This window comes from Stenotrophomonas sp. YJH_SMC_21 (genome assembly GCF_059369555.1).
In genome coordinates this window covers 110,830-163,587 of record NZ_JCAFSU010000003.1, presented here as the reverse complement: position 1 = coordinate 163,587, position 52,758 = coordinate 110,830, and the positions used below count along the sequence as shown (strand labels likewise).

61 protein-coding genes, 1 tRNA gene and 1 riboswitch (2 of these 63 cut by a window edge) are annotated in these 52,758 nt (G+C 66.6%); of the genes, 45 read left to right on the top strand and 17 right to left on the bottom strand.

Features of this window, described 5'->3' with window-relative positions; all coding sequences use genetic code 11:
- Window positions 1-590: the 5' portion of a LysR family transcriptional regulator gene (locus AC5P67_RS06275; RefSeq protein ID WP_164173231.1), read on the bottom strand. 328 nt of this gene lie to the left of the window's left edge; the window shows 590 of its 918 coding nt (coding positions 1-590); the start codon lies at window positions 588-590; its stop codon lies beyond the left edge, outside the window.
- Window positions 591-693: 103 nt separating this feature from the next.
- Here AC5P67_RS06275 and AC5P67_RS06270 point away from each other — a divergent pair, with 103 nt between their 5' ends.
- Together AC5P67_RS06270 and AC5P67_RS06265 are read left to right on the top strand one after the other, a co-directional pair.
- Window positions 694-1,713, top strand: a complete 1,020-nt coding sequence (locus AC5P67_RS06270; RefSeq protein WP_005412841.1) for an aldo/keto reductase — start codon at window positions 694-696, stop codon at window positions 1,711-1,713.
- A 20-nt stretch (window positions 1,714-1,733) separates the two neighbouring features.
- Entirely contained in the window at window positions 1,734-2,144 is a 411-nt protein-coding gene (locus AC5P67_RS06265) for an SRPBCC family protein (protein WP_495214397.1), read from the top strand.
- Window positions 2,145-2,202: 58 nt separating this feature from the next.
- Here the strand turns inward: AC5P67_RS06265 and AC5P67_RS06260 are convergent, their stop codons facing one another.
- Window positions 2,203-2,697 carry a DUF6265 family protein gene (locus AC5P67_RS06260; RefSeq protein WP_043034343.1) on the bottom strand — a complete coding sequence of 165 codons (495 nt, stop codon included), beginning with the start codon at window positions 2,695-2,697 and terminating at the stop codon, window positions 2,203-2,205.
- 134 nt (window positions 2,698-2,831) lie between these two features.
- Between AC5P67_RS06260 and AC5P67_RS06255 the strand changes: the two genes are divergently transcribed.
- Complete coding sequence (locus AC5P67_RS06255; protein ID WP_005408919.1) at window positions 2,832-3,665, top strand: AraC family transcriptional regulator; 834 nt, start codon at window positions 2,832-2,834, stop codon at window positions 3,663-3,665.
- A gap of 3 nt (window positions 3,666-3,668) precedes the next feature.
- Here the strand turns inward: AC5P67_RS06255 and crcB are convergent, their stop codons facing one another.
- Both crcB and AC5P67_RS06245 read right to left on the bottom strand, forming a co-directional pair.
- Window positions 3,669-4,061, bottom strand: coding sequence for a fluoride efflux transporter CrcB (crcB, locus tag AC5P67_RS06250; RefSeq protein ID WP_005412844.1), 393 nt, complete (start codon window positions 4,059-4,061; stop codon window positions 3,669-3,671).
- Window positions 4,062-4,143: 82 nt separating this feature from the next.
- A riboswitch (Fluoride riboswitch) is annotated at window positions 4,144-4,207 on the bottom strand.
- 22 nt (window positions 4,208-4,229) lie between these two features.
- A complete protein-coding gene (locus AC5P67_RS06245) occupies window positions 4,230-4,631 on the bottom strand; it encodes a transcriptional regulator (RefSeq protein WP_005408921.1) in 402 nt (133 codons plus the stop codon).
- Window positions 4,632-4,742: 111 nt separating this feature from the next.
- Here AC5P67_RS06245 and AC5P67_RS06240 point away from each other — a divergent pair, with 111 nt between their 5' ends.
- Window positions 4,743-4,952 (top strand): helix-turn-helix domain-containing protein, encoded by a 210-nt coding sequence (locus tag AC5P67_RS06240; protein WP_005408922.1) that lies wholly within the window; start codon window positions 4,743-4,745, stop codon window positions 4,950-4,952.
- A gap of 352 nt (window positions 4,953-5,304) precedes the next feature.
- Complete coding sequence (locus AC5P67_RS06235; protein ID WP_005408923.1) at window positions 5,305-5,541, top strand: hypothetical protein; 237 nt, start codon at window positions 5,305-5,307, stop codon at window positions 5,539-5,541.
- Between the two features lies 1 nt (window position 5,542).
- On the opposite strand, the gene AC5P67_RS06230 is transcribed toward AC5P67_RS06235, so the two are convergent.
- Together AC5P67_RS06230 and AC5P67_RS06225 are read right to left on the bottom strand one after the other, a co-directional pair.
- Window positions 5,543-6,586: a 4Fe-4S dicluster domain-containing protein gene (locus AC5P67_RS06230; protein WP_088436360.1), complete on the bottom strand. Its 1,044-nt coding sequence runs from the start codon at window positions 6,584-6,586 to the stop codon at window positions 5,543-5,545.
- Window positions 6,583-6,870 carry a hypothetical protein gene (locus tag AC5P67_RS06225; RefSeq protein WP_005408925.1) on the bottom strand — a complete coding sequence of 96 codons (288 nt, stop codon included), beginning with the start codon at window positions 6,868-6,870 and terminating at the stop codon, window positions 6,583-6,585. Before AC5P67_RS06225 ends, AC5P67_RS06230 begins: the two co-directional genes overlap by 4 nt.
- Before the next feature lie 178 nt (window positions 6,871-7,048).
- Here AC5P67_RS06225 and AC5P67_RS06220 point away from each other — a divergent pair, with 178 nt between their 5' ends.
- Together AC5P67_RS06220 and hemN are read left to right on the top strand one after the other, a co-directional pair.
- Window positions 7,049-7,486, top strand: coding sequence for a group III truncated hemoglobin (locus AC5P67_RS06220; protein ID WP_043034341.1), 438 nt, complete (start codon window positions 7,049-7,051; stop codon window positions 7,484-7,486).
- 44 nt (window positions 7,487-7,530) lie between these two features.
- A complete protein-coding gene (gene hemN, locus AC5P67_RS06215; protein ID WP_043034401.1) occupies window positions 7,531-8,940 on the top strand; it encodes an oxygen-independent coproporphyrinogen III oxidase in 1,410 nt (469 codons plus the stop codon).
- Window positions 8,941-8,963: 23 nt separating this feature from the next.
- Here hemN and AC5P67_RS06210 read toward each other — a convergent pair.
- Window positions 8,964-9,050 (bottom strand) — tRNA-Leu (locus AC5P67_RS06210).
- 128 nt (window positions 9,051-9,178) lie between these two features.
- Here AC5P67_RS06210 and AC5P67_RS06205 point away from each other — a divergent pair.
- From AC5P67_RS06205 to AC5P67_RS06190, 4 genes are all read left to right on the top strand, one after another.
- The gene (locus tag AC5P67_RS06205) at window positions 9,179-9,613 is read left to right on the top strand and encodes a BLUF domain-containing protein (RefSeq protein WP_005408981.1); all 435 of its coding nucleotides are present in this window, start codon (window positions 9,179-9,181) and stop codon (window positions 9,611-9,613) included.
- A gap of 142 nt (window positions 9,614-9,755) precedes the next feature.
- Window positions 9,756-11,042, top strand: coding sequence for a nucleotide sugar dehydrogenase (locus tag AC5P67_RS06200; protein ID WP_005408982.1), 1,287 nt, complete (start codon window positions 9,756-9,758; stop codon window positions 11,040-11,042).
- A gap of 55 nt (window positions 11,043-11,097) precedes the next feature.
- Window positions 11,098-12,720 carry an FMN-binding glutamate synthase family protein gene (locus tag AC5P67_RS06195; RefSeq protein WP_043034340.1) on the top strand — a complete coding sequence of 541 codons (1,623 nt, stop codon included), beginning with the start codon at window positions 11,098-11,100 and terminating at the stop codon, window positions 12,718-12,720.
- Between the two features lie 99 nt (window positions 12,721-12,819).
- Entirely contained in the window at window positions 12,820-13,281 is a 462-nt protein-coding gene (locus AC5P67_RS06190) for a GNAT family N-acetyltransferase (protein ID WP_044569785.1), read from the top strand.
- Window positions 13,282-13,334: 53 nt separating this feature from the next.
- Here AC5P67_RS06190 and AC5P67_RS06185 read toward each other — a convergent pair whose 3' ends face one another.
- Both AC5P67_RS06185 and AC5P67_RS06180 read right to left on the bottom strand, forming a co-directional pair.
- A complete protein-coding gene (locus AC5P67_RS06185; RefSeq protein WP_049417571.1) occupies window positions 13,335-14,582 on the bottom strand; it encodes a TIGR03862 family flavoprotein in 1,248 nt (415 codons plus the stop codon).
- Window positions 14,569-15,003: an FKBP-type peptidyl-prolyl cis-trans isomerase gene (locus AC5P67_RS06180; protein WP_005408986.1), complete on the bottom strand. Its 435-nt coding sequence runs from the start codon at window positions 15,001-15,003 to the stop codon at window positions 14,569-14,571. The genes AC5P67_RS06185 and AC5P67_RS06180 overlap by 14 nt, the downstream gene beginning before the upstream one ends.
- 70 nt (window positions 15,004-15,073) lie before the next feature.
- Between AC5P67_RS06180 and AC5P67_RS06175 the strand changes: the two genes are divergently transcribed.
- From AC5P67_RS06175 to AC5P67_RS06160, 4 genes are all read left to right on the top strand, one after another.
- Window positions 15,074-15,439 carry a DUF6164 family protein gene (locus tag AC5P67_RS06175; protein WP_049396360.1) on the top strand — a complete coding sequence of 122 codons (366 nt, stop codon included), beginning with the start codon at window positions 15,074-15,076 and terminating at the stop codon, window positions 15,437-15,439.
- Between the two features lie 293 nt (window positions 15,440-15,732).
- Window positions 15,733-16,500 (top strand): sulfurtransferase, encoded by a 768-nt coding sequence (locus AC5P67_RS06170; protein ID WP_076739965.1) that lies wholly within the window; start codon window positions 15,733-15,735, stop codon window positions 16,498-16,500.
- Window positions 16,501-16,723: 223 nt separating this feature from the next.
- Window positions 16,724-17,719 (top strand): LLM class flavin-dependent oxidoreductase, encoded by a 996-nt coding sequence (locus tag AC5P67_RS06165; RefSeq protein WP_005408989.1) that lies wholly within the window; start codon window positions 16,724-16,726, stop codon window positions 17,717-17,719.
- 68 nt (window positions 17,720-17,787) lie between these two features.
- Window positions 17,788-18,285 carry a pyridoxamine 5'-phosphate oxidase family protein gene (locus AC5P67_RS06160; RefSeq protein ID WP_033834120.1) on the top strand — a complete coding sequence of 166 codons (498 nt, stop codon included), beginning with the start codon at window positions 17,788-17,790 and terminating at the stop codon, window positions 18,283-18,285.
- 92 nt (window positions 18,286-18,377) lie between these two features.
- Here the strand turns inward: AC5P67_RS06160 and AC5P67_RS06155 are convergent, their stop codons facing one another.
- Entirely contained in the window at window positions 18,378-19,037 is a 660-nt protein-coding gene (locus AC5P67_RS06155) for an exopolysaccharide biosynthesis protein (RefSeq protein ID WP_005412917.1), read from the bottom strand.
- A complete protein-coding gene (locus AC5P67_RS06150; protein ID WP_005408992.1) occupies window positions 19,021-20,325 on the bottom strand; it encodes a hemolysin family protein in 1,305 nt (434 codons plus the stop codon). The genes AC5P67_RS06155 and AC5P67_RS06150 overlap by 17 nt, the downstream gene beginning before the upstream one ends.
- Window positions 20,326-20,617: 292 nt before the next feature.
- Here AC5P67_RS06150 and AC5P67_RS06145 point away from each other — a divergent pair, with 292 nt between their 5' ends.
- The gene (locus AC5P67_RS06145) at window positions 20,618-21,244 is read left to right on the top strand and encodes a DUF47 domain-containing protein (RefSeq protein ID WP_004152833.1); all 627 of its coding nucleotides are present in this window, start codon (window positions 20,618-20,620) and stop codon (window positions 21,242-21,244) included.
- A gap of 13 nt (window positions 21,245-21,257) precedes the next feature.
- Window positions 21,258-22,379 carry an inorganic phosphate transporter gene (locus tag AC5P67_RS06140; protein ID WP_005408993.1) on the top strand — a complete coding sequence of 374 codons (1,122 nt, stop codon included), beginning with the start codon at window positions 21,258-21,260 and terminating at the stop codon, window positions 22,377-22,379.
- Between the two features lie 371 nt (window positions 22,380-22,750).
- Here the strand turns inward: AC5P67_RS06140 and AC5P67_RS06135 are convergent, their stop codons facing one another.
- The 3 genes from AC5P67_RS06135 to parE all read right to left on the bottom strand — a co-directional run bounded on the left by AC5P67_RS06135 (window position 22,751) and on the right by parE (window position 27,019).
- Window positions 22,751-24,247, bottom strand: coding sequence for a S10 family peptidase (locus tag AC5P67_RS06135; RefSeq protein WP_059033941.1), 1,497 nt, complete (start codon window positions 24,245-24,247; stop codon window positions 22,751-22,753).
- A 110-nt stretch (window positions 24,248-24,357) separates the two neighbouring features.
- The gene (locus AC5P67_RS06130; RefSeq protein WP_032967150.1) at window positions 24,358-24,936 is read right to left on the bottom strand and encodes a GNAT family N-acetyltransferase; all 579 of its coding nucleotides are present in this window, start codon (window positions 24,934-24,936) and stop codon (window positions 24,358-24,360) included.
- A gap of 193 nt (window positions 24,937-25,129) precedes the next feature.
- Entirely contained in the window at window positions 25,130-27,019 is a 1,890-nt protein-coding gene (gene parE / locus AC5P67_RS06125) for a DNA topoisomerase IV subunit B (RefSeq protein WP_005408996.1), read from the bottom strand.
- A gap of 172 nt (window positions 27,020-27,191) precedes the next feature.
- On the opposite strand from parE, the gene AC5P67_RS06120 reads away from it, so the two are divergent.
- The 10 genes from AC5P67_RS06120 to truD all read left to right on the top strand — a co-directional run bounded on the left by AC5P67_RS06120 (window position 27,192) and on the right by truD (window position 35,085).
- Window positions 27,192-27,425: a hypothetical protein gene (locus tag AC5P67_RS06120; RefSeq protein WP_005408997.1), complete on the top strand. Its 234-nt coding sequence runs from the start codon at window positions 27,192-27,194 to the stop codon at window positions 27,423-27,425.
- A 400-nt stretch (window positions 27,426-27,825) separates the two neighbouring features.
- Complete coding sequence (gene pyrG, locus AC5P67_RS06115) at window positions 27,826-29,490, top strand: CTP synthase (RefSeq protein WP_005408998.1); 1,665 nt, start codon at window positions 27,826-27,828, stop codon at window positions 29,488-29,490.
- Between the two features lie 89 nt (window positions 29,491-29,579).
- A complete protein-coding gene (gene kdsA, locus AC5P67_RS06110; RefSeq protein ID WP_005408999.1) occupies window positions 29,580-30,410 on the top strand; it encodes a 3-deoxy-8-phosphooctulonate synthase in 831 nt (276 codons plus the stop codon).
- A complete protein-coding gene (locus tag AC5P67_RS06105; protein ID WP_005412922.1) occupies window positions 30,407-30,754 on the top strand; it encodes a hypothetical protein in 348 nt (115 codons plus the stop codon). Before kdsA ends, AC5P67_RS06105 begins: the two co-directional genes overlap by 4 nt.
- Entirely contained in the window at window positions 30,754-31,083 is a 330-nt protein-coding gene (locus AC5P67_RS06100) for a hypothetical protein (RefSeq protein WP_005409001.1), read from the top strand. Before AC5P67_RS06105 ends, AC5P67_RS06100 begins: the two co-directional genes overlap by 1 nt.
- A 96-nt stretch (window positions 31,084-31,179) precedes the next feature.
- A complete protein-coding gene (gene eno, locus AC5P67_RS06095; protein WP_005409002.1) occupies window positions 31,180-32,472 on the top strand; it encodes a phosphopyruvate hydratase in 1,293 nt (430 codons plus the stop codon).
- 4 nt (window positions 32,473-32,476) lie between these two features.
- Window positions 32,477-32,830 carry a cell division protein FtsB gene (ftsB, locus tag AC5P67_RS06090; RefSeq protein WP_005412924.1) on the top strand — a complete coding sequence of 118 codons (354 nt, stop codon included), beginning with the start codon at window positions 32,477-32,479 and terminating at the stop codon, window positions 32,828-32,830.
- Window positions 32,827-33,525 carry a 2-C-methyl-D-erythritol 4-phosphate cytidylyltransferase gene (gene ispD / locus AC5P67_RS06085; RefSeq protein ID WP_005409004.1) on the top strand — a complete coding sequence of 233 codons (699 nt, stop codon included), beginning with the start codon at window positions 32,827-32,829 and terminating at the stop codon, window positions 33,523-33,525. The genes ftsB and ispD overlap by 4 nt, the downstream gene beginning before the upstream one ends.
- Window positions 33,526-33,559: 34 nt before the next feature.
- A complete protein-coding gene (gene ispF / locus AC5P67_RS06080; protein WP_005409005.1) occupies window positions 33,560-34,057 on the top strand; it encodes a 2-C-methyl-D-erythritol 2,4-cyclodiphosphate synthase in 498 nt (165 codons plus the stop codon).
- Window positions 34,054-35,085: a tRNA pseudouridine(13) synthase TruD gene (gene truD, locus AC5P67_RS06075; protein WP_087803132.1), complete on the top strand. Its 1,032-nt coding sequence runs from the start codon at window positions 34,054-34,056 to the stop codon at window positions 35,083-35,085. The genes ispF and truD overlap by 4 nt, the downstream gene beginning before the upstream one ends.
- A gap of 123 nt (window positions 35,086-35,208) precedes the next feature.
- Here truD and AC5P67_RS06070 read toward each other — a convergent pair whose 3' ends face one another.
- On the bottom strand, window positions 35,209-35,748 hold the full coding sequence (locus tag AC5P67_RS06070; protein ID WP_005409007.1) for a Smr/MutS family protein: 540 nt from the start codon (window positions 35,746-35,748) through the stop codon (window positions 35,209-35,211).
- Window positions 35,749-35,957: 209 nt separating this feature from the next.
- Between AC5P67_RS06070 and surE the strand changes: the two genes are divergently transcribed.
- From surE to AC5P67_RS06045, 5 genes are all read left to right on the top strand, one after another.
- Window positions 35,958-36,737: a 5'/3'-nucleotidase SurE gene (surE, locus tag AC5P67_RS06065; protein ID WP_010485979.1), complete on the top strand. Its 780-nt coding sequence runs from the start codon at window positions 35,958-35,960 to the stop codon at window positions 36,735-36,737.
- Window positions 36,734-37,411 (top strand): protein-L-isoaspartate(D-aspartate) O-methyltransferase, encoded by a 678-nt coding sequence (locus AC5P67_RS06060; protein ID WP_005409009.1) that lies wholly within the window; start codon window positions 36,734-36,736, stop codon window positions 37,409-37,411. Before surE ends, AC5P67_RS06060 begins: the two co-directional genes overlap by 4 nt.
- An 18-nt stretch (window positions 37,412-37,429) precedes the next feature.
- Entirely contained in the window at window positions 37,430-38,044 is a 615-nt protein-coding gene (locus AC5P67_RS06055) for a YqaA family protein (protein ID WP_111197273.1), read from the top strand.
- Window positions 38,041-38,832 carry a peptidoglycan DD-metalloendopeptidase family protein gene (locus AC5P67_RS06050; RefSeq protein WP_005409011.1) on the top strand — a complete coding sequence of 264 codons (792 nt, stop codon included), beginning with the start codon at window positions 38,041-38,043 and terminating at the stop codon, window positions 38,830-38,832. Before AC5P67_RS06055 ends, AC5P67_RS06050 begins: the two co-directional genes overlap by 4 nt.
- 339 nt (window positions 38,833-39,171) lie before the next feature.
- The gene (locus AC5P67_RS06045) at window positions 39,172-39,660 is read left to right on the top strand and encodes a hypothetical protein (protein ID WP_111118168.1); all 489 of its coding nucleotides are present in this window, start codon (window positions 39,172-39,174) and stop codon (window positions 39,658-39,660) included.
- A gap of 25 nt (window positions 39,661-39,685) precedes the next feature.
- Here AC5P67_RS06045 and AC5P67_RS06040 read toward each other — a convergent pair whose 3' ends face one another.
- Together AC5P67_RS06040 and yhbY are read right to left on the bottom strand one after the other, a co-directional pair.
- Window positions 39,686-40,060: an Mth938-like domain-containing protein gene (locus tag AC5P67_RS06040; RefSeq protein ID WP_005409013.1), complete on the bottom strand. Its 375-nt coding sequence runs from the start codon at window positions 40,058-40,060 to the stop codon at window positions 39,686-39,688.
- Between the two features lie 13 nt (window positions 40,061-40,073).
- Window positions 40,074-40,379 carry a ribosome assembly RNA-binding protein YhbY gene (yhbY, locus tag AC5P67_RS06035; RefSeq protein WP_004152868.1) on the bottom strand — a complete coding sequence of 102 codons (306 nt, stop codon included), beginning with the start codon at window positions 40,377-40,379 and terminating at the stop codon, window positions 40,074-40,076.
- Between the two features lie 65 nt (window positions 40,380-40,444).
- Between yhbY and rlmE the strand changes: the two genes are divergently transcribed.
- The 13 genes from rlmE to alaS all read left to right on the top strand — a co-directional run.
- A complete protein-coding gene (rlmE, locus tag AC5P67_RS06030) occupies window positions 40,445-41,077 on the top strand; it encodes a 23S rRNA (uridine(2552)-2'-O)-methyltransferase RlmE (RefSeq protein ID WP_005409014.1) in 633 nt (210 codons plus the stop codon).
- Between the two features lie 69 nt (window positions 41,078-41,146).
- Entirely contained in the window at window positions 41,147-43,081 is a 1,935-nt protein-coding gene (ftsH, locus tag AC5P67_RS06025) for an ATP-dependent zinc metalloprotease FtsH (RefSeq protein ID WP_005409015.1), read from the top strand.
- 102 nt (window positions 43,082-43,183) lie between these two features.
- Window positions 43,184-43,369 carry a hypothetical protein gene (locus tag AC5P67_RS06020; RefSeq protein ID WP_005409016.1) on the top strand — a complete coding sequence of 62 codons (186 nt, stop codon included), beginning with the start codon at window positions 43,184-43,186 and terminating at the stop codon, window positions 43,367-43,369.
- A 584-nt stretch (window positions 43,370-43,953) separates the two neighbouring features.
- Window positions 43,954-44,850 (top strand): dihydropteroate synthase, encoded by an 897-nt coding sequence (folP, locus tag AC5P67_RS06015; RefSeq protein ID WP_005409017.1) that lies wholly within the window; start codon window positions 43,954-43,956, stop codon window positions 44,848-44,850.
- Window positions 44,850-45,803, top strand: a complete 954-nt coding sequence (miaA, locus tag AC5P67_RS06010; RefSeq protein WP_111193920.1) for a tRNA (adenosine(37)-N6)-dimethylallyltransferase MiaA — start codon at window positions 44,850-44,852, stop codon at window positions 45,801-45,803. The genes folP and miaA overlap by 1 nt, the downstream gene beginning before the upstream one ends.
- A gap of 96 nt (window positions 45,804-45,899) precedes the next feature.
- Entirely contained in the window at window positions 45,900-46,175 is a 276-nt protein-coding gene (gene hfq, locus AC5P67_RS06005) for an RNA chaperone Hfq (protein ID WP_004152891.1), read from the top strand.
- Window positions 46,176-46,189: 14 nt separating this feature from the next.
- A complete protein-coding gene (hflX, locus tag AC5P67_RS06000) occupies window positions 46,190-47,500 on the top strand; it encodes a ribosome rescue GTPase HflX (RefSeq protein WP_005412934.1) in 1,311 nt (436 codons plus the stop codon).
- A 120-nt stretch (window positions 47,501-47,620) separates the two neighbouring features.
- Window positions 47,621-48,115, top strand: a complete 495-nt coding sequence (locus tag AC5P67_RS05995) for a CinA family protein (RefSeq protein WP_005409020.1) — start codon at window positions 47,621-47,623, stop codon at window positions 48,113-48,115.
- Window positions 48,116-48,149: 34 nt separating this feature from the next.
- A complete protein-coding gene (gene ubiB / locus AC5P67_RS05990) occupies window positions 48,150-49,832 on the top strand; it encodes a 2-polyprenylphenol 6-hydroxylase (protein ID WP_049459647.1) in 1,683 nt (560 codons plus the stop codon).
- A gap of 207 nt (window positions 49,833-50,039) precedes the next feature.
- Entirely contained in the window at window positions 50,040-50,675 is a 636-nt protein-coding gene (gene lexA, locus AC5P67_RS05985; protein ID WP_005412936.1) for a transcriptional repressor LexA, read from the top strand.
- A gap of 204 nt (window positions 50,676-50,879) precedes the next feature.
- Window positions 50,880-51,917, top strand: coding sequence for a recombinase RecA (recA, locus tag AC5P67_RS05980; protein ID WP_005412937.1), 1,038 nt, complete (start codon window positions 50,880-50,882; stop codon window positions 51,915-51,917).
- A 110-nt stretch (window positions 51,918-52,027) separates the two neighbouring features.
- Window positions 52,028-52,519: a recombination regulator RecX gene (gene recX, locus AC5P67_RS05975; protein ID WP_005409024.1), complete on the top strand. Its 492-nt coding sequence runs from the start codon at window positions 52,028-52,030 to the stop codon at window positions 52,517-52,519.
- A 109-nt stretch (window positions 52,520-52,628) separates the two neighbouring features.
- A protein-coding gene (gene alaS, locus AC5P67_RS05970) for an alanine--tRNA ligase (RefSeq protein WP_005412938.1) crosses the window boundary here: on the top strand, window positions 52,629-52,758 show its 5' end (the start). The gene runs 2,519 nt beyond the window's last position; the window shows 130 of its 2,649 coding nt (coding positions 1-130); the start codon lies at window positions 52,629-52,631; its stop codon lies off the right edge, out of view.

The window sequence follows — 52,758 nt, the reverse complement described above, 5'->3', positions numbered from 1 at the left end:
CCGATCCACTGCTGGCTGGCCAGATCCTCTGGCGTGATGGTCTCTGCACTGGCCAGTGGGTGGTCGGCCGGCACGGCCAGCAGCATCGGGTCGTTCAGCACCTGCGTGGCTTCCAGGTCCGGATCGTCGAACGCCGGTGGTTCGCAGACCAGGGCGATGTCCAGGCTGCGTTGCCGCAGGCCTTCCAGCTGCACGTCCGACTGCTGGTTGTAGAGCGCGATATGCACCGCCGGGCGATCGCCGCGCAGTTCGCGCAGGGCGGTGGGCAATACGCCGGAGTGCATCGCGTACTCCAGATAGCCGATGCACAGGCCGCCTTCGTCGCCGCGGCCGAGCCGGCGCGCCAGCGATTCCAGCCGGTTGGCATGGGTCAGCAGGGCCCGCGCCTCGGCCAGGAAGGTACGGCCATCGGCGGTCAGCCGGATGCGCTGCTGCGAGCGTTCGAACAGCTGCAGCTCCAGCCGTTCCTCCAGCTGGGCGATCTGCCGGCTGAGCGGGGATTGGGAGATGTGAAGGCGCTCGGCAGCGCGGCCGACGTGTTCATCTTCGGCGACGGCCACGAAGTAGCGCAGTTGGCGGAGGTCGAGCATAAGACCTTGCGGGACTCAAGATAATTAAATTATGTCTTGGACAGTCTTATCGGGCAAGCCTAGCCTGTGCGTCAACTTCAACAACCTCCCCAAGGGGGAACTCATGAGCATCAACACGCTGCTGGCTGGCAAGACCCTCGGCTTCGGTACCGCGCCGCTGGGCAACATGTTCCGTGACATCCCGGAAGCCGAGGCCCAGGCCACGGTGGACGCGGCCTGGGAACAGGGCACCCGCTACTTCGATACCGCCCCGTTCTATGGCGCAGGCCTGGCCGAGATCCGCCTTGGCGACGCGCTGGCCAAGCGCAACCGCGATGACTTCGTGCTCAGCACCAAGGTCGGCCGCCTGATCCTGGACGAAGTGGAAGACACCAGCGCCCGCGACCTTGGCGAGAAGGGCGGCCTGTTCGTCGCCGGCCGCCCCAACAAGCTGGTCAACGACTACTCGGCCGATGCCACCCTGCGCTCGATCGATGACAGCCTCAAGCGCCTGAAGACCGATCGCCTGGATATCGTCTGGGTGCACGACATCGCACAGGACTTCTATGGCGATGAGTGGCTGTCGTACTTCGAGACCGCACGCCGCGGTGCCTTCAAGGTGCTGACCCGCCTGCGCGAGGAGGGCGTGATCAAGGCCTGGGGCCTGGGCGTCAACCGTGTCGAGCCGATCGAGCTGACCCTGGACCTGGACGAAGCCCGTCCGGATGGCTTCCTGCTGGCAGGCCGCTACTCGCTGCTCGACCACGAGCGTGCGCTGCAGCGGGTGATGCCCAAGGCGGCCGAGCGCAACACCGGCGTCGTGGTCGGCGGTCCGTACAGCTCCGGCGTGCTGGCCGGTGGCAGCCACTTCGAGTACCAGAAGGCGTCGCCGGAGATCCTGGCCAAGGTCGAGCGCATCAAGGCCATCGCGGCCGAGTACGGCATCAGCATCAAGGCGGCCGCGTTGCAGTTCTCGCTGGCCAACCCGGCAGTGGCTGCGGTGATTCCGGGCGCCAGCCGTCCCGAGCGCATCGCCGAAGACTACGCCGCACTGAAGGAAATCATCCCGGCCGGGTTCTGGCAGGCGCTGCGCGCCCAGGGCCTGGTCGCGGCCAACGCCCCGCTGCCGATTGACAACATCTGAGTCCCGAAGGAGACATTCCCATGGCAACTGCTTCTGTATCCATCACCGTGCCGACCCCGGCCGACCAGGTCTGGAACCTCATCGGCGGCTTCGATTCATTGCCCGACTGGCTTCCGTACATTCCCCAGAGCACGCTCAGCGAAGGCGGTCGCGTGCGCCATCTGGCCAATCCCGATGGCGATGCCATCGTCGAGCGCCTGGAAGCCTTCGACCAGGCCGATAGCAGCTACACCTACTCGATCCTGCAGGCCCCGTTCCCGGTCAGCGGCTATCGATCCACCCTGCGTGTGGTCGAGCAGGGCGACGGTTCGCGGATCGACTGGTCCGGTGAGTTCACTCCGGTGGGCGTCAGCAACGAAGAAGCGTCCGCGCTGTTCGAGGGCATCTATCGCGATGGCCTGAAGGCCCTGGAAACCACGCTGGCCGGGTGAATGCCCGTGTGGCGTTGACCGCATGCAGGCGCCCCGGCCGGTCCGGGGCGTCTGCGTGTCAGGGTGCGGGCGTCGGTGCACCGCAGGCGACGCGATGCATGGGAAAGTCCATTGCCTGCTTCGGATTGTCCTGCGCGATCTCGATGCGCGCATGTGCGCGCTGGTCGTCGAGGCGCCGGTAGTGGATACGTTGTGGGAAGTCGTTGGCAGGATTCTCGAAGACCGCCTCGTTGGCATCGACCCGGGTGGCGTTGAAGTCCGTGGCGTTCTGGCCAGAGGGCAGGGCAGTCAGCACCAGGCGCCCATCATCGTGCTGGCGCAGTTGCATGAACTCGAAGCCGACGGTTCGCCCGTCGCGCAGGCTGCGGCTGCTGCCGAACAGGGTGTTTCCAGCCAGGCTGGTCCATTGCTCGCCGGCACCGGGTGGCTGCCCATCAAGCTGCCAGCAACCGGCCAGCCAGGCCAGGTGTTCGATCTTCGAGGGTGAGGCGGATAGCGCGTGCGGGGCCGCGAGCAGCAGCGGCAACAGGGCCAGGGCGATGCGGAGTGACATCGGTGCCTCCATGCGCGGGAATGTGCGGCCTGTATAGCGCCCGCCAGATCATGCGGCCAGTGCCGTCCTTTCCAGTGCCGATTCCGATACGATCTGTCACATTGAGCTTGTCTCGCTTGACCCGGAGTCCCGTCATGGTCGACCGTCTCGCCATTCTGCTTGAACGCTTCGCGGTCACCGCCTCGGTGTTCCATGCCGGTGCGCTGTGCGGCATCAACACGCTGGAGGGTGAGGATGAAGCCGGGCAGCTGCACCTGGTGCGACGTGGCCCGCTGCAGGTCAGTCATGCCCAGCAGACCGTACAGGTGGATGTGCCCAGCCTGCTGCTGTATCCGCGGCCGATGCCGCACCGCTTCAGTACCGACCCACAGCAGGGCGCCGACATGGCCTGCGCGAACCTGCATTTCGAAGGCGGCCGGCTCAATCCGATCAGCGCCGCGTTGCCGGATTTCATCTGCCTGCCGCTGGCTGGGCTGTATGGCGGCAACGCAGCGCTGGAGTTGTTGTTCGAAGAAGCGTTCGAGCAGCGTTGCGGGCGCGCGGCGATGGTCAACCGCCTGTTCGAGGTGGTGATGATCCAGGTGCTGCGCCAGCTGATGGAAGGTGGCGAAATGCGCGGCGGTCTGTTCGCTGGGCTTGGCCACCCGCGATTGCGGCTGGCGCTGGTGGCGATGCACGAAGCCCCGGCGCAGGGGTGGACGCTGGAGGATCTGGCCGAGGTGGCCGGCATGTCACGCAGCGTGTTCGCCGCCAGCTTCCGCGAAGCGATGGGGACCACCCCGGGCCAGTACCTGCAAGGCTGGCGGGTCGGGTTGGCACAGCAGGCGCTGCGCCAGGGCCGGCCGCTGAAGCGGATTGCCGACGAGGTGGGCTATGGCAGCGAGGCGGCACTCTCGCGCGCGTTCAAGGCGCACACGGGGCAGTCACCACGCGAATGGCGCGGACAGGCGCGTGCTGGCGCGGCCTGAGCCTCAGCCCAGCACCAGCCGGGCCAGCTTCATGCCACCGAACAGGCCGGCCAGGCCCAGCGCCACCGAGCCACCGGCATACAGCGCGGCCAGTCCGTGCTGCCCGCGCTGCAGCAGCAGGCCGATCTCCAGCGCATAGGTAGAGAACGTGGTGTAGCCACCAAGGATGCCGGTGGCGAGCAACAGGCGAAGCTGCGGCGAGGCACCATTGCGCATCGCGAAGACCTCGACCACCACGCCCATCAGCAGGGCGCCACTGATGTTGATCAGGAAGGTCGACCACGGCCAGGGGCTGCCGACGGCCACTCGGGCGCCGATCAGGTTGCAGGCGTGGCGCAGGCAGGCACCGATGCCGCCGCCGACGAAGACCAGGAAATAGTTGTTCAATGCTTGCATGGCGTGCCTCGAATGCGGGTTCGCAGGGTCAATGGCGAACGCCGAGGGCAGGCAAGACCTGCCGTCGACGAACACCGGGTTCGTCCTGGCAGGAGCCATCAGCCTTGTCAGGCGGTTATCGGGGGAGCCCCATCCCCATCGCGGTCCATGCTACCAGCGGCGGTGCATTCACGTCATCGAGGTCGTCAGCACGCGGGCCACCTTGCTGCGGCTGAAGCCATCCATCAGCAGTTCAAACGCGAGCAGGTCCAGCGCCGCGTGGCGGCGGTGGTCGATTTCCAGGCCATTCTCGGCCACCAGGTGACTGACCAGCTCGTAGGCGTCCTGCCAGACGTCAAGGTGGGCCTGGCTGGGAATGTAGGCGTTACCCGGCTCCCCGACGCCGCGCCCGTTCACTCCATACAGCAGCTCGCGTGCGTCCAGCTTGGCCGCATCGGCGATGCGGAACAGCTGCTCGGCTTTCACATGGGACGCACTGACATGGTCGTTGAGCCAGTTGCTGATGGTTGCCGTGGTGGATTTGGCGGCGCGGGCCAGATCGGCCGGGCGGGGGTGCCCGGCTTTCTTCATGGCGGCGGCGAGTCGTTGGCCGAGAGTATTCATCTATGCAAGCCAGCTTAACGCGTGGAATGCGAAGAATCCTTGCCGCAAGAATAAGTCTGGTTAACAAAAGGGCAGACCATGACCGAATTCTGGAACAAGCGGCAGGTGCGCACGCGGCTGGGGTTCCAGACCGATGCGGAGCTGGCGCGCTTCTTCGGCATCAGCCGTTCCGCAGTATCGCAATGGCCGAAAGACTTCCCGATCCCCGCTCTGCGGCAGTACATCCTGCATCAGCGTTACCCGAACCTGTTCCCCGCAACGGGCGCCGCCGAAGTCGAATCCGCCTGAATTACGCCGCCTTTTGTCGCATTTAGCGTGCTAAGCGCATTCTGTTAAGTACACTTAGCAAAATAGGAAAAACTGATCGTTTTGGCAGTACCTATTGTCGACGCCTACCGGCTGCCGGACAGGTGGCTGGGGCGCGTTGTCGGCTTCACCCCATCCGGGAGGGGCGGGGTCCCGTATGTGGTTTCGTGAACGATTAATAATTTCAATCGCGAAAGTCGCTGCATGTAATTGACCTGTCGTGAAATCTGTGACTAATTTGGATCAACCGGGCGTGAAGCCTGGGAGTCTTTCAGTAGCACGCAAGTGAGTCGGTAGACCGTCAACGATGCAGAACAAGTCCAACGGAGGTCGTATGGAATACGGCATGCATGGCTTGGCTGAACGGGTACGCCGCGAACTGGAAGCCAGCTATCACAAACACGGATGCGGTCCGGCGTTCTGGGATACCTACCAGCAGGTGCTGGACCGGCTCGTCCCGCAGGGGACCGAGCGTACCGAGTTCACCAACGAAATGGCGCTGATCATCGAGCAGCTGGGCATTGTCCGACGCGCGCAGCTGGTACCACCGCACGCCGACGGGCCGCGTTGATTCAGAGCAGGCGCCAGGCGCCGCAGGCAAGCAGCGCCAGCAGCAAAGACAGCAGGGCCAGGGTCCGGGGGCGCCACCAGCGCTTCGGTTGTCCGGCCATCGCCTGCGGACTGCAGTAGCGCACCAGCCCCGGACCGAACCCGGCCCGGTGCTGTTGCTGTGCGCAGGCCTCCAGACAGGCGCCGCAGGCCAGGCAGTCGGCCTGCGGCCCCTGGCGGATGTCCAGCTGCATCGGGCAGGCGCTGATGCAGGCCGCGCAATCGGTGCAGTCGCCAAGACGGTCGGCGCTGAAGGTCGGCATCGGTCCGGCCAGCAGCGGATGCGCGGCGCGGAACACGTAGTCCTGTGCAGTGGTCGGGTCGAGCAGGCCGCGGCCGCGGCCCAGCACGCCGCCCAGGCCGGATGGGCGAGGCCCACGTGGCTCGCCGCGGCGGGCGTCGTACAGCATGCGCGGCGTATGTGGATCGGTCAGCAGCGGCTGCATGCGTGCGAACGGGCACAGCGAACGGCAGACCTGCTCGCGCAGGAAGCCGGCGTTTGCCCAGGTGGCGGCGGCATAGAACAGCACCCAGAACGTTTCCCAGCCGCTCCAGCCGGCACGCGGCGCTGCGATCACCAGCTCGGCGATCGGACTGAACAGGCCCACGAAGGTGATGCCGGTCCACAGCGAGAGCAGCCCCCAGGCCAGCTGTGTGGCCGCGCGCGCAACGCGTGCCGGAAGCGTGCGGGCCATGCCGTCGGCGATCCAGTCGAAGGCACGGCGCCACAGTGTCTGCGGGCAGGCGTGGCCGCACCAGATGCGCCCGGCGAGGTGGGTGAGCAGTGCCAGCCCCACCGCGAGCACCGCCAGCAGGCCGACCAGCACCCCGACGTCTCCCGGCCACAGCGTCCAGCCGAACAGATCGAAGCGGCGGGCGTTGATATCCAGCAGCAAGGCCTGGCGGCCGTCCCAGTGCAGCCATGGCAATGCGTAGAACAGCACCAGCAAGGCGGCGCTGAGCGTGCCGCGCCAGTGCCGTGGTCTCGGTGTGCAGGTCGTACTCATCCCAGCGGCAACTCGTCGTCGTCGCCGCTGGGCATCGGTCGCTGCAGGTACCAGGTGATCGCGCTGGACAGCGCCGTCACCGTCCAGAACATGAAGAAGCCTGCCGTGTAGCCCATTTCACGGCTGATCTGCGTGCCCGGGAAACTGATGGCCTGCAACCGCAGCGGGTCGACGAAGGCGAAGAACACCACGCTGGCCAGGCCGGCAGCGATGAAGCTGGGCCAGAGGATCGCGCCCCATTGCTGGATCAACTGCTGGCGACGGTTGGGAGAGGGTCTGTTCATGCTGTCCCGGATCGAAAAGTGGGCGGCGCGTATACTCGCCTGGGTTGGCGCGGCATCCGCAGGGCATGCTTCCTGCAAGCGTGCCAGCCTAGGTGCAGCGGACTGCGCCGACATTGATCTGGATCAACGGTGGTGCCGGCCGGCTGCGGCACACTGCCGGCACGCTTTGGGTACCCCGATGAACGCAACGCCGCCTGTCCTTCCTGTCGCCTCGCCCGAGCTGTGCACCGAGCAGGAAGTGACCCGCCTGGTCCACGACTTCTACGCCCGCGTGCGCGGGGAGGAGCGATTGGGGCCGGTGTTCGAGGCCCACGTCCACGACTGGCCGGAGCATCTGGCCCAGCTGGTCGACTTCTGGTCGGCGATGCTGCGCGGCACCCGGCGCTTCAAGGGTTCGCCGATGTCCAAGCACATGGCCATCCAGCTGGACAAGGATCTGTTCGACCGCTGGCTGGTGCTGTTCCGGATCACCACCGCCGAATGCGACAACCCGCCGATGGAGGAGCTGGCCAACGACGTGGCTGCGCGCATCGGTGACACCTTCTGGAAGCGCTACCAGATGCTGCGATGGCCGCAGGTCGGCCTGCCGGTGCTGGCGATGCCCGCCAAGGATTGATCTGGGTCAAGGCGGCGCAGGCCGCCCGGCGCGATGCTGGCGCCATGGACACGTTCTCTCCCGCCGCTGGTGGCCTGGCCTGGACCTTCGACCCCGACCTTCTGCGCCGGCACGACCGGCCGGGCCCGCGCTACACCTCGTACCCGACCGCGCCGCATTTCCATGATGGGTTCGACGCGCCGGCGCTGCGCCAGGCGATCGCCGACAGCAACCAGCTGGCCCGCGCGCTGTCGCTGTACGTGCATGTGCCGTTCTGTTCCAGCCCGTGCTTCTACTGCGGCTGCAACCGGGTGATCACCCGCGATCGCGGCCGTGGCCACAGCTATGTGTCGCGCGTGCTGGCCGAGGCCGATCTGCTGGCACCACAGTTCGAGGACGGTCGCGAGGTCATCCAGCTGCATCTGGGCGGTGGTACGCCGAACTTCCTCGATGCCGAGGCGATGACCACACTGGTGGAAGGGTTGCGCCGGCGCTTCGATTTCAGCGATTCACCGCAGCGCGATTTCTCGATCGAACTCGATCCACGCTTCATCGACACCCGTGACGTCGCCATGCTGGCGCGCCTGGGCTTCAACCGGGCCAGCCTGGGCGTGCAGGATTTCGACCCGCAGGTGCAGGAATCGATCAACCGCATACAGGGCGTGCAGCAGACACTGGACATCCTGCGCGCCTGCCGCGACAGCGGCATGCGTTCGGTCAACGTCGACCTGATCTACGGCCTGCCCGGGCAGAGCCTGGAAGGATTCGGCCGCACCCTCGAACGGGTGCTGGCGCTGCGCCCGGACCGCCTGGCGGTGTATGGCTACGCGCACCTGCCGCATCTGTTCCGGGCACAGAAGCAGATCGACGAAAGCCGGTTGCCGTCGCCGGAAGACAAGCTGGCGCTGCTGGGCCTGGCGGTGGAGAAGCTCTCCGCGGCTGGCTACCAGTACATCGGCATGGATCATTTCGCATTGCCGGAAGAGGATCTGTCACGCGCGCAGCGTGCCGGCCAGCTGCATCGCAACTTCATGGGTTACACCACCCACGCCGATACCGATCTGCTCGGCCTGGGTGTAAGTGCGATCAGCCATATCGGCGCCACCTACAGCCAGAATCCACGTGACCTGGCGTCCTGGGAGGACGCGGTGGACCAGGGGCAGTTGCCGGTCTGGCGCGGTGTCGCGCTGAGTGCCGACGACCAGCTGCGCGCGGAGCTGATCCAGCAGCTGATGTGCCAGGGCGAGGTGGATGGTGCGGTGCTGGGGCAGCGCCACGGCGTGGATTTCCAGCAGTACTTCGCCGAGGACCTGCGTTCGGTACAGCGGCTGCAGGAGGATGGCCTGGCCGAATACCGCGATGGCGTGGTGCGTGCGAGCGAGCCCGGGCGACCGTTGCTGCGGTTGCTGGCAATGTGCTTCGACCCGTATCTGCGTGCCGCACATGAGCAGCCACGTTACTCGCGGGCGATCTGAAAGCGGGATGTGCTGCGTGCGTGTGGTGCCCGGAGCCGGAATCGAACCGGCATGGGGTTGCCCCCGGCGGATTTTAAGTCCGATGCGTCTACCAGTTTCGCCATCCGGGCCTGCAGCGCGGCGCCGATTGTAGCCTACCCGTGTCGCTGCAGCCGGATTGCGCGGGAGCGACGTGCTTAACTGTTATCCCTGTTCATGTCATAGTCCCAGCCACCGTTCCCAGGGGGGGAGCCACCCGATGTCGCTGCACGCGATTGCCTATGCCAGTGAGGCCCGCGCCGATCTGCGGACAACCGATCTTGATCGCCTGCTGGCCGACGCCACGGCATTCAATCGTGTAGCCGGTGTCACCGGTGTCCTGATGTTCGACGGCAGCCGCTTCCTGCAGTATCTGGAAGGCCCCGAAGATGGCATCGATTCGGTGTTCCAGCGCATCTTCAATGCACGCAGCCACGCGCAGATGAGGCTGTTGTGCCGCGCGCCGGTGGTGCAGCGTGCGTTCCCGCGCTGGTCGATGGGGACGCGGCGGATCGATGCGGACCTGCTGACCCAGATCGTTGACGCGGCGTGGCCGGGTTTCCTGCTTGGCAGCGGTGGTTTCGAGCGCCTGCTGCAGGCCTGGACCGGTGCCGACGGCGAGCTGGAACCCGCCGCGGTCGCGCTGGGTTCCTGAGCCCGCCTTGGCGGCGGGGTATCGGGGCCGGTAGGCTGTAGCCTTTCTGGTGCGGGTTTCCCGGAGTGGTACAGCGAATGAGTGGGTTGGCCCAAGCCATGGCGGCACGCATCCGGTTTCACCCGGCGCACGGGATATGCCGATGAGCGTGCCCGTTGCGGCGGCGGTGACGCCGCGTTTCGCCGTGATCGGCCTGGGTTACGTCGGCCTGCCATTGGCGGTGGCGTTTGGCCGGCACTGGCCGACACTGGGCTTTGACATCGATGCCGGCCGCATCGCGGAGCTGCGCGGTGGCCGCGATCACACGCTGGAGATGGAGGCCGACGAGCTGGCCGAAGCCACGCATCTGCAGTACGGCAGCGATCCTTCGCTGCTCGATGCCTGCAACGTCTATATCGTCACCGTGCCGACCCCGATCGATGCATACGAGCAGCCCGACCTGGAGCCCCTGCGTTCGGCGACACGGCTGATTGCCAGTCATCTTCGCGCCGGCGATCTGGTGATCTACGAGTCCACGGTGTACCCCGGCACCACCGAGGAAGTGTGCGTGCCGCTGCTGGAACAGGGTTCGGGCCTGGGCTTCAACGAAGACTTCTATTGCGGCTACAGCCCGGAACGGGTCAGTCCCGGTGACCGCCAGCGGCGCCTGGCCGACATCCGCAAGATCACGTCTGGTTCGACCCCGGAAGTCGCTGCGGTGATCGATGGTCTCTACCAGCGCATCATCGACGCCGGTACGTTCCCGGCGCCGTCGATGCGCGTGGCCGAAGCAGCCAAGGTGGTCGAGAACATCCAGCGCGACGTCAACATCGCGCTGGTCAACGAGCTGGCGCTGATCTTCGACCGGCTCGGCATTGATACCCAGGACGTACTGGACGCCGCCGGCAGCAAGTGGAATTTCCTGCCGTTCCGGCCAGGCCTGGTTGGCGGTCACTGCATCGGCGTCGATCCGTACTATCTGCTGCACAAGTCCGAAAGCGTGGGCTACCACCCGGACCTGATCCACACCGCGCGGCAGGTCAACAACCGCGTCGGCGAGCACGTGGCGGCGCGCGTGCTGGCGATGCTGGCCGAGCGTGGCCGTGCACCGGCGGAGGCACGCATCCTGGTGCTGGGCGTGACCTTCAAGGAGGATTGCCCCGACCTGCGCAACAGCCGCGCGCTGGAACTGGCCCAGCGCCTGCGCGATGCGGGTGCGCAGGTGGAGGTGAGCGACCCGTGGGTCGGCCCGGCGGCATTGACCGGCGAGGGCCTGGATTGGCTGGCCGAACCCGGGGCAGGGCGCTATGACGCGGTGGTGCTGGCGGTGGCCCACGCCCGTTTCAAGGCAATGGATGAAGACGCAATCCGGGCGCTGCTGGCGCCAGGCGGCCTGGTCTACGACGTCAAATCGGCCTGGCCGCGCAACGTGGTTGACGATCGTTTGTAAGCCTTGGCAGCGAGCGGCGCGGTAGACTCGGGAACAGTTGCAACCGAGGAAAGCCATGCACCGGTACATCGTCTACCTGCTCGCCATCCTGATGTTCCCGATATGCCTGTGGCTGGCCACGATCTGGCCGGCCTGGTACTGGGGCGTCGGCCTGACTGCCGCGATGGTGGCATTGGGGACCTGGGACCTGCTGCAGAAACGCAGCACGCTGCGCCGCAACTATCCGGTGATGGCGCACTTCCGCTACGGGCTGGAATCGATCGGCCCGGAGATCCGCCAGTACTTCGTGCAGAGTGACCTGGAGGATGTGCCGTTCTCGCGCCAGCAACGTGCACTGATCTACCAGCGCGCCAAGAACGAGATGGACACGGTGCCGTTCGGTACCCTGCGCAGCACCTATGCGGTGGACTACGAGTGGATCAACCATTCGCTGGCGCCAACCGCCATCGCCAAGCATGACTTCCGCGTGTTGATCGGCCCGAACTGTGCCAAGCCCTATTCGGCCAGCGTGTTCAACATCTCGGCGATGAGCTTCGGTTCACTGTCGGCCAATGCCATCCGCGCACTGAACGAAGGCGCGCGGCGTGGTGGTTTCTACCACGACACCGGCGAAGGCTCGATCTCGCCCTATCACCGTGAGATGGGCGGCGATCTGGTCTGGGAGATCGGCTCGGGCTACTTCGGTTGCCGCGACGAGAAGGGTGGTTTCAGCGAGGAACGCTTCGTTGCCAATGCCACCCATGAACAGGTCAGGATGATCGAGATCAAGCTGTCGCAGGGTGCCAAGCCGGGTCATGGCGGCGTGCTGCCAGCGCCGAAGGTGACTGCCGAGATCTCGGTGACCCGGGGCGTGCCGATGGGCGTGGACTGCGTGTCGCCGTCGCGTCACTCGGCGTTCTCGACACCGGTCGAGCTGCTGCAGTTCGTCGCCCGCCTGCGCGAGCTGTCCGGGGGCAAGCCGGTCGGTTTCAAGCTGGCGATCGGTCACCCGTGGGAGTGGTTCGGCATTGCCAAGGCGATGCAGGAAACCGGGTTGCTGCCGGATTTCATCGTGGTGGACGGTGCCGAAGGGGGCACCGGCGCGGCGCCGGCCGAGTTCGTCGACCATGTCGGCGTGCCGATGCACGAAGCGCTGCTGCTGGTGCACAACACCCTGGTCGGCCTCGATCTGCGCGAGCGCATCCGCATCGGTGCAGCCGGCAAGATCACCAGTGCGTTCGACATCGCGCGCACCATCGCGCTGGGTGCCGACTGGTGCAATGCCGGCCGCGGCTTCATGTTCGCGCTGGGCTGCATCCAGTCGTTGAGTTGCCATACCGACAAGTGCCCGACCGGCATCGCGACCCAGGACCCGGCGCGCTGGAAGCATCTGGATGCACCGGACAAGGCCACCCGTGTGTACAGCTACCACGAGCACACGCTGCATGCCTTGAAGGAACTGCTGTGTGCCGCGGGCCTGAACGACCCGGCGGAACTGGGCCCGGAGCATATCCTGCGTCGGGTTTCGCCTGTTGAGATCCGTTCGCTGGCCTCGCTGTACCGCTACCTTGAACCGGGCGAGCTACTGCACAAGGTGCCGGACCACGCCGTGTTCCATGCGTTCTGGGCCGATGCGCGCAGCGATTCCTTCCAGCCGCCGCCGAAGATCCAGGCGCTGCGGGCCAGCAAGTCGCGATAACGTGTTGCTGTAGAACCGAGCCCATGCTCGGCTGCTTCTCTCATCGCGATGTTGGAACGAAGAACAGTCGAGCATGGCTCGACGCTGCAAGGAGATGCCATGCGGTTCCGGACCGGCACCACGGATGATGTCGCCACGCTGTGGGCGTTGCGCACGCGTTGCGTGCGCGAGACCTGCAGCAGCCATTATCCGCCCGAAGTGATTGCGCCCTGGTCGGCCTCGCCGCCGCCGTCGCAGTACGCGCGGTTGCTGGGGCAGGGCGGCTGCGTGGTGGCCGAGGATGGGCAGGGCGGCCTTCTTGGCTTCGGTGTGTTCGATGCCGATGCCAATGAAGTCGACGCGTTGTTCGTTGATCCTGATCGTGGCGGCCAGGGAATTGGCCAGGCGCTGATGCAGCGCCTGCTGGCAATGGCCGATCGTGAGCGTGAGGTGGTGCTGTCGGCCTCGCTCAACGCGGTGCCGTTCTACCAACGGCAGGGATTCATCAGCGTGCGCGAAGAGGTCTATCCGCATCCCAGCGGCGTGGCGCTGGCTTCGGTGAGCATGCGCAGGCCATGGTGAGCGCCCGGGGACTGTAAGGCAGTCGAGGATGGCTCGACTCTACAATGCAGGCGTCACCGCCCGGCCAGCCACCTGATCACGCCCTCGGCGGCGCGCAGGCCACTGGCGTAGCACGCGGTCAACAGGTAGCCACCTGTTGGCGCCTCCCAGTCCAGCATCTCGCCGGCGCAGAACACGCCGGGCACGGCCCGCAGCATCAGGCCATCATCCAGCGCATCCAGGCGCACGCCACCGGCGGTGCTGATCACCTCGGCCATCGGCCGGGGACGCAGCAGGCGCAGCGGCAGGCGCTTGAGCGTAGCCGCCACGGCAGGCAGGTCGTTGCCGGCTTCCTTACCCAGAATCTCGAACACCAGTGCGGCCTTCACCGCATCAAGGCCCGCCTGGCGACGCAGGTGCTCGCCGAAGCTGCGGCCCTTGCGCGGGCGTGACAGATCGGCCAGCAGGCGCGCTTCGTCGCGGCCCGGCACCAGATCCAGCCACAGCATCGCGTGGCCATCGCGGTTGATGGTCTCGCGCAGGTCCGCCGCCAACGCATAGATCAGGCTGCCTTCGATGCCGTACTCGCTGGCCACGCATTCGCCCTGCAGCGACTGTGGCTGTCCGGCCAGGTCGATCCAGTGCGCGACCACCGGCTTCAACGGTGCACCGGCATTGCGCTGGGCGAAGAACGGGGTCCAGTCCACGTCGAAGCCGCAGTTGGCTGACTGCAGTGGCGCGATGTCCACGCCACGGGCCTGCAGTGGTGCAACCCAGGCGCCGTCGCTGCCCAGCTGCGGCCAGCTGCCGCCGCCCATCGCCAACACGGTGGCATCGGCGTGGACATCGATCTCGCCGGCTTCGGTGGCGAAGCGCAGCGCGCCGTCGTTGCCCCAGCCGATCCAACGGTGGTTGGCATGCAGGCGCACGCCCTGTTCCTTCAGCCGGCGCACCCAGCCACGCAGCAGTGGCGCGGCCTTGCGGTCGACCGGGAACACGCGGCCGGAGCTGCCCACATAGGTCTCCACGCCAAAGCCGCCGGCCCAGTCGCGCAATGCCTGCGCATCGAAGCCATCCAGCCAGCGGCCCACGGTCGTGGACTGCTCGCGGTAGCGGCTGTCGAACAGCGGACGCGGATCGGAATGGGTGAGGTTGAGCCCGCCCTTGCCGGCGATCAGGAACTTGCGGCCGGGCGAACCCTTGGCCTCGTACAGGTCCACGTCCAGACCGGCGGCGCGCAGGCGCTCGGCGGCGAACAGGCCGGTCGGGCCGCCGCCGATGACGGCGACCCGCGGAAGCGGTGCGGCATTACGGTTTGACATCGAGCAGCTCGACATCGAACACCAGCGACGAACCGGCCGGAATCGGGCCAACCCGGCGGTCGCCATAGCCGTAATCCGGCGGGATCATCAGGGTGCGCTTGCCACCGACCTTCATGCCGGCCACGCCCTCATCCCAGCCGCGGATGACCTGGCCGGCGCCGAGCGCGAAGGTGAACGGTTCGCCGTGCTTGAAGGAGCTGTCGAAGGTCTTGCCGTGCTTGGTTTCGGTGCGGTTGTCGTAGATCCAGCCGGTGTAGTGCACGGTGACCTTGCTGCCGGCAACGGCTTCGGTGCCGGTGCCGGGCACGGTATCGATGCGCTCGAAGGTGGTCAGGGTGCCGCCGGGCGGTGGGCCGGACGGTTCGGTTGTGCAGCCAGCGGCGGCGAGGGACAGCAGCAGGGGAAGCAGCAGGCGGCGCATCGGGCGTCTCCGGAAGGGCGCAGGGCGAGGGCGGCAAGGGTAGCGCATCGGCGCCGGGTATCATGGGGGCATGGCAAAACTCCTGCTCAATCTGCGCAATGTCGGCGACGACGAATATGCCGATGTCTGCACGCTGCTCGACCAGCACGGCATCGCCTGGTATCGCACCGAACCCAGCCCTTGGGGCATCTCCAATGGTGGCCTGTGGCTGCGCGAGGACGCCGATCATCCACGTGCGAAGGCGCTGATGGCGGAATACCAGGCCGAACGCGGGCCGCGCATCCGTGCCGAGCGTGAGCAGGCATTGCGTGATGGCACGGCGGAGACCTTCGGCAGCCTGTTCCGGCGGCGGCCGGTCTACGTGGTGCTGGTGCTGCTGGCGATGGCCGGTGCGGCGGCGCTGGTGCTGCTGCCGTTCGTGCTGTTGCGGGGGTAATGGGGCTTCTGGCCGGGTTGCACCCGGCACCCGCAGACACAACGGCAACGGCAACGTCAAAAGCCGGGCTTCAGTGGGAGGGCGGGGCGGTGTGGACAGGCGGGGGACGGCAAAAGCTGCTGCTGCGTGCCTCGTAGAGCGCCATCCATGGCGCTCTGCGCCCCCGCCTGCCCACACCGCCCCACCCATGACTGATTCCGGTTGTTTGCCGGGCTTGGGGTCGGGCCCCTCCTGCGCAGAGGGCTCTGACCCCTGAATCTGCCCGGAGGGGCGGGAGGCGCTAAAATGGCAGGATGATCGCCAATACCGCCGCTTACCATTTCGCCGTCATCGACGCTCCCCAGGGTCTGTGCGACCAGTTGCTGGCGCGTGCCGAGGCGGCGCAGTTGCGGGGCACGATCCTGGTGGCGGGGGAGGGGCTGAACCTGTTCCTGGCGGGTGCGCCGGAGGCGGTCGAGGGTTTCTACGCGGCGCTGCGTTCTGACGCGCGGTTTGCCGATATGCGGGTCAAGACCAGCTTCAGTGAACATCAGCCGTTCGCGCGGCTGAAGGCCAAGGTGAAGGACGAGATCATCAGCTTCCGCCGTGACGACGGTCAGCCGCTGGACTATCCGCGCGCGCCGGCGGTCGATCCGGCCACGGTGCAACGCTGGTTGCGGCAGGGGCATGACGACGCCGGCAAGCCGGTGGTGATGCTCGATACCCGCAACCTGCAGGAAGTGGAGTACGGCACCTTCAAGGATGCGCTGGTGCTGCCGATTCACAAGTTCACCGACCTGCCCGAGGCGCTGGCGCCGCACCGCGAGGCGCTGAAAGACAGCACCGTGGTCAGTTTCTGCACCGGCGGCATCCGCTGCGAGAAGGCGGCGCTGTGGATGGTCAACGACGGCATGGACAACGTGCTGCAGCTGGACGGTGGCATCCTCGGCTACTTCGAGGAGGTGGGCGGCGAAGGCTACGAAGGCCGCTGCTTCGTGTTCGATGAGCGCGTGGCGCTGGATGCCGAGCTGAAGCCGATGGTCGACCAGCCGCTGCCGGAGCCGCGCCCCAGCGCGTTCTGACGCTTCCGCGGTAGAGCCGGCCGCTGGCCGGCTGCGAAGCCATCTACCTGTATGCCGGCCAGCGGCCGGCACTACCAATCGCGCTTGGCGCGCATCAGGGCACCCCGGATCGGCCCGGTCAGCCCTGAACCCGCCACACGGGAATCAGCATCCCGCCACCGTCACTGGCCGCGGCGCCTGGCCGACCCCATGCATGGGGGATCCTGTGACGGAAAAACGCCTGATGATCCCGTTGTCGATCCTTGACCTGGCCCCGGTCTGCGAGGGCAGTGACACCACCGCCGCGTTCGCCAACATGCTGGAACTGGCCCAGCACGCCGATGCGCTGGGCTACCGCCGCTACTGGTTGGCCGAACACCACAACATGCCGGGCATCGCCAGCGCGGCCACCGCCGTGCTGATCGGCCACGTGGCGGGTGGCACAAAGCGCATCCGCGTCGGTGCCGGCGGCATCATGCTGCCCAACCATGCCCCGCTGCAGGTGGCCGAGCAGTTCGGCACGCTGGCTTCGCTGTATCCGGACCGCATCGACCTCGGCCTGGGCCGTGCACCCGGTACCGACCAGCCGACCGCGCGTGCGCTGCGCCGCTACTTCGACAGCGCCGACCAGTTCCCGCAGGACGTGCGCGAGCTGCTGCATTACTTCGAGCCGGTACAACCCGGGCAGGCGGTGCAGGCGGTTCCGGGTGGCGGCCTGCGGGTGCCGACCTGGATCCTCGGTTCGAGCCTGTTCGGTGCGCGCATGGCCGCCTCGATGGGCCTGCCGTATGCGTTCGCCTCGCACTTCGCACCCGACGCGATGGATGAAGCCGTTGCTGTATACCGGCGCGAGTTCCGCCCCTCGGCCACGCTGAAGCAGCCGCACGCGATGCTGGCCCTGAACGTCGTTGCCAGCGACAGCGAAACCGAATCGCGGCGCCTGTTCACCAGCCAGCAGCAGAGTTTCGTGAACCTGCGTCGCGGCCGACCGGGCAAGATTCCGGCACCGATCGACGACATCGAGTCCTTCTGGGAGCCGCACGAAAAACTGGGCGTGGAGCGGGCGCTGGCCTGCACCGTGCTGGGCGATCCGCAGCAGGTGGCGGAGGGCATCGCCGCGTTCGTCGAACGGCACAAGCCCGACGAGCTGATGCTCACCGCCAACCTGTACGACCACCGCGCGCGCCTGCGCTCGTTCGAACTCACCATGCAGGCCTGGCATGCCCGCCACGCGGGCTGAACAATTGCGTCACGGCCCATTGCGGCCGAACCGCGTCTGATGGGGGCTCATATCGAAGGAGCTCCCACATGGCCGACACCCGTGCCGAACACATCGCCCAGCTGGCCGAACTGATCAAGGACGTGGAGGTGGCGATGTTCACCACCACCGGCGTCGACGGCCGCCTCTACAGCCGGCCGTTGGCCACCCAGCAGGTCGCCTTCGACGGTGACCTGTGGTTCGTGATCACCGGCGACAGCCCCAAGGTGGCCGAGATCGCGCTCGACCCGCGGGTCAACGTGGCGTATGCCTCGCCCTCGAAGAACACCTATGTGTCGGTGGCGGGGCGGGCACGCGTGGTCGACGATCGCGCGAAGATCGAGGCGCTGTGGTCACCGGCGATGAAGCTGTTCTTCCCCGGTGGCAAGGATGACCCCAACCTTCGCCTGATCCATGTGCGCGCCGACAGTGCAGAGTACTGGGACGGTCCGGGCACGCTGCTGGGCAAGGCGTTGACGTTCGTGCTGTCGGCGGTGCAGGACGAACCGGCGGCGCTGGCCGACAACGGTTTCATCGATCTTCGGTGATGACCGATGTCCGGTATTGGTAGTGCCGGCCGCTGGCCGGCAAACCTGGAGACGTGGCAGCCGGCCAGCGGCCGGCTCTACCGGATTCCGGATCAGAACCAGCGCTGGAACAGCTCCACCGTATAACCCACCAGCTGCCCCGAACTGAAACCGAAGAACGCGATCGCTGCCACGGCGGCAATCCAGTTGAACAGCATCAGCGCGCCATCGCGTTCCAGCAGCGCCAGCGAGAACAGCAGCAGCTGGAAGCCGAACAGGAAATTGGTGAAGGGAATCGGCAACGACAGCAGCAGGCCCAGCAGCACCAGCAGCAGGCCACTGAAGGCGTGGGCGGGCAGCGGTGTCAGCAGTTGCGGCAGGCGGGGTTTCAGCATCTTGTCCAGGCGCCGCAGCGGTCGGTCGATGCGGTCCAGGAAACGATGCATGGTGCCGCGCTTCGGCCCGCGGCGGGCGATGAAGCCGGGCAGCCAGGGCCGGCGCAGGCAGAACAGCATCTGCAGGCCGATCAGGACCACCAGTGGGCCGCTGACCGCGCCGCCCATGCCCGGGATCGGGATGAACGACGGCAGGATCGCCACGAACAGGAACACGCCGAACGCGCTCTGCTGCAGGTTGCCGAGGATCTGGCCCAGCGGCATGTGCTCGGCGGGATCGCCAGAGGCGAACATCTCCAGCAGGGTACGGATGCCCTCGTTGCGGTAGGCCGGGCGCTCGTCGCCCGGACCCTTGCCGGCCTCAGGCGGTGAGCTCATCGGCCTGCTCGTCGGACAACGTGCGCAGCAGCAGCTTGTCCACGCGCGCACCATCCAGGTCAACCACTTCGAAGCGCCAGCCCGCCCAGTCGAAGTACTCGCCTGCGTGCGGAATGCGGCCGAAGTAATGGATGCACATGCCGGCCAGCGTGTAGTAGTCGCCGTCCTCGGCGTCGGGCAGGTCGTTGCTGCCGATCAGTTCGCGCACGTCTTCGATCGGCAGCGAGCCGTCCACCAGCAGCGAGCCGTCTTCGCGGGTCACCACCAGCGCGTCCTCGTCGGCGTTCTCCACCGCCTGCAGGCGGCCGACCACCGCGCCCATCAGGTCGCTGATGGTCACCAGGCCCTGGATCTCGCCGTACTCGTCCACCACCAGTGCCATCGACTGCTGTTCCTCGCGGAAGATTTCCAGCAGCTTCATCGCGTGGGTCGATTCGGAGACGTACAGGGGTTCGCGCAGGGTCTGGAACAGCGCGTTGTCACCGCGCGCCATGCGCGTGGCCAGCGATTTCAGTTCGAGCACGCCGACCACGTCCATGTCGTTGTCGCGGTACACCGGGTACCGGGAGAACTCGTGTTCGGCCATGATTTCCAGGTTGCGCTCCAGCCCGGCCTGGGTATCCAGCCACGCGATGCGGTTGCGCGGGGTCATCAGGCTGTCGGCGGTGCGGTCGCCCAGGCGCATGACGCGGTTCATCATGTCGCGCTCGTGGGCATCGATCACGCCGGCCTCGTGGCTTTCGGCGACCAGCATGCGGATCTCTTCTTCGGTCACCGAGGCGACTTCATCCTTGCCCAGGCCGAACAGGCGCAGCACCAGCTGGGTGGTTTTGGACAGCAGCCAGACGAAGGGCAGGGCGAGCTTGGCCAGCCAGCTCATCGGCATCGCGACCAGGCCGGCAATGGCCTCCGAACGGGTCAGCGCCAGGCGCTTGGGCACCAGTTCGCCGAAGATCAGCGTGATGAAGGTGATCAGGCTGACCGCCAGCGCGGTACCGATGTTGCCGGCATAGGCGAAGCCCGGCATCAGGCCCTGGATCCAGCCGGCGAAGGCTTCGCCCAGCGCTTCACCGCCGAGGTAGCCGGTCAGCACGCCGATCACGGTGATGCCGATCTGCACGGTGGACAGGAAGCTCTCCGGCTTCTCGGACAGCTCCAGCGCCTTGGCCGCGCGCTTGGAGGTGGCGGCCATCTGCTTCAGGCGGCTCTTGCGCGAGGTCATGACCGACATCTCGGACATGGCGAAGAAGCCGTTCAGCAGAACAAGCGCAAAGACAATCAGGATCATTTCAAACACGGGCGTCGTCCCCGGTTGGTGGCAGGGAGGGCGGGTGCTTGCGATGGCGGCAGGCGCTCAGGAACGGGGTCCGGCGCGGCGCTGGGGGATAAGGGTCGTCGTCCATAGGATGCGCCCGAAGGCGCGCTGGCATCTTAGCAAAGGGGCATGGCAGGGTGGCAACCGCCTGTTCAGGTTCGGGGTTCCGAGCCCCGGAAAGGGGGCGGGGATACCCGTGATGGTCATCTAGCCGTCATAATTCCGTCTGGTGCCGTCCTTCCCGCGACGGCTGACAGGTTTCTCAATGTTCTCTCTGCAGACCATTTTCGGTTCCGGCAAACAGTTCTACACCCTGCTCGATGAGGCCGCCGTCGCGGCCTCCGACGCCGCCAAGGCGCTGCATTCCATGCTGCGCGAGGCCGACCGCCAGCCCGCGCTGGACGCCTTCAAGCTGGCCCGCCTGCGCGAGCGCGCGGCCTCGGACAAGATCAGCCAGGCGCTGGTGGACAGCTTCATGACCCCGATCGAGCGCGAAGACATCGAAGCGCTGGGCTCGGCCCTGTACAAGATTCCCAAGCAGATCGAGAAGTTCGCCGATCGCTATTCGCTGGCCACGACCCACCTGGAGCACATCGACTTCGCGCCGCGCGCGGCGATGCTGGAACAGGCCGCCGGCGTGGTGGTGGAGATGGTGGCCGACCTGCGCCACATGAACCTGGACCGGATGACCGCGCTGAACGAGAAGCTGCGCTCGCTGGAAAACGAGGCCGACCGCCTGATGCTCGAGCTGTACCGCGACATCTATTCCGGCCGCCTGGACAACCTGCAGATGTTCCTGCTGAAGGAATTCTTCGAGATCCTGGAAAAGGCCATCGACCGTTGCCGCGAGGCCGGCGTGGTTGCGTACCAGATCGTGTTGAAGAACAGCTGACGGACGCCGCCGCATGTTGACCCTTGTCCTGGTGGTGATCCTGGCCGCACTCGTCTTCGAGTTCATCAACGGCTTCCACGACACCGCCAATTCCATTGCCACCGTGGTCGCGACCAAGGTGCTCTCGCCCGGCTGGGCGGTGATGCTGGCCGCCTTCATGAACCTCATCGGTGCGCTGACCGGCACCGCGGTGGCGCTGACCATCGCTTCGGGCCTGCTCAACACCAACGTGGTCGAGGTCACCCCGCAGGTGATCCTGTGCGCGCTGCTGGGCGGCATCATCTGGAACCTGATCACCTGGTGGAAGGGCCTGCCGTCCTCGTCCTCGCATGCGCTGATCGGTGGCCTCTGCGGCGCCGGCCTGGCGGCGGCCCACAACAACTGGGACGCCCTGATCTGGTCCGAGCGCCTGGGCAGCTGGGCGCAGAACAAGGGCCTGCTGTGGAAGGTGTTCGTGCCGATGATCACCTCGCCGATCGCCGGTTTCCTGCTCGGCATCGTGGTGATGGTGCTGCTGTGGGGCCTGATCGCCGGCCTGGCCAGGATCGGTGGCGCCATCGGTCGCCTGGCCCGCCCGCGCATCGTCAATGCCTTCTTCGGCAAGGCCCAGATCGCCTCGGCGGCCTACATGGGCTTCGCCCACGGCCACAACGATGCGCAGAAGACCATGGGCATCATCGCCATGACCCTGATCGGTGCCGAGGCCACCGGCGCACTGGATGACCTGCCGTCCTGGCTGGCCTTCATGCACCCGGACGCCCACGCCGGTGACGGCATCGCGATGTGGATCGTGCTGACCTGTGCGGTTGTGATGGCCGCCGGTACCGCTTCGGGCGGCTGGAAGATCATCAAGACCCTGGGCCACAAGATGGTCAAGCTGCACCCGATCCACGGCTTCGCCGCGGAGACCAGCTCGGCCACCATCCTGACCCTGGCCGCCCACTTCGGCATGCCGGTCTCGACCACGCACAGCATCTCCACCGCGATCATGGGCGTCGGCTTCGCCAAGAACCCGCGCTCGCTGAAGTTCGGCGTGATCGAACGCATCGTCTGGGCCTGGATCCTGACCATCCCGGCAGCCGGCGGCTGTGCGTACCTGATCCTGAAGCTGTTCGAGCTGTTCGGCTGGACCTGATCGCCACGCCAGGGTTGCAAACGAAAAAGCCCGCCGATATCCGGCGGGCTTTTTCATGGGCAGAGAATTCTTCCGGACACATCGTGTCGACCAAGGTCGACACCTACCAGAGCAGAAACAGGGATCCGATCCCGTGCCGACCAACGGTCGGCACCCACCAACAGCAGCAGGAACCTGTCAGCGGCGGGGTGGGGTGGGGTTGCAGGACCGTTGGCGCCATGGATGGCGCCATCGAGCCCCCAGGGACGGGTTTACGGCGTGTCCAGCAACCCCACCCCACCTCGCCAGCCCACGGAAACCCTGCTTTTGCCGTTGCCGTTGCCGTTGCCGTTGATCCGGCGGGTGCCGGGCCGCAGGCCCGGCCGAACCCCTCAATTGCGCTGGAACAGCGCCTGCACATCCTTGCGGAACGCCGCCTGGCTGTCCGTCCGGCTGTAGAACATGTGCCCGCCCGGATAGCTCCGCACCTGCACCCGGTCCGGGTTGCTGCCCATCGCCGGCATCTGGTCCACCGTCAGGATCGAGCCCATGAACGGGCACGACAGGTCGTTCCAGCCATGCACGATCAGCACCTGCAGATGCGGATCGATCGCCACCGCCTGGCGCAGCTGGGTCACCGCACCCTGGCGCAGCTCGCCGTTGCGGTCCCACAGACGATTCACGTCGTAGTTCAGCGCCTGGTAGCGTGCATCCACCTTCCAGCCAACCACGCGCGTCACGAAGTCGACCATCGCCGTGGTGGTTGGCGCGATGATGCTGTCCAGCAGCGGATCATTGGCGCGCTGCTCCGGGTCATTCGGGAATGGATCGAACGCGGTCACATTGGAGTCGTAGCGGCTGCCCAGCGTGCCCTTGTCGCGGAATACTTCGCGCAGGTAGGCCTGGGTTTCAAGACGGCCACCGGCACGGCGCACGAACTGCGGGTCAAGCCCGGTCAGCTCGGTCACCCGGCGCAGCATCGCCTCGGTGGCCTGCGGATCGCTGCGGCCCTTCATCAACGCGGTGGCGTAATCGCCACGGGTGTACTCCACCACCTCGCGCATTGCCGCGTCGGTGAGCCTGCCCTGGCGCTCCAGGTGCGCCGCGGCGATCGACGGCAGCGTCTGCATCCATGCCATCGGCGAGACGTCGGCGTTGTCTTCCAGCGTCGGGCTCAGGTACGGCGAGACCAGTACCAGGCCGTTCATCGCCACGCCCAGCCGGGTCTGCAGGAAATGGGTGATGCGCGGGCCGCGATAGCCGCCGTAGCTCTCGCCGGTCAGGTACTTGCGTGACGCCATGCGCTGGTTGCGCAGCAGCCAGTCGTAGATCGAGCGCGACAGGTACTCGATGTCGGCGCCGGGGTTGTACAGCTGCTTCTTCGCCTCGTCATCGCCGATGCGCGCGCGGCTGAAACCGGTGCCGACCGGGTCGATGAATACCAGGTCGGTGAAATCCAGCCAGGTGCCCGGGTTGTCATGCAGGGTCGCGGGCGCCGAGGCGCTGTCGCCTTCCGAACCGAAGGTGACCACCTTGGGCCCGATCGCGCCCATGTTGAGGTACACCGACGAGGCACCAGGGCCGCCATTGAGCGCGAACGTCACCGGCCGGTCCTTGCCCGGCATCGTGTACGCAGTGAACACCACATCGGCGATGACCTTGCCCTTCTCATCGCGCACCGGCAGGGTGCCGACGGTGGCGGTGTAGTCCAGGGTGCGGCCGGCCAGGCGCATGCTCTGGCGCGCCGACGCATCGGCGGGCAGCGCAGGCGCGTCGGTCCTGTCGTCTTTCGAATCGGGCTTGGTGTCAGCGGCGGGCGCGGCCAGCACGCTGGTGGGGGCGATGAGCAGGCCGACGCAGAGCGCGGCAGTGTGCAGCAGGGACTTCATGGCACCGGATCGGCAGCGGAAGGGGGTTCCGATGCTAGGCCGGTGGAGTGCCATGCCGTATGTGTCCAAAGGCATGGCCACGTTCTGCAGCGGCTTGCGGCCAGATTGGATCAAACGGGCAGGGTGGCTGCCGCTTCGTCGTTGGCCAGCAGGCCATAGACGGCCGAGTCCGAAAGCTCGCCCTGGATGCGCCAGCGCTGGCGCAGCACCCCCTCGCGGTGGAAGCCGAGGCGGTCAAGCACATGTGCCGAGGGTACGTTGCGTGGATCGATCTCGGCTTCGATGCGGTGCAGGTGCAGGGTGTGGAACAGATAGCCCAGCATCTGCTGCAGGGCCTCATGCATGTAGCCCTGGCCCTGGCGGTCGGGCGCCAGCAGATAGCCGATCTCGGCCCGCATGGCCTCACGATCAATGGCGAATGCGACGCAGATGCCCAGCAGTGGGCCGTTGGGTGATTCGCGCAGGGCCAGCTTCAACTGGGTGCCAATCGCGTGCGCGGCAAGGTCGTCGTCGATCTGTTCGCGGGCTTCGGCCGGTCGTGTCCAGGCCGGGTGGTTCCACCAGCGCATCACGTCCGGATTGGATTGCAGCGCGAACAGCGCCGTCGCGTCGTCACGGCGGATCGGGCTCAGCACCAACCGCGTGCTGTGCAGCGGCAGGGCGGGGAACAGCAACGAGTGGCTGGCCAATACGATGGTCCACACGGGTGGACGCGCATTATGGCTCCGCCGGGTTTGCCGATGGCGGCGTAATGCCAAGGGCGCATGAGCCGGTGGTGCCGGCCGCTGGCCGGCAGTCGAGGTGGCCGGCCAGCGGCCGGCACTACCGGGCAACCGGGTCAGAGCCCTTTGCCAGGCAAAGGGATCCGACCCCGTGCCGGGATCAGACCTCCAGCGAGGCCAGATCGCCCTTGCTCTCCAGCCAGCCCTTGCGGTCGGAGGCGCGCTTCTTGGCCAGCAGCATGTCCATCAGCGAGCTTGTCTGCTCGCGATCGTCCACGGTCAGCTGCACCAGGCGGCGCGTATCCGGGTGGATGGTCGATTCGCGCAGCTGCGGCGGATTCATCTCGCCCAGGCCCTTGAAGCGGGTGACGTTGATGGCGCCCTTGATCTTCTCGCGTTCGATCTTATCCAGCATCGAGCGCTTTTCTTCCTCGTCCAGGGCGTAGAACACCTGCTTGCCCACGTCGATGCGGAACAGCGGCGGCATCGCCACGAACACGTGGCCGGCATCGACCAGCGCCGGGAAGTGCTTCAGGAACAGTGCGGTCAGCAGCGTTGCGATGTGCAGGCCGTCGGAGTCCGCGTCGGCCAGGATGATGACCTTGCCGTAACGCAGGCCGCTGATGTCGTCCTTGCCGGGGTCGCAGCCGATGGCGATGGCCAGGTTGTGTACTTCCTCCGAGGCCAGCACGCTGTTGGATGAGACTTCCCAGGTGTTCAGGATCTTGCCGCGCAACGGCATGATGGCCTGGAAGTCCTTGTCGCGGGCCTGCTTGGCGCTGCCCCCTGCCGAGTCGCCTTCCACCAGGAACAGCTCGGTACGCGACAGGTCCTGGCTGATGCAGTCGGCCAGCTTGCCGGGCAGGGCCGGGCCCTGGGTGACCTTCTTGCGGACGACCAGCTTCTCGGTCTTCAGGCGTGCGCTGGCGCGCTCGATGGCGATCTGCGCGATCTTTTCGCCCAGCTCCACGTTCTGGTTCAACAGCAGGCTGAAGGCATCGTGGGCCGCGCCTTCAACGAAACCGGCCGCCTGGCGCGAGGACAGGCGTTCCTTGGTCTGGCCGCTGAACTGGGGGTCGGTCATCTTCAGCGACAGCACGAACGACACGCGGTCCCATACGTCTTCCGGGGCCAGCTTGACGCCACGCGGCAGCAGGTTGCGGAAGTCGCAGAACTCGCGCAGCGCCTCGGTCAGGCCGGTGCGCAGGCCGTTGACGTGGGTGCCGTGCTGGGCGGTGGGAATCAGGTTGACGTAGCTTTCCTGCACCAGCTCGCCTTCCGGCAGCCAGGCCACGGCCCAGTCCACCACCTCGGTGTCCTTCTTCAGGTTGCCGACGAACAGGTCGGCCGGCAGCGATTCGCGTTCGCCCAGTTCCAGCTTCAGGTAATCGCGCAGGCCGTCCTCGTAGTACCAGGTGTCGACTTCACCGGTGGCCTCATCGGTCAGCTTGACCGTCAGCCCCGGGCACAGCACGGCCTTGGCACGCAGCAGGTGCTTCAGCGCGCGCACCGCGAACTTGGGCGTGTCGAAGTACTTCGGGTCAGGCCAGAAGCGCACACGGGTGCCGGTGTTCTTCTTGCCGACGCTGCCGACCACTTCCAGCGGCGTGGCGCGGTCGCCGTTGCGGAAGGTGATGCGGTGCTCGGCACCTTCGCGCTTGATGTGCACTTCCACCAGGGTCGACAGCGCATTGACCACGCTGACGCCGACGCCATGCAGACCGCCGGAGAAGGTGTAGTTGTTGTTGCTGAACTTGCCGCCCGCATGCAGGCGGGTGAGGATCAGCTCGACACCCGGGATCTTCTCTTCCGGGTGGATGTCCACCGGCATGCCGCGGCCGTCATCGCTGACCTCCACGCTGCCGTCCTTGTACAGGGTGATCTCGATCGAGCGGGCGTGGCCGGCGAGGGCCTCGTCCACCGAGTTGTCGATCACTTCCTGCGCCAGGTGGTTCGGGCGCGCGGTGTCGGTATACATGCCGGGACGGCGCTTGACCGGGTCAAGGCCGGACAGGACTTCAATATCGGCGGCGTTATAGCGGGCGTTCATCTGTCTTCGAAAGCTTGGAGCGACGGGCAAGTGTGGGGTCTGGCACGGGATTTTGCACGCCTGCGGTTCAGTCTCGGCGACGCAGAGGGGGTAAAATGGCAGCCGCTGGAATCTGAATGCCGGCGACCCCCGTTGGGTCGAAACATCCAAGCCATACCGCGAGGAGGACCTCATGAAGAAGTTGCTGACCATTGCGATCCTGGCCGCTGCCGCCGTTGCAGTGCCGCTGGTGGTGGCGCAGAACGCCGGCCAGCCGGCCCCGCAGCAGGGTGGCCAGGCAGACAAGGCGCAGGCCGAAGCCGATGCCAAGGCCAAGCGCCGCGCCCAGGCCAATGCCGAAATGAAGGCGCAGGGCCAGCCGGCCCCGCAGCAGGAAGAGGAAGAAGAGGCGCGGAAGAAGAAGTAATTCTTCCGCCCTCCGAAGCCCTTGCCGCAAGGGATTCGCCCCCCGACGCCCCGCCCAGCGGGGCGTTTCTTTTGGGTGATGGCCGCAACTGCCCCTTGGGTTGGCGGCCATCAATCTGTAAACTATGGCTTTCCGGGAGTAAGTGCGTGTCCACCCTTTGCGAATGGGCTGGCACGGCCATGCGTGGTCGCCAGCAATGCGGGTCGCAGGTGACGGTCGATTTGACCGGCACGGCCGCCCCGACCTCGCAGGGTGGTCCCCGTCCGGCGCATGCCGCCGCACGGCCTAGCACCTCCCTCGCTGCCCCAGCGAACCGGAAAACCCCCTTCAAGCTCCATGCCCGCCCTCCGGGTGTGCGTGGTGCTGCCGTTTTCCATTTCCAGACAGGATGCTTGCAGCCATGACTCCCTTGATTTTCGTAACCGGCGGCGTGGTGTCCTCGCTCGGCAAAGGCATTGCCGCTGCGTCACTGGCCGCCATTCTCGAAGCCCGTGGCCTGAAGGTCACGATGATGAAGCTCGACCCGTACATCAACGTCGACCCGGGCACCATGAGCCCGTTCCAGCACGGTGAGGTCTACGTCACCGACGACGGCGCCGAGACCGACCTCGACCTGGGCCACTACGAGCGCTTCGTGCGCACCCGCCTGAGCCGCAAGAACTCGGTCACCACCGGCCGCATCTACGAGAACGTGATCCGCAAGGAGCGCCGTGGCGACTATCTGGGCGCGACCGTGCAGGTCATCCCGCACATCACCGACGAGATCCGCCGCTGCATCGATGAAGCCACCGAAGGTTACGACGTGGCGCTGGTCGAGATCGGCGGTACTGTCGGCGACATCGAGTCGCTGCCGTTCCTGGAAGCGATCCGCCAGGTGCGCACCGAGCGTGGCCCGGAGAAGGCGCTGTTCATGCACCTTACCCTGGTGCCGTACATCGGCGCCGCCGGCGAGCTGAAGACCAAGCCGACCCAGCATTCGGTGAAGGAGCTGCGCTCGATCGGCATCCAGCCGGACGTGCTGCTGTGCCGCTCCGAGCAGGCGGTGCCGGATTCGGAGCGCCGCAAGATCGCCCAGTTCACCAACGTCTCCGAGCGCGCGGTGATCAGCGTGCCGGACGTGGACGTGCTGTACCGTATTCCGTCGGGCCTGCACGCGCAGGGCCTGGACGAGATCGTGGTCAACCAGCTGAAGCTGGCCGACAAGGCCGGCCCGGTCGACCTGTCGATGTGGGAAGACGCGGTCGACGCGACCCTGCATCCGCTGGACGAAGTGACCATCGCCGTGGTTGGCAAGTACGTCGATCACCAGGATGCCTACAAGTCGGTTGGCGAAGCCCTCAAGCACGGTGGCCTGCGCCAGCGCACCAAGGTCAACCTGAAGTGGCTGGAAGCACAGGACCTGGAAGGCACCGACATGGCCGCACTGGCCGATGTCGACGGCATCCTGGTGCCGGGTGGTTTCGGTGACCGTGGTTTCGAAGGCAAGGTGCTGACCTCGAAGTTCGCCCGCGAGCAGCAGGTGCCGTACTTCGGCATCTGCTACGGCATGCAGGCGGCCGTGGTCGACTACGCGCGCAACGTGGTCGGCCTGGAAGGTGCCAACAGCACCGAGAACGACCGCCAGTCGCCGAACCCGGTGATCGGCCTGATCACCGAATGGCGCACCGCGACCGGTGACGTGGAAAAGCGCGACGACAAGAGCGACCTCGGCGGCACCATGCGCCTGGGCCTGCAGGAACAGCGCCTGAAGCCGGGCACGCTGGCCCGCGAGCTGTATGGCAAGGACGTCGTCGCCGAGCGTCACCGCCACCGTTACGAGTTCAACAACCGTTACCGCACCCAGCTGGAAGATGCCGGCCTGGTGATCGCCGGCAAGTCGATGGACGACACCCTGGTGGAAGTGGTCGAACTGCCGCGCGACGCGCACCCGTGGTTCCTGGCCTGCCAGGCGCACCCGGAATTCCTGTCCACGCCGCGTGACGGCCATCCGCTGTTCATCGGTTTCATCCGCGCCGCACGCGAGCGCAAGGCCGGCGGCAAGCTGCTTTCCGAAGCGCGCGCCTGACTTGTGAATGGGGGCTTCGGCCCCCATCCTGCATGCTTCAACCCCCAGCGCACCGGCCCGACCGGTGCTGCGGACAACAAGGAAACGCCATGAAACTGTGTGGATTCGAGGTCGGGCTGGACCAGCCCCTGTTCCTGATCGCCGGCCCCTGCGTGATCGAGTCGATGCAGCTGCAGCTCGATACCGCCGGCAAGTTGAAGGAAGTCACCGACAAGCTCGGCGTCAACTTCATCTTCAAGTCCAGCTTCGACAAGGCCAACCGTACTTCGGGCACCGCGTTCCGTGGCCCGGGCATGGAAGAGGGCCTGAAGGTCCTGGCCGAGGTCAGGAAGCAGATCGGCGTGCCGGTGCTTACCGACGTCCACGAATACACCCCGATGGACGAAGTGGCCTCGGTGGTGGACGTGCTGCAGACCCCGGCGTTCCTGGTCCGCCAGACCGACTTCATCCGCAAGGTGTGCTCGGCCGGCAAGCCGGTCAACATCAAGAAGGGCCAGTTCCTGGCGCCGTGGGACATGAAGCCGGTCGTGGAGAAGGCCAAGGCCACCGGCAACGAGCAGATCATGGTCTGCGAACGTGGTGCCAGCTTCGGCTACAACAACCTGGTCAGCGACATGCGTTCGCTGGCGGTGATGCGCGACACCGGTTGCCCGGTGGTGTTCGACGCCACCCATTCGGTGCAGCTGCCGGGCGGGCAGGGCACCAGTTCCGGTGGCCAGCGCGAGCACGTGCCGGTGCTGGCCCGTGCCGCCGTGGCGGTGGGCATCTCCGGCCTGTTCGCCGAGACCCATCCGGATCCGTCCAAGGCGCTGTCCGATGGCCCCAATGCGTGGCCGCTGGACCAGATGGAAGCACTGCTTGAGACCTTGATGGAACTCGACGCAGTGACCAAGAAGCACGGCTTCTCGCGCTTCGCGTGAGTCGTGACCCGTGGCTGGCGCTGGAAACCCAGCGCCGCCGCCGGCACTGGAAACAGTGGCCGTGGGGCCTGATCGCACTGGGCCTGGCCGTGCTGTTCACCGTGGGCATGTTCGGGCTGGTGCTGATCGGTGCCGCGTCCGTGCGGCCGCCGGGTGATGGCAGCAGCGCACTCGATCTGCGCGCGTACTTCATTGCGCTGCTGGTGGCAGAGCTGCTCGGTGCAGTGGGATGCGTCGCTGCTGCTGTGCAGGCCTGGAGGCTGAATCGCGGCAAGGTGGCCGCCGGCCTGGCGATCATCCTGCTCTCGCTCTGGCTCGGCGCCCTGTTCTACGGAGTGCTTTGATGAATGCGACCACATCGGCGCGAGGCTGGCCCTGGGGCCTGATCGCCCTGGGGCTGTCCGTGTTGACCTGGATCGCCCTGGTGGTGGGCGTACTGGCCTTCACCGCCGGTTTCCGGCCGCCGGGGGACGGGAACAACGGCGTGCAGGCCACGCAATGGTGGTTGCTGGGCGCACTGGTCACGATGGTGCTGTCCTTCCTGGGCAGCCCGGTGGCGATGGTGCTGGCCTGGCGACGGCGGCGTGGCCCCATCCTGGCGGCGCTTGCTGGTGCATTGCTGGTGATGCTGGTGTCGATGGTCCTGATCGTGATCGGGTCCAGCTGGGGCTGAAGCCGCCCGCGCCATTTGGCAAGTGGCGGGCAGCCGGGGATAATCACGCGGCATTCGTTTTGTCGCCCCCTCTCCAGACAGGTAACCGGTCCGACCATGAGCACGATCCGCAGCATCCACGCCCGTGAAATCCTCGACAGTCGTGGCAACCCCACGCTGGAAGCCGAAGTCATCCTGGAGGACGGTTCGTTCGGTCGTGCCGCGGTTCCCTCCGGCGCCTCGACCGGCACCAAGGAAGCGGTCGAGCTGCGTGACGGCGACAAGACCCGTTACCTGGGCAAGGGCGTGCGCAAGGCCGTCGACAACGTCAACACCACGATTGCCGCCGCGCTGAAGGGCTTTGAGGCCACCGACCAGGCCGGCCTCGACCGTCGCCTGATCGACCTCGACGGCACCGAGAACAAGGGCCGCCTGGGTGCCAACGCGCTGCTGGGTGTTTCGATGGCCGCTGCGCACGCCGCCGCCGCGTCGAACAAGCAGGCGCTGTGGCAGTACCTGGCCGCCAGGACCGGCGTGACCCCGTCGCTGCCGGTGCCGATGATGAACATCATCAACGGCGGCGCGCACGCCGACAACAACGTCGACTTCCAGGAATTCATGGTGCTGCCGGTCGGCTTCACCTCGTTCTCCGAAGCGCTGCGTGCCGGTACCGAAATCTTCCATTCGCTGAAGTCGGTGCTGAAGGGCCACGGCCTGAGCACGGCGGTCGGCGACGAAGGCGGCTTTGCTCCGGACTTCCGCAGCAACGTCGAAGCGCTGGACACCATCCTTGAAGCGATCGGCAAGGCCGGCTACACCGCCGGTGAAGACGTGCTGCTGGGCCTGGACGTCGCCTCCAGCGAATTCTTCGAGAACGGCAAGTACAACCTGGTCGGCGAGAACAAGCGCCTGACCTCCGAGCAGTTCGTCGACTTCCTCGCCGACTGGGCCGCGCAGTACCCGATCATCACGATCGAAGACGGCCTGGCCGAGAACGACTGGGCTGGCTGGAAGCTGCTGACCGACCGCATCGGCAAGAAGGTGCAGCTGGTCGGTGACGACCTGTTCGTGACCAACCCGAAGATCTTCCAGGAAGGCATCGACTCGGGCACCGCCAACGCGATCCTGATCAAGGTCAACCAGATCGGCACCCTGAGCGAAACCCTGGAAGCGATCGCCATGGCCGACCGCGCCGGTTATGCCGCGGTGGTCTCGCACCGTTCGGGCGAAACCGAAGACACCACCATCGCCGACATCGCAGTGGCCACCACCGCCACCCAGATCAAGACCGGTTCGCTGTGCCGCAGCGATCGCGTGGCCAAGTACAACCAGCTGCTGCGCATCGAGGAAGCCCTCGGCGCCGGCGCGCGTTACGCCGGTCGTGACGCGTTCGTTTCGCTGAAGCGCTGAGCCGATGCGCGACTGGCGCTGGATGCTGCTGGTGCTGGCCCTGCTGCTGGGCTGGCTGCAGTACCGCTTCTGGTTCGGTCCGGGCAATTCGGGCGAAGTGATGATGCTCGAAGCCCAGGTCGCCAACCAGGAGCGGGACAATGAGGGTCTGCAGCAGCGCAACGACGCGCTTGCTGCCGAAGTGAAGGACCTCAAGGAAGGCCAGTCCGCCATCGAGGAGCGCGCACGCAGCGAGCTGGGCATGATCAAGCCCGGCGAGAAGTTCTATCGTGTGGTCGAGGATGCGCCGGTCCATCCGGCGCAGCCCGCGGCAGGTGTCAGTGCGCAGGTTGGCGACCACCCGGCGGACGTGCCATGAGTGCGGCCATCTGGGTCGTGGTTCCGGCTGCGGGCCGTGGCACCCGCTTCGGCGCGCCGTTGCCCAAGCAATACCTGCAGGCAGGGGGACAGATCCTGCTTGCCCATACCCTGGACGCCCTGCTGGCGCACCCGGCCGTGGCCGGGGCGATGGTGGTGATCGGCCAGGACGACGCCGACTGGCCCGGCTGGAACGAGTGGGCGGGCAAGCCGGTGCTGACCTGCATCGGTGGCGCGACCCGTGCCGCTTCGGTGCTGGCTGGCCTGCAGGCGCTGCCGGAGACGGTGCGCGCTGATGAGTTCGTACTGGTCCACGATGCCGCGCGGCCGAACCTGTCGCCGGCCGATCTCGGCCGCCTGCTTGAAGTCGGTCGTACCGACCCGGTGGGGGCGATCCTGGCCGCACCGGTACGTGACACGCTCAAGCGTGCAGGCGACGACGGTGGCATCGATGGCACCGAGCCGCGTGAGCGCCTGTGGCGTGCACTGACCCCGCAGCTGTTCCGCCGCCACCAGCTCAGCCGCGCGCTGTCCGACGCCGCTGCCGCCGGTGTTGAAGTCACCGACGAGGCGATGGCCATGGAGCGCCAGGGCCAGCGCCCGCTGCTGGTAGAAGGCAGCGAGGACAACTTCAAGGTCACCACCCCGGCCGATCTGGACCGGTTCGAATTCGTACTTTCCCGCCGCGCCGGCTGACCGTCCGCGTGGCCCTGCTGCAAGGGTTGCATCCATGAGCACCGCACCGTTCCCGCCCGTCCGCATCGGCCAGGGCTACGACGTCCATGCCTTCGGCGAAGGCGATCACATCATGCTTGGCGGCGTGAACGTTCCACACAGCTGTGGCGTGCTTGCGCACAGCGATGGCGACGTGATCCTGCACGCCTTGTGCGATGCGATGCTCGGTGCGCTGGCGCTGGGCGACATCGGCCAGCATTTCCCACCCAGTGACGACCGCTGGAAGGGCGCCGACAGCAGCGACTTCGTGCGTCATTGCGACAGCCTGCTGCGCGAGCGCGGCTGGCGCGTCGGCAACACCGACATCACCGTGATCTGCGAGCGGCCGAAGGTTGGCCCGCATGCGCTGGCGATGCGTGAGCGCATCGGCGGCCTGCTGCAGTTGCCGCTGGATGCAGTCAGCGTCAAGGCCACCACCTCGGAAAAGCTGGGCTTCACCGGCCGTGGTGAAGGCATTGCCGCACAGGCGGTCGTGTTGCTGGTGGCGGCATGATTCCGCTGCCGTTGGCATTTGGTGCGCCGTTGTTGACGGCGCGCATCCGCACCACGCCAGACGATTTCCAGGTTGACGAGCTGCCGGCCTTCGAGGCCACCGGCGAAGGCGAGCACCTGTTGCTGCACATCCGAAAGCGCGGTGCCAACACCGTGCATGTGGCCAAGGTGCTGGCCAAGTGGGCGGGCCTGCCGGAAATGGCGGTGAGTTACGCTGGCATGAAAGACCGCCACGCGGTCACCACCCAGCGTTTCAGCGTGCACCTGCCCAAGCGCATTGCGCCGGACCTGGCCGAGCTGGCCAGTGACGAGATCGAAGTGCTCGAAGCGACCTGGCACAACCGCAAGCTGCAGCGTGGCGCACTGGCCGGCAACCGCTTCAAGCTGGTGCTGCGCGAGGTGCGGGGCGATGCCACGGCGATCAGCGAACGCCTGCAGCAGATTGCCGGGCGCGGCCTGCCGAACTGGTTTGGCGAGCAGCGCTTTGGCCGCGATGGCGGCAACGTGCCGGCGGCACTGGCGATGTTCGGTGGCCGCCGCATGCGCAAGGACCAGCGTTCACTGCTGCTGTCTGCCGCCCGATCGGCGCTGTTCAACCGCGTGCTGGCTGCGCGCGTGGAGCAGGGCAACTGGGATCAGCCACTGGACGGCGAGGTGTGGATGCTGGACGGCAGCCGCAGCGTGTTCGGCCCGGAGCCGTACACCGACGTGCTGGCCGAGCGCCTCGCGCGGTTCGACATCCATCCCAGCGCACCGCTGTGGGGTGAAGGCGAGCTGCGCAGCACCGAAGCGGCACGCGAGCTGGAGCTGGCCGCGCTCGACGACGAGGAATCGAAGGCACTGCGGGCCGGGCTGGAAGACGCGCGCCTGAAGCAGGAGCGCCGCGCGCTGCGCCTGCGCCCCGCGTTGTTGCAGCACCAGTGGCTGGGCGATGACGTGCTGGAGCTATCGTTCGCGCTGCCGCCGGGCTGCTACGCCACCGCCGTACTGCACGAGCTCGGCCCGGTCGAAGACGCCTCGCAGGCCTGAGCAGGGCGCGCGGTAGAGTCGACTGTCAGTCGACTTGCGCGCGCAGCGCGGGGTATTTGCTTGCCGCTGGAAGAGCAGTCGACTGACAGTCGACTCTACCTGGACTCATGGCGTCCCCCTTTTTCAGCGCCGTGCCAGCAGCACCAGCACCGCGCCGGTGCCGCCTTGCCCGGTCGGCGCCGAATGGAATGCCAGTACGTCGTTGCGCAGCCGCAGCAGGCGGTCGACCAGGTTCTTCAGTACCGGTGCACCGCCGTCGGACTGCAATCCCTTGCCGTGGATGATGCGCACGCAGCCATACTCGTGTGCATGGGCTTCCAGCAGGAACTGGCGCAGCAGCGTCTCGGCCTGCGCGGCGGTGGCGCCATGCAGGTCCAGTTCGTCCTGCACCGAATACTGGCCACGCTTGAGGCGCTGGAACAGGCGTGGTGGCAGGTTGTCGCGGCGATAGCTGGCCACGTCGCCGGCTTCCAATGGCGTGCTGTCGCGCAGCAGCCGGGCGAACTCGCCGGCGGCTTCGGCCTCGTCACGTTCGGCCATGCGCGCGCGCGGCTTCGGCCGGGGCGCAGCCGGTGCCGGCTCGGCATCCTTGCGCAGCGGCGTCACTTCGCCGATGGCCGCGCGGAACAACGCGGCCGGATCTTCGTCTTCAGGGTGCGACATGCGCACAGGGTAAACCGCTGGCGCAGGTCTGCCTATGACGGTTCGATGTCGGTCATGACCGCCGGCAGGGTAGGACCGGCGGCTCGCATGCGGCACAATAGACGATGCCCTTGCAGGGTCGACGGCTTCCGCAGGGGAGTACGACGGTCCCGCCCACACTGCACGGTGATGGAATCGAATTCTTGGAAAATCAAGCGGTTAAATCGAAGATGCGAATCCTGGTCAGTAACGACGATGGCGTCGACGCCGCAGGCATCCGGATGCTTGCTTCGGTGCTGCGTGAGGCCGGTCACGAAGTCACGGTGGTCGCGCCCGACCGCGATCGCTCCGGCGCCAGCAATTCGCTGACCCTGGACCTGCCGATCCGCCTCAAGCGCATCGACCATTACACCGTCTCGGTGGCCGGTACCCCGACCGACTGCGTGCACTTGGCGCTGACCGGGCTGCTCGAGTTCGAACCCGACATTGTCGTGTCCGGCATCAACAACGCCGCCAACCTCGGCGATGACGTGATCTATTCCGGCACCGTCTCGGCGGCGATGGAAGGTCGCTTCCTCGGCCTGCCGGCGGTGGCGGTCTCGCTGGTCACCCGCAACCACGATCCGAAACACTTCGAGACCGCCGCGCGCGCTGCGGTGGAGATCGTCGCCCGGCTCAAGGCCGATCCGTTGCCGGCTGACACCATCCTCAACGTCAACGTGCCGGACCTGCCGTGGAGCGAGGTCAAGGGCTTCGAGGTCACCCGCCTGGGCAACCGCCATCGCGCCGAAGGCTGCATCGCGCAGAAGGACCCACGCGGCAACGAGGTGTACTGGATCGGCCCGGCCGGTCGTGAGCAGGACTCCGGCCCCGGCACCGACTTCCACGCGGTGCGCACCGGGCATATCTCGATCACCCCGATCCAGGTCGACCTGACCCGCTACCAGGCACTGGAGAAAGTGGCCAGCTGGGTCGGCGGCCTCAGCGCCGCGCTGGACCAGCCGGCATGAGTCCACGCCTGCGCCTGCAACCGGAAGCCGTCGGCATCGGCATGACCTCGCAGCGTGTGCGCGACCGCCTGGTCGATCGCCTGCGCGAGGCTGGCATCGTCGACGAGTCGACCTTGAATGCGATCCGGGTGGTGCCACGTCATCTGTTCATCGACGAAGCGCTTGCGTCACGCGCCTACGAAGACACCGCCCTGCCGATCGGCCACGGCCAGACCATCTCGCAGCCGTGGGTGGTGGCGCGCATGACCGAAGCCGTGCTGCAGGTCTCGCCAAAGAAAGTGCTGGAAGTCGGTACCGGCTCCGGCTACCAGGCCGCCGTGCTCGGCGCGCTGGGCCTGGAGATCTACACCGTCGAACGCATCGGCGACCTGCTGCGACAGGCGCGCAAGCGCTTCCGTGCGCTGGGCATGAACATCCGCACCAAGCATGATGATGGCCGCGCCGGCTGGGCCGAGCACGGCCCGTTCGATGCCATCGTCGTCACCGCCGCGGCGCCTGCACTGGTCGATGAACTGGTCGGGCAGCTGGCCGAGGGCGGCCGCCTGGTGGCGCCGGTCGGCGGGCCGGGTGGGCAGTCGCTGGTGCAGCTGGACCGCAGGGCTGACGGCAGCATCGAACAACGCGTGCTGGCGCCGGTCACCTTCGTGCCGCTGCTGTCCGGCATGCTCGACTAATCCACGGAGCAGGGTTGCATGAGGATTTTCGGGCCGCTGTACGAGCGGGCGATGAAGTGGGCGGCGCACGAACGCGCGCCGACCTACCTGACGGTGTTGAGCTTCTTCGAGGCGATCATCTTTCCGGTGATGCCGGAAGTGATGCTGGCGCCGATGTGCGTGGCCCAGCCGAAACGCGGCTGGTGGTTCGCCACCCTCAGTCTGGCCGGCTCGATGGTCGGCGCGCTGATTGGCTATGCATTGGGTCATTACGCCTTCGAAGCGATCAAGCCGTTGTTCGAAGCACTGGGCATGCTGCCGGCCATCGAGCAGGGCATCACCACCGTGCAGGCCAAGATGGCCGAGTCGCCGTGGGCGGTGTTCACCTTCCTGGTGCTGGGCGGCTTCATGCCCATCCCGATGAAGGTCTTCACGTGGGCATCGGGTATCGTCGGCGTGCCGATGCCGCAGTACCTGTTGAGCATGCTGATCGGTCGCGGCAAGCGCGTGTTCGTGCTGGCTGCGGTCATCCGTATCGGTGGTGCGCGTGCTGAAGCGGCACTGCGTCGCTGGATTGAACCGCTGGGCTGGATCGCCACCGCGTTGGTGGTGGTGCTGATCGCCTGGCTTGTATGGAGGTCGAAGTTCGCATGAATCCTGATCGTCTGAGCAAGGGAGTGCGCATCGGCGCGCTGGCGTTGCTGGTTTCCACCCTGGCCGCCTGCGGCACCGCAACCGTGGTTCGTCCTGGTGGTGGCAGCACCGGTGGCGGTGTGACCACGCCGAAGACCTCGGTGCCCAAGCCCGGGCAGACCGTGGTGGTGCGCAAGGGCGATACCATCTATGCGCTGGCCCGCATCCATGACATCACCCCGGCCGACCTGATTGCCTGGAACAGCCTGGACAACCCCTCGACCATCCATCCGGGGCAGGTGATTCGACTGTATCCGGCCGGTGCCAGCGGCGGCCGCGCGCCGACCACGGTGGTCACCCCGCCGCGCTCGGGTGGCAGCAGCGGCGGCAGCACCACATCGGCCCCGGCCCCGGCGCCGGTGGGTCCGGTGAAGAGCAACATCGCCTGGCGCTGGCCGGCCGATGGCGCGATCGTCGGCCGCTACGTGGCCGGTGACGCGACCAAGCAGGGCGTGGACATCGCCGGTACCAGCGGCCAGCCGGTCAAGGCCACCGCCAACGGTGTGGTGGTGTACTCCGGCGCCGGCCTGGTTGGCTACGGCGAGCTGATCATCATCAAGCACAGCGACCAGTGGCTGTCGGCCTATGGCCACAACCGCAAGCGCCTGGTGAATGAAGGGCAGAGCGTGAAGGCCGGTGAGCAGATCGCCGAGATGGGCCGCACCGGTGCGAACCGCGACATGGTCCACTTCGAGATCCGTTACAACGGCAAGCCGGTGGATCCGCAGCAATACCTGCCGGCACGCTGATCGTCGATTCGCCATCTGGGCGGATCCCCGGCCCGGTGCAGCGCGCCGGGCGTTCACCGACGGCACGGCCCATGGGCCGCAAACACCGCCGGCTCACCCGCTACAACGGCAAGCCGGTCGACCCGCAGCAGTACCTGTCGGCGCGTTGAGGCCGTGGGATCGGGTGGCGCCGGGCAATGCTCGGCGTTCCCGACCTGTAGCGTCGAGCCATGCTCGACTCGCTGTACGCTGGCTGCCGTGGGTGGCCATTTGCGACCATGAGTGGCGCATCTCAAGCTTCCCGGCAAGCCAGGGAAGCGGCATGCTTCAACGGAACCCGCCCCCCCAATCCGGTGCCGCATGTCTCGCCCAACAGCCCTTTTCGTGCTGCTCATCGCGCCATTGGCGGCCGCCGCCAGCAGCGATCCACGTGACGTGGTCACCCGCCTCTACGACGTCATCCAGGCGCCGACGTCGAACGAAACGGCCATTTCCCCGCTGCTGGGTGAGGCCCTCCGCTCAGCCATCGCTGGGCAGCGTGCATATGAACAGGCCTGCACCGCACTGGCGGCGCCTGATGAAAAGCCGCACATGCTGGACCAGAGCCCGTATCTGCTGGCGCCGGATCGACCGGAAACCATATCCGTGGGAATGCCCGGATCGAGCGGTGACGCCACCTGGATCCATGTCGACATGGCCGTGGGCGACTATCGCTGGACCGACCGGGTCCTGCTGCAGCGGCAGGACCGGGACTGGAAGGTCATGGATATCCGCTGGGGGCAGGGCGGCAACCTGATTGGCCGGCTCAAGGCGTTCTCGGCATTCCGCTGCACACCTTCGCGCAGCTAGCCGGGAGCCACCCGGCGACTCGAACTCAGCCTTCCAGAATGAAGGCGGCGGCGACCTTGCGGCCTTCGCCGGCCAGGATGTTGAAGGTGCGCGCGGCGGCTGGATTGTTCATCACTTCCAGACCGATGCCGCGTGACAGGCAGGCGGCCATCACCACCGCCGGCGGGAACACCTGACGGTCACCCGTGCCGAGCACGATCAGCGCCGGATTCAGCGCCAGGATCGGCTCCAGGTCAGCCACCTGCAGCGCAGTGGCGCTCACCACCGGCCATTGCGTGACCAGCTGGTCCGGGGTCAGGAAGAAACTGCTGCCCAGCGCCTGGTCATTCACCTTGGCCGAGCGGCCATCGGCGGCACGGAGGCTATAGGCGTAATCCGGCGGTTCGTGGTTCAGCTGCATGGCAGTAGGGCGATCAGCCGCGCGGCAGCACGATCTGGCGCTGTTCCTTGCTCGGGCGGTACAGCACGGCGACGTGGCCGATGCGCTGCACCAGCGCGCTTTCGGTGGCTTCGACGATCTCGCCGATCATCACGTCACGGGCGTCGCGGTCTTCAGCAGCGACCTTCACCTTGACCAGCTCGTGGCGCTCCAGCACTTCGTTCAGCTCAGCGATGAAGGCCGGGGTCACACCCTTGCCGCCGGTCTGCAGCAGGGCCTTCAGGTCGTGGGCTTGGCCGCGCAGGAAACGGGTCTGGGAGGCGGTCAGGGCGATGGACATGCAGGAAAACACGGTTGAATGGGGCGATCAGGGTATCATGAGGACCCCATCAGCCCCTATTTTCAATGGCTACCCGCAGCAAAAGCAGCCAGCGCTGGCTCAAGGAACACTTCTCCGACCCCTTCGTGAAGAAGGCCCAGGCCGAAGGCATGCGCTCGCGCGCCGCCTACAAGCTCGAAGAGCTGCTGGAACGTGACCGGTTGCTGAAGCCGCACATGGTGGTGGTCGACCTCGGTGCCGCTCCGGGCGGCTGGTCTCAGCAGGTGCGGAGACAGATCGGCGACACCGGTCGCGTGCTGGCGCTGGACATCCTGGACATGCCGCCGCTGGCCGGCGTGGAGTTCCTTCATGGTGACTTCAGGGAAGAAGCCGTCCTATCGCAGTTTGAAGCCATGCTCGGGGATCAGCCGGTAGACCTTGTGCTGTCGGACATGGCCCCCAATAAGAGTGGTGTAGGCGCGGTCGACCAGCCGCGGATGATGCACCTGGCGGAGCTGGCCCTGGATTTTGCCGACAACCACCTGAAGACCGGTGGGGCGTTCCTGATCAAGCTGTTCCAGGGTGAAGGCTTTGACGACTACGTGCGCGACATGCGCCGCCGGTACGACAAGGTCTCCATCCGCAAGCCGGAAGCGTCGCGCAAGCGCTCTCCCGAGGTGTATGCCTTGGGTCAGGGAAAACGCGCCCACATGAAGTAAGCTCGCAACGTACGCAAGTTCGACCCCAACGCAACGCCAGCACTGAGAGGAACACCGGAGCCAATGAGGATGAACGACTTGACCAAGAACCTCCTGCTATGGGTGGTCGTCGCCGTCGTGCTGATGGTGGTCTTCCAGAGCTTCTCGCCGAAGTCCTCCGGGGCCGGCGCGCAGGGCGCGTCCTACTCGCAGTTCCTGGACCAGGTGGACAGCGGCAACGTGCAGAAGGTCGCCTTTGGCGGCGACATGCGTGGCGGCACCAGCCAGCTGACCTACACCACCCGCGGTGGGCAGTCGTCCACCATCACCGCGCCGTTCGATCGTGACCTGATCAACGTGCTGCGTACCAAGAACGTGGAGATCGTGCAGGAGGAGCCGTCCAGCGGCATTTCCCTCGGCGCGATCCTGATGAATTTCCTGCCGGTCATCCTGATCATCGGCTTCTGGTTGTTCATCATGCGCCAGATGCAGGGCGGTGGCGGCGGTGCCAAGGGCGCGATGTCCTTCGGCAAGTCGCGCGCCAAGCTGCAGGGCGAAGACCAGATCAAGGTCACCTTCGCCGACGTCGCCGGCTGCGACGAGGCCAAGGAAGAAGTGGGCGAACTGGTCGACTTCCTGCGCGACCCGTCCAAGTTCACCAAGCTGGGCGGCAAGATTCCGCGCGGCGTGCTGATGGTGGGTCCGCCGGGTACCGGCAAGACGCTTCTGGCCAAGGCCATCGCCGGCGAAGCTAAGGTGCCGTTCTTCTCGATCTCGGGTTCGGACTTCGTGGAAATGTTCGTCGGCGTCGGCGCCAGCCGCGTGCGTGACATGTTCGAGCAGGCCAAGAAGCACGCGCCGTGCATCATCTTCATTGACGAAATCGACGCCGTCGGCCGCCACCGTGGCGCCGGCCTGGGCGGCGGTCACGACGAGCGCGAGCAGACCCTGAACCAGCTGCTGGTCGAGATGGACGGTTTCGAGGGTGGCGAAGGCGTGATCGTGATCGCCGCGACCAACCGTCCGGACGTGCTGGACCCGGCGCTGCTGCGCCCGGGCCGTTTCGACCGCCAGGTCGTGGTCGGCCTGCCGGACGTGAAGGGCCGCGAGCACATCCTCAAGGTCCACATGCGCAAGCTGCCGCTGGCTGACGACGTCGAGCCGATGGTGATCGCGCGTGGTACCCCGGGCTTCTCCGGTGCGGACCTGGCCAACCTCTGCAACGAGGCGGCCCTGTTCGCCGCGCGCGGCAACGAGAAGGAAGTCCGCATGGACCACTTCGACCGTGCCCGCGACAAGATCCTGATGGGTGCCGAGCGCCGCTCGATGGCCATGAGCGAGGACGAGAAGACCCTGACCGCGTACCACGAGGCCGGCCACGCCATCGTCGGCCGCCTGGTGCCCGAGCACGACCCGGTCTACAAGGTCACCATCATTCCGCGCGGCCGTGCGCTGGGTGTGACCATGTACCTGCCGGAAGGCGACAAGTACTCGATGAACCGCGTGGCGATCCAGTCGCAGCTGTGCTCGCTGTACGGCGGCCGCGTCGCTGAAGAACTGATCTTCGGCGAGGACAAGGTCACCACCGGCGCCTCCAACGACATCGAGCGTGCCACCAAGATGGCCCGCAACATGGTCACCAAGTGGGGCCTGTCCGAGCAGCTCGGCCCGATCGCCTATGGCGAAGAGGACGACGAGGTGTTCCTGGGCCGTTCGGTCACCCAGCACAAGAGCGTGTCCAACGACACGGCGCGCCGGATCGACGAAGAAGTGCGCAACATCCTCGACAAGGCCTACGCCCGCACGACCCAGCTGCTGACCGAGAACATCGACAAGCTGCACGCGATGTCGCAGCTGCTGCTGCAGTACGAGACCATCGACGCGCCGCAGATCGACGCGATCATGGAAGGCCGCGATCCGCCGCCGCCGGCGGGCTGGAGCAAGTCGAACAAGGATGGTGGCAACGACAAGGGCGGCGACGCCCGTCCGCTGCCGCCGATCGCAGGCCCGGCCGAATCGCACTGACGGCCCGCTGCAGGTGACACCAGACGAGGCCGGGGCAACCCGGCTTCGTCGTTTCCGGGCCACTGGCCCATCCCGAAGATCCGATCTGACGCTGGAGCCCGCATGTCCGCCCCGAAGCCCGAACCGATTTCCCACACTGCCGAAATGGTGATCGCCACCGTGGTCGGCGTGGGTGTGGGCCTGGGGGCCGACAACCTGCTGCTGGGCTGCGTGGTGGGTATCGGGGTCGGCATCGTGCTGAGCATCGCCAAGACCCTGTACGTGGACCGCAAGCGCCGCCGCCGTTGAGGGGGTGTCGGCAGGGCTTCGCCCTGCACCCGTAGTAGTGCCGGCCGCTGGCCGGCAACCTCAACAGCAACAGCGACAGCGGCATTCCGTGGTTTGGCGGGGCGGTGTGGGTTGGCAGGACACGCCGTAAACCCGTCCCTGGGGGCTCGATGGCGCCATCCATGGCGCCAACGGTCCTGCCAGCCCACACCGCCCCACCTCTGACAGATTCCTGCTGCTGTTGGTAGGTGTCGACCTTGGTCGACACGGTAGATCCACGCCATGCGTGGATGCATTTCGATTCCAATTCGAAATATTCGATTCCGATGGAGATTCATCCACGCATGGCGTGGATCTACTGCAGATCGCGGAGATCTGTCGAAGGCGGGGTGGGTCCGGTTGCGGGGGCGTGAGCCGCATGGATGCGGCGACCGAGCTTACATGGACGTACTTGCAGCGGCCCCCGCAACCGGACCCACCCCGGCTACCCTCAGGAAACCAGCTTCTGCTGTTGCTCGGGCTTTTGCTGTGGCCGTTGCCTCTGCGGGTGCAGGGCGCCGCCCTGCCGAACTAAACTACCCGCCGTTGTCCCTGCAGGATTGCCCATGTTCGATACCTCGCCCCAGCTCGATTGCGCCGGCCGCATCCTGCGCCTCGACCGTGCCCGGGTCATGGGCATCGTCAACGTCACCCCGGACTCCTTCTCCGATGGCGGCGCGCACGACACCACCGAGGCCGCGGTCGCACATGGCCTCAAGCTGGTCGAGGAGGGCGCGGACCTGCTGGACATCGGCGGCGAATCGACCCGGCCGGGCGCTGCGCCGGTATCGGTGGAGGAGGAACTGCGCCGGGTGATTCCGGTGATCGAGCAGCTGGCCGCACGCACCCGGGTGCCGATCAGCATCGACACCTTCAAGCCGGAAGTGATGCGCGCGGCCGTGGCGGCTGGCGCCGGCATGATCAATGACATCTACGGCCTGCGTCAGGAAGGGGCGCTGGACGCCGCCGCTGCAACCGGCGTGCCGGTGGTGCTGATGCACATGCAGGGCGAGCCAGGCCACATGCAGGCCGATCCACATTACGACGACGTGGTCGCCGAGGTGCACGGCTTCCTGGTCCAGCGCCTGTTCGCTGCCGAGATGGCGGGCATTTCGAAGAAGAACCTGCTGATCGATCTCGGTTTCGGTTTCGGCAAAACCACTGCCCACAACATGACCCTGCTGGCACGCTCCGAGCGGTTCCTGGAGCTGGGCGTGCCGATGCTGGCTGGCCTGTCGCGCAAGCGCAGCCTGGGCGAACTGACCGGTCGCGACACGCCGTCCGAGCGCGTGGCCGCCTCGGTGGCCGCGCACCTGATCGCGGTGCAGCGCGGCGCACGCATCGTGCGCGTGCATGACGTGGCCGCCACCGTTGATGCACTGAAGATCTGGCAGGCAGTCGAGGCCGTGCCAACGCCGCGTGCCGACGCCACGCCGACGATCCGCTGGCCGGACGAAGACTGATGGGCATCGACCGGCGGCCACTGGCGATCGCCGTGATGGGGCCGACCGCCAGTGGCAAGACCGCCACCGCGATCGCCCTGGCGCAGCAGCTGGATGGCGAAATCGTCAGCGTCGATTCGGCGCTGGTGTACCGCTACCTGGATATCGGTTCGGCCAAGCCTGATGCGGCCGAGCGCGCGCAGGCACCCCATCATCTGCTGGACCTGCGCGATCCCTGGCAGACCTACTCGGCGGCCGAATTCGCCGCCGATGCCGGCAGGGTCGTGGCCGACATCGTGGCGCGCGGCAAGATGCCGATCCTGGCCGGCGGTACCGGGTTGTACTTCCGCGCCCTGTTGCAGGGCCTGTCGCCGATGCCGGAGGCCGATCCGGAGATGCGTGCGGTGCTGGCTGCCGAAGCCGCCGAACGCGGATGGGCGGCACTGCACGCAGAACTGGCCAAGGTCGATCCAGCCGCAGCCGCACGTATCCATGCCACCGACCCGCAACGCATCCAGCGGGCGCTGGAGGTCTATCGCCTCACCGGCACGCCGATCAGTGAATGGCAGCGCCGGCCGGGCGTCGCGCCATTGCCGGTGCGCACCCTCAAGCTGATCCTCGCCCCGCGTGACCGCGCGGTACTGCACCAGCGCATCGAGGCGCGCTTCGACGCCATGCTGGCGCAGGGCTTCCTGGACGAGGTGCGGGCACTGCGTGCAATGCCGGAAATGGCCGCCGTGACGGCGCCGCTGGACCTGCCGGCGGTGCGCGCGGTTGGCTATCGCCAGGCCTGGGAATACCTGGACGGGGAGGGTGATGCCGCCCGTTTCCGTGACAAGGCAATCTTCGCCACCCGGCAGCTGGCCAAGCGCCAGCTGACCTGGCTGCGCGGCGAGCTTGATGCGCGCTGGTTCGACCCCCATGTCGATGGGGAGCGCCTGGCCGGCGCGGTGTCGACCTTCGTCGCACGCTGAACCCCCGCCAGCCGTGTAACATCATCGGTCGGCGGGCGGCTCGGGGGCCGTGGCAACCGTCGGCAACCCAATAAGAACAATAATCAGGAGTGTGCAATGTCCAAGGGGCAATCGCTGCAGGATCCTTTCTTGAACGCACTGCGGCGCGAACGCGTGCCGGTTTCGGTGTACCTGGTCAACGGCATCAAGCTGCAGGGCACGATCGAGTCGTTCGACCAGTTCGTGGTCCTGCTGCGCAACACGGTCAGTCAGATGGTCTACAAGCACGCCATTTCCACGGTCGTTCCGGCACGCAACGTGAAGGTCGGTCCGGGCGGTGGTTACGTGCAGTCGGGTGAAGGTGGTCAGGCAGGTGATGAAGCAGACGAGTAATACCGGAGCGGTGAATGTTTGACCGCTCGAAAAAGGGCGAACACGCCCTGTTGATCCAGCCCCATTTCGGCAAGCTGGAAGACGATGTGCTGGAAGAATTCGGTGATCTGGCCCGCTCGGCTGGGGCCAGCATCGCCGCGACGATCACTGCGCGCCTGGACCGACCGAATCCGTCGACCCTGATCGGCAGCGGCAAGCTGGACGAGATCAAGGCTGCGGCCGACGCCAGCGGTGCCGACCTGATCCTGGTCAACCATGCGTTGAGCCCGGGCCAGGAGCGCAACCTGGAACGGTTCCTGGAGCGCCGGGTGATCGACCGTACCGGCCTGATCCTGGATATTTTCGCCCAGCGTGCGCACAGCCACGAGGGCAAGCTGCAGGTCGAGCTGGCGCAGCTGCGTCACCTGGCCACGCGGCTGGTGCGCGGCTGGACCCACCTGGAGCGCCAGCGCGGCGGTTCGATCGGCCTGCGCGGCCCGGGTGAAACCCAGCTGGAAACCGACCGCCGCCTGTTGCAGAAGCGCGTGGAGCAGCTGCAGAAACGCCTGGAAAAGGTCGAAGTGCAGCGCACCCAGATGCGCCGTGCGCGTGTGCGCAGCGAGCTGCCGCGCGTGGCCCTGGTGGGCTACACCAACGCAGGCAAGTCGACCCTGTTCAACGCCATGACCGGCGCCGAGGCTTATGCCGCCGACCAGCTGTTCGCGACGCTGGACCCAACCGTGCGCCGCATTGCGGTGCCGGGGGGCAACGTGGTGCTGGCCGACACCGTCGGTTTCGTACGCGACCTGCCACATGACCTGGTTGCGGCGTTCCGCTCGACCCTGTCCGAGGCGCGCGAGGCCGATTTCCTGCTGCACGTGGTCGACGCTGCCGATCCGCACCGCGAAGAGCGCATCGCCCAGGTCGACGAGGTGCTGACCGCGGTCGGTGCCGGCGACCTGCCGCAGCTGCTGGTGTTCAACAAGATCGACCGCATCGACGGTGCCGACGTCCGCCACGACGGCCAGGACGGTATCCCGGATGAGTCGCGTCGCGAGCGGGTGTGGATCTCCGCGCGTGACGGGCAGGGCCTGGAGCTGTTGCAGGCGGTACTGGGCAAGCGCCTGGGCCTGCAGCATGTCACCGGCGAACTGCGCCTGCCGCCGGATGCCGGCCGCCTGCGCGCGCGCCTGCACCAGCTGGAAGTGATCCGCAGCGAGCAGGCCGATGAAGACGGCTGGCTGCTGCAGGTCGACCTGCCGATCGCCGAAGCCGAAAAGCTGGCTGCCAGTGCCGACGGCGCGCCGATCCGGGCGCTGCTGCCGGAGAAGCTGCCGGAGTGGTGAGGTAGCGGCCAATCCCCGGTAGTGCCGGTCGCTGGCCGGCAGCGACCGTGCTGGAGGGGCGCGACATCCGCCTGTCATCTGCGGTACAACGTGCAGGTTCTTCACCCCACCGTCATGCCGATGTCCATTCCCACCGACGCCGACCTCAACGCCCAGTCCGCCGCGCTCGGGCAGCGCCTGCAGCAGGCTTCGCTGCAGCTGGTGACCGCTGAAAGCTGCAGTGGTGGCTGGATCGCCAAATGCATGACCGACATCGCCGGTTCCTCGGCGTTCTTCGACTGCGGCATGGTGGTCTACAGCTACGAGGCCAAGCAGCGCCTGCTGGGGGTGCGCGCGCAGACGCTGGAGCAGTTCGGCGCGGTCAGCCGCGAAACCGTGCTGGAAATGGTGTCCGGTGCGCTGGTCAATTCGGGTGCCGGCATCGCCGTCGCGGTGACGGGCATCGCCGGTCCCGGCGGCGGCAGCCCGGACAAGCCGGTCGGCAGTGTCTGGATCGGCTGGAAGCGCCGTGGCGGCTATGCCCGCGCCGAGCTGTTCCAGTTCGATGGCGACCGCGAAGCCATCCGCCGGCAAACCGTGGCAGCGGCATTGCGCGGTATCGACGCCCAGCTGTGACATGCTGCTCCGGTAATCGTCCGGAGCACGCATGATGTGGGAAACGCTGGGCACGGTCCGTGACCTGGGCCGACTGCAGGAAATCGCCGTCGTCCTGATCCGCTATGGCTTCGGCGACGTGGTGCGGCGCATCGGCCTGGCCAGTACGCTGGAGCGGGCAGGGCGCCTTCTGCACTGGAACGAGGAGCGGCAGGAACTGTTGCGGATGACCGCACCAGTGCGCGTGCGCAGCGCGATGCAGGATCTCGGTCCCACTTTCGTCAAGCTCGGGCAGGTGCTGGCGACGCGCGTTGACCTGCTGCCGCCGGAATGGATCGCTGAGCTGTCCGAACTGCAGAACGCGGTACCTGCGCTGCCGTATGCGGACATCCGTGAGCAGCTTGAGGCCGACCTTGGCGCACCGCCTGCAGAGGTGTTCGCGTTCCTCGATGAAACCCCGATGGCTGCCGCCTCGCTGGCGCAGGCCCATCGCGCGCGCCTGCATGATGGTCGCGAGGTGGTGCTGAAGGTGCGGCGCCCCGGCATCCGCGATGTGGTCGAGGCCGACCTGCGTCTGCTGGCCCGCCTGGCCGAGATCGTCGAGGCGCGCCTGCCGGACCTGCGTCGTTACCGCCCGGCCGAGGTCGTGCAGCAGTTCACCGTGTCGCTGCGCCGCGAACTGGATTTCGCGGCGGAATGCCGCAATGCCGAGCGCATCGCGCGCAACTTCAGCGGCCGTGACGACATACTGATTCCGAAGGTGCACTGGCAGTGGACCTGCGAGAGCCTGAACGTGCAGGACTTCGTCGAGGGCATTCCTGGCCGAGACCTGGCCGGCGTCGATGCGGCGGGCCTGGACCGGCGCGAGCTGGCACGGCGTGGCGCCGGCATCGTGCTGAAAATGGTGCTGGAGGACGGCAGCTTCCACGCCGATCCGCACCCGGGCAACATCATCTATGTACGTGATGGCCGCATCGGCGTGATTGATTTCGGCATGGTCGGCGCCTTGTCGGAAGTCCGGCGTTTCCAGGTGGCGCAGCTGCTGCACGGGCTGGTCGAGCAGGATCCGCAGGGCGTGGCCGACGTGCTGCTGGACTGGGCCGGCGGTGTTGAGGTGGACGAGAACAGGCTGCAGCACGACATCAGCCAGTTCGTAGATCAATACCGTGGCGTGCCGCTGAAGGACCTGCGCATCGGCCTGATGCTGGGCGACATCACCCAGCTGCTGCGCAGCTACAGCCTGACCCTGCCGGCTGACCTGGCGCTGATGATCAAGGCGTTCCTGACCCTGGAAGGCATGGGCCGGCAGCTGGACCCGGATTTCGACATGGCCAGTGCCGCGCGCCCGTTCCTGGAGCGGGTGGTGCTGCAGCGCTATGCGCCCAAGGCGCTGCTCAAGCGCGGCCGCCGCAGCCTGCTGGGCCTGGTCGACTTCGCCGGTGAGCTTCCCCGCGACCTGCGCAAGCTGGTGCAGGCGGCGCGCCGGGGACGCCTGCAGTTGAAGGTGGAAACCACGGCGCTGCAGGGCTTCGGCGAACAGGTGAACCGCGCAGCGAACCGGTTGGTGATGGGCATCGTCACTGCTGCGCTGATCATCGGTTCCTCGATCGTGATGCACAGCGTCGGCGGCGTCTCCAGCCGCTGGCTGCTGGCGCTGGGCGTCTGCGGCTTCATCGGCGCCGGCTTCTGCGGCGTGTGGATCCTGTTCTCGATATGGAGAAGCGGTAAACACACGTGAGTGTGTTTACCGCAGCGGTTCCCAACGGGAACCGCGGAATCGCTGCGCGATTCCTGTAGAGCCGACCGCTGGTCGGCTGCCTTTGCTCCTGGTGCCGGGCCATACCCGGCGACGCTTGCCGAGCATGCCTCGGCCCAACAGGCCCGCACCACTCCATGTCGTTTGCGGCACTTGCAGTCCCGGATATTAGTAGTAATACTACTAACCATGGACCTGACCGACACCCAGCAGGCGATCCTGCAGTTGATCGCCGAGCGTATCGAGAGCGAAGGCGCGCCGCCCTCGCAGACTGAAATCGCACGTGCGTTCGGCTTCAAGGGCGTGCGCGCGGCCCAGTACCACCTGGAAGCCCTGGAGCAGGCCGGTGCGATCCGTCGCATCCCGGGCCAGGCCCGCGGCATCCGCCTGGTGCAGGCGCCGCCGGTCGAGAAGCTGGCCGAGCCGGGCCTGCCCGACAGTGTGCTGCGCCTGCCGGTGCTGGGCCGGGTTGCGGCCGGCCTGCCGATCGGCGCCGACATCGGCTCGGACGATTTCGTGGTGCTGGACCGGGTGTTCTTCTCGCCCGCGCCGGACTACCTGCTGAAGGTGCAGGGCGATTCGATGATCGACGAGGGCATCTTCGACGGTGACCTGATCGGCGTGCACCGCACCCGCGACGCCCATTCCGGGCAGATCGTGGTGGCCCGCATCGATGACGAGATTACGGTCAAGCTGCTGAAGATCGCCAAGGATCGTATCCGCCTGCTGCCGCGCAATCCCGACTACAAGCCGATCGAGGTGCTGCCGGATCAGGACTTCGCGATCGAGGGCCTCTATTGCGGCCTGCTGCGGCCCAACCGTTGACCCGTTCCATAGCGCATTACCCCGCGGTCTTTTGTGGCGATTCTCTGGTTCCACTGAGGTTGGTACGGATGTCCGATAATTCTTTTCAGAGCGCCGGGCAGAATCTCAGCCTGTGCGATACGTCCGACTTAAAGTGAACCCATGGCAAAGAAGACCCCCAAAGACAGCACCTCCAACGACACGACCTCTGCAAGGACCAATCCGATGGACGAGAACAAGAAGCGCGCCCTCGCTGCAGCTCTGGGCCAGATCGAAAAGCAGTTCGGCAAGGGCTCGGTGATGCGCATGGGCGACCGCGTGGTCGAACCCGTCGAAGCCATCCCGACCGGTTCGCTGATGCTCGACATCGCGCTGGGCATTGGTGGTCTGCCGAAGGGCCGTGTCGTTGAGATCTACGGGCCGGAATCCTCGGGCAAGACCACCTTGACCCTGCAGGCCATCGCCGAATGCCAGAAGATGGGCGGTACCGCGGCCTTCATCGACGCCGAGCACGCGCTGGACCCGATCTACGCCGCCAAGCTGGGCGTGAACGTGGACGACCTGCTGCTGTCGCAGCCGGATACCGGTGAGCAGGCGCTGGAAATCGCCGACATGCTGGTCCGTTCGGGTTCGGTCGACATCCTGGTGATCGACTCGGTTGCCGCGCTAACCCCGAAGGCCGAAATCGAAGGCGAGATGGGCGACCAGCTGCCAGGCCTGCAGGCCCGCCTGATGAGCCAGGCGCTGCGCAAGCTGACCGGCAACATCAAGCGCTCCAACACCCTGGTGATCTTCATCAACCAGCTGCGCATGAAGATCGGCGTGATGATGCCGGGCCAGAGCCCGGAAACCACCACGGGTGGCAACGCGCTGAAGTTCTACGCCTCGGTCCGCCTGGACATCCGCCGTATCGGCGCGATCAAGAAGGGTGACGAGATCATCGGTAACCAGACCAAGATCAAGGTCGTCAAGAACAAGCTGGCACCTCCGTTCAAGCAGGTCATCACCGAGATCCTGTATGGCGAAGGCATCAGCCGTGAAGGCGAGCTGATCGACATGGGTGTGGATGCCAAGCTGGTCGAGAAGGCTGGCGCCTGGTACAGCTACGGTGAAGAACGCATTGGCCAGGGCAAGGACAACGCCCGCGGCTACCTGCGCGACAACCCGACTGTCGCCGCCAAGCTCGAGGCCGAGCTGCGCGAGAAATTCCAGCCGGCCGAAGCGGCCCGCGAGGAAGGCGACGACGAAGGCGAAGACGAATAAGGCTTGCTGTGGGGCAGGGTGGCGCCGTCAGTGACGTCGCCCTGTCCCGCAGGTTCGAATCGCCCAGGGATGGGCTGGGCGCCACGGATGGCGCCACCCTTGGAGTACCCATGTCCGACGCCGAAGACATTCCGACCGGCCGCAAGCGCCGGCCGCGTGAGCAGACCCCCGTGCAACGGGCACTGGGCCTGCTGGTCCGCCGCGAGCACTCGCGCAAGGAACTCACCCGCAAGCTGACCGCCCGTGGCATCGAAGACGAAGCCGCGCAGGCCGCTGTCGCCAAGTTGACCGAGGCCGGCTGGCAGGACGACACCCGTTTTGCCGAGAACCTGGTGAGGATGCGCGCCAACACCGGTTATGGGCCGATCCATGTCCGCGCCGAGCTGGGGACCCACGGCCTGGACAGTGCCGCGATTGCCGCAGCGATGGACAGCTACGAAGGCGACTGGCAGGAAAACGCCCGTGATCTGGTCCGCCGACGCTTTGGCGAGGCCGGCCCGCAGGACCTGACACAGCGGCGCAAGGCTGCCGATCTGCTGGCCCGGCGGGGCTTCGACGGCGACAGCATCCGCCGCGCGACCCGCTACGACCCGGATGACTGAGACTGGCGGCGCCGGGCCTGATACCCTTTAGGTTTTCGGCGGTCCCTCGCGACCCTGGCCAACGCGGCCGGTGGTCCGGGTCCGCCGGCCCGCAGACTGCCAGCCCCCAATGAACGCATCCGCCAAATTCACGACTTCCCAGATCCGCAGCGACTTCCTTGAATTCTTCAAGGGCAAAGGCCACACCATCGTGCCGTCGGCGCCGCTGGTGCCGGGCAATGATCCGACCCTGCTGTTCA

What these genes read in the sequence shown, in the direction of transcription:
- AC5P67_RS06190 (WP_044569785.1), top strand. Translation starts at nt 12,820, where the DNA reads ATGCGGTTCCGGACCGGCACCACGGATGATGTCGCCACGCTGTGGGCG.
- ispD (WP_005409004.1), top strand. Translation starts at nt 32,827, where the DNA reads ATGAGTGCGGCCATCTGGGTCGTGGTTCCGGCTGCGGGCCGTGGCACC.
- recA (WP_005412937.1), top strand. Translation starts at nt 50,880, where the DNA reads ATGGACGAGAACAAGAAGCGCGCCCTCGCTGCAGCTCTGGGCCAGATC.
- folP (WP_005409017.1), top strand. Translation starts at nt 43,954, where the DNA reads ATGTTCGATACCTCGCCCCAGCTCGATTGCGCCGGCCGCATCCTGCGC.
- AC5P67_RS06255 (WP_005408919.1), top strand. Translation starts at nt 2,832, where the DNA reads ATGGTCGACCGTCTCGCCATTCTGCTTGAACGCTTCGCGGTCACCGCC.
- parE (WP_005408996.1), bottom strand. Translation starts at nt 27,019, where the DNA reads ATGAACGCCCGCTATAACGCCGCCGATATTGAAGTCCTGTCCGGCCTT.
- recX (WP_005409024.1), top strand. Translation starts at nt 52,028, where the DNA reads ATGTCCGACGCCGAAGACATTCCGACCGGCCGCAAGCGCCGGCCGCGT.
- hflX (WP_005412934.1), top strand. Translation starts at nt 46,190, where the DNA reads ATGTTTGACCGCTCGAAAAAGGGCGAACACGCCCTGTTGATCCAGCCC.
- AC5P67_RS06260 (WP_043034343.1), bottom strand. Translation starts at nt 2,697, where the DNA reads ATGTCACTCCGCATCGCCCTGGCCCTGTTGCCGCTGCTGCTCGCGGCC.
- AC5P67_RS06240 (WP_005408922.1), top strand. Translation starts at nt 4,743, where the DNA reads ATGACCGAATTCTGGAACAAGCGGCAGGTGCGCACGCGGCTGGGGTTC.
- rlmE (WP_005409014.1), top strand. Translation starts at nt 40,445, where the DNA reads ATGGCTACCCGCAGCAAAAGCAGCCAGCGCTGGCTCAAGGAACACTTC.
- AC5P67_RS06055 (WP_111197273.1), top strand. Translation starts at nt 37,430, where the DNA reads ATGAGGATTTTCGGGCCGCTGTACGAGCGGGCGATGAAGTGGGCGGCG.
- lexA (WP_005412936.1), top strand. Translation starts at nt 50,040, where the DNA reads ATGGACCTGACCGACACCCAGCAGGCGATCCTGCAGTTGATCGCCGAG.
- surE (WP_010485979.1), top strand. Translation starts at nt 35,958, where the DNA reads ATGCGAATCCTGGTCAGTAACGACGATGGCGTCGACGCCGCAGGCATC.
- AC5P67_RS05995 (WP_005409020.1), top strand. Translation starts at nt 47,621, where the DNA reads ATGTCCATTCCCACCGACGCCGACCTCAACGCCCAGTCCGCCGCGCTC.
- AC5P67_RS06200 (WP_005408982.1), top strand. Translation starts at nt 9,756, where the DNA reads ATGAGCGTGCCCGTTGCGGCGGCGGTGACGCCGCGTTTCGCCGTGATC.
- AC5P67_RS06170 (WP_076739965.1), top strand. Translation starts at nt 15,733, where the DNA reads ATGATCGCCAATACCGCCGCTTACCATTTCGCCGTCATCGACGCTCCC.
- AC5P67_RS06230 (WP_088436360.1), bottom strand. Translation starts at nt 6,586, where the DNA reads ATGAGTACGACCTGCACACCGAGACCACGGCACTGGCGCGGCACGCTC.
- AC5P67_RS06180 (WP_005408986.1), bottom strand. Translation starts at nt 15,003, where the DNA reads ATGCGCCGCCTGCTGCTTCCCCTGCTGCTGTCCCTCGCCGCCGCTGGC.
- AC5P67_RS06150 (WP_005408992.1), bottom strand. Translation starts at nt 20,325, where the DNA reads ATGATCCTGATTGTCTTTGCGCTTGTTCTGCTGAACGGCTTCTTCGCC.
- kdsA (WP_005408999.1), top strand. Translation starts at nt 29,580, where the DNA reads ATGAAACTGTGTGGATTCGAGGTCGGGCTGGACCAGCCCCTGTTCCTG.
- AC5P67_RS06220 (WP_043034341.1), top strand. Translation starts at nt 7,049, where the DNA reads ATGAACGCAACGCCGCCTGTCCTTCCTGTCGCCTCGCCCGAGCTGTGC.
- AC5P67_RS06140 (WP_005408993.1), top strand. Translation starts at nt 21,258, where the DNA reads ATGTTGACCCTTGTCCTGGTGGTGATCCTGGCCGCACTCGTCTTCGAG.
- AC5P67_RS06175 (WP_049396360.1), top strand. Translation starts at nt 15,074, where the DNA reads ATGGCAAAACTCCTGCTCAATCTGCGCAATGTCGGCGACGACGAATAT.
- ispF (WP_005409005.1), top strand. Translation starts at nt 33,560, where the DNA reads ATGAGCACCGCACCGTTCCCGCCCGTCCGCATCGGCCAGGGCTACGAC.
- AC5P67_RS06050 (WP_005409011.1), top strand. Translation starts at nt 38,041, where the DNA reads ATGAATCCTGATCGTCTGAGCAAGGGAGTGCGCATCGGCGCGCTGGCG.
- AC5P67_RS06060 (WP_005409009.1), top strand. Translation starts at nt 36,734, where the DNA reads ATGAGTCCACGCCTGCGCCTGCAACCGGAAGCCGTCGGCATCGGCATG.
- pyrG (WP_005408998.1), top strand. Translation starts at nt 27,826, where the DNA reads ATGACTCCCTTGATTTTCGTAACCGGCGGCGTGGTGTCCTCGCTCGGC.
- AC5P67_RS06070 (WP_005409007.1), bottom strand. Translation starts at nt 35,748, where the DNA reads ATGTCGCACCCTGAAGACGAAGATCCGGCCGCGTTGTTCCGCGCGGCC.
- miaA (WP_111193920.1), top strand. Translation starts at nt 44,850, where the DNA reads ATGGGCATCGACCGGCGGCCACTGGCGATCGCCGTGATGGGGCCGACC.
- crcB (WP_005412844.1), bottom strand. Translation starts at nt 4,061, where the DNA reads ATGCAAGCATTGAACAACTATTTCCTGGTCTTCGTCGGCGGCGGCATC.
- AC5P67_RS06135 (WP_059033941.1), bottom strand. Translation starts at nt 24,247, where the DNA reads ATGAAGTCCCTGCTGCACACTGCCGCGCTCTGCGTCGGCCTGCTCATC.
- AC5P67_RS06265 (WP_495214397.1), top strand. Translation starts at nt 1,734, where the DNA reads ATGGCAACTGCTTCTGTATCCATCACCGTGCCGACCCCGGCCGACCAG.
- AC5P67_RS06020 (WP_005409016.1), top strand. Translation starts at nt 43,184, where the DNA reads ATGTCCGCCCCGAAGCCCGAACCGATTTCCCACACTGCCGAAATGGTG.
- AC5P67_RS06120 (WP_005408997.1), top strand. Translation starts at nt 27,192, where the DNA reads ATGAAGAAGTTGCTGACCATTGCGATCCTGGCCGCTGCCGCCGTTGCA.
- AC5P67_RS06155 (WP_005412917.1), bottom strand. Translation starts at nt 19,037, where the DNA reads ATGAGCTCACCGCCTGAGGCCGGCAAGGGTCCGGGCGACGAGCGCCCG.
- AC5P67_RS06045 (WP_111118168.1), top strand. Translation starts at nt 39,172, where the DNA reads ATGTCTCGCCCAACAGCCCTTTTCGTGCTGCTCATCGCGCCATTGGCG.
- ftsB (WP_005412924.1), top strand. Translation starts at nt 32,477, where the DNA reads ATGCGCGACTGGCGCTGGATGCTGCTGGTGCTGGCCCTGCTGCTGGGC.
- AC5P67_RS06040 (WP_005409013.1), bottom strand. Translation starts at nt 40,060, where the DNA reads ATGCAGCTGAACCACGAACCGCCGGATTACGCCTATAGCCTCCGTGCC.
- hemN (WP_043034401.1), top strand. Translation starts at nt 7,531, where the DNA reads ATGGACACGTTCTCTCCCGCCGCTGGTGGCCTGGCCTGGACCTTCGAC.
- AC5P67_RS06225 (WP_005408925.1), bottom strand. Translation starts at nt 6,870, where the DNA reads ATGAACAGACCCTCTCCCAACCGTCGCCAGCAGTTGATCCAGCAATGG.
- truD (WP_087803132.1), top strand. Translation starts at nt 34,054, where the DNA reads ATGATTCCGCTGCCGTTGGCATTTGGTGCGCCGTTGTTGACGGCGCGC.
- hfq (WP_004152891.1), top strand. Translation starts at nt 45,900, where the DNA reads ATGTCCAAGGGGCAATCGCTGCAGGATCCTTTCTTGAACGCACTGCGG.
- ubiB (WP_049459647.1), top strand. Translation starts at nt 48,150, where the DNA reads ATGTGGGAAACGCTGGGCACGGTCCGTGACCTGGGCCGACTGCAGGAA.
- eno (WP_005409002.1), top strand. Translation starts at nt 31,180, where the DNA reads ATGAGCACGATCCGCAGCATCCACGCCCGTGAAATCCTCGACAGTCGT.
- AC5P67_RS06160 (WP_033834120.1), top strand. Translation starts at nt 17,788, where the DNA reads ATGGCCGACACCCGTGCCGAACACATCGCCCAGCTGGCCGAACTGATC.
- AC5P67_RS06245 (WP_005408921.1), bottom strand. Translation starts at nt 4,631, where the DNA reads ATGAAGAAAGCCGGGCACCCCCGCCCGGCCGATCTGGCCCGCGCCGCC.
- AC5P67_RS06235 (WP_005408923.1), top strand. Translation starts at nt 5,305, where the DNA reads ATGGAATACGGCATGCATGGCTTGGCTGAACGGGTACGCCGCGAACTG.
- AC5P67_RS06205 (WP_005408981.1), top strand. Translation starts at nt 9,179, where the DNA reads ATGTCGCTGCACGCGATTGCCTATGCCAGTGAGGCCCGCGCCGATCTG.
- AC5P67_RS06165 (WP_005408989.1), top strand. Translation starts at nt 16,724, where the DNA reads ATGATCCCGTTGTCGATCCTTGACCTGGCCCCGGTCTGCGAGGGCAGT.
- AC5P67_RS06270 (WP_005412841.1), top strand. Translation starts at nt 694, where the DNA reads ATGAGCATCAACACGCTGCTGGCTGGCAAGACCCTCGGCTTCGGTACC.
- yhbY (WP_004152868.1), bottom strand. Translation starts at nt 40,379, where the DNA reads ATGTCCATCGCCCTGACCGCCTCCCAGACCCGTTTCCTGCGCGGCCAA.
- AC5P67_RS06145 (WP_004152833.1), top strand. Translation starts at nt 20,618, where the DNA reads ATGTTCTCTCTGCAGACCATTTTCGGTTCCGGCAAACAGTTCTACACC.
- AC5P67_RS06185 (WP_049417571.1), bottom strand. Translation starts at nt 14,582, where the DNA reads ATGTCAAACCGTAATGCCGCACCGCTTCCGCGGGTCGCCGTCATCGGC.
- AC5P67_RS06100 (WP_005409001.1), top strand. Translation starts at nt 30,754, where the DNA reads ATGAATGCGACCACATCGGCGCGAGGCTGGCCCTGGGGCCTGATCGCC.
- ftsH (WP_005409015.1), top strand. Translation starts at nt 41,147, where the DNA reads ATGAACGACTTGACCAAGAACCTCCTGCTATGGGTGGTCGTCGCCGTC.
- AC5P67_RS06195 (WP_043034340.1), top strand. Translation starts at nt 11,098, where the DNA reads ATGCACCGGTACATCGTCTACCTGCTCGCCATCCTGATGTTCCCGATA.